Origin of the sequence: Vibrio sp. YT-17 (assembly GCF_033337375.1) — a bacterium.
Lineage (GTDB): Bacteria > Pseudomonadota > Gammaproteobacteria > Enterobacterales > Vibrionaceae > Vibrio > Vibrio alginolyticus.
In genome coordinates this window covers 346030-403700 of the sequence record NZ_JAWOQP010000002.1, presented here as the reverse complement: position 1 = coordinate 403700, position 57671 = coordinate 346030, and the positions used below count along the sequence as shown (strand labels likewise).

53 protein-coding genes (2 of these 53 only partly in view) are annotated in these 57671 nt (G+C 44.6%); 18 read left to right on the top strand and 35 right to left on the bottom strand.

Annotation, left to right across the window (positions count from 1 at the left end; genetic code table 11):
* On the top strand, positions 1 to 560 hold the 3' portion of the coding sequence (locus R7F67_RS03860) for a flagellar brake protein (protein WP_042521645.1). 187 nt of this gene lie to the left of the window's left edge; the window shows 560 of its 747 coding nt (coding positions 188–747); its start codon lies off the left edge, out of view; the stop codon is at positions 558 to 560.
* A 124-nt stretch (positions 561 to 684) separates the two neighbouring features.
* Here the strand turns inward: R7F67_RS03860 and R7F67_RS03855 are convergent, their stop codons facing one another.
* From R7F67_RS03855 to R7F67_RS03845, 3 genes are all read right to left on the bottom strand, one after another.
* Positions 685 to 1665 carry a porin gene (locus tag R7F67_RS03855; RefSeq protein WP_025768571.1) on the bottom strand — a complete coding sequence of 327 codons (981 nt, stop codon included), beginning with the start codon at positions 1663 to 1665 and terminating at the stop codon, positions 685 to 687.
* Between the two features lie 398 nt (positions 1666 to 2063).
* On the bottom strand, positions 2064 to 3692 hold the full coding sequence (locus R7F67_RS03850) for a methyl-accepting chemotaxis protein (protein ID WP_258475741.1): 1629 nt from the start codon (positions 3690 to 3692) through the stop codon (positions 2064 to 2066).
* Positions 3693 to 3985: 293 nt separating this feature from the next.
* The gene (locus tag R7F67_RS03845; RefSeq protein WP_005375118.1) at positions 3986 to 6346 is read right to left on the bottom strand and encodes a Lon protease family protein; all 2361 of its coding nucleotides are present in this window, start codon (positions 6344 to 6346) and stop codon (positions 3986 to 3988) included.
* 187 nt (positions 6347 to 6533) lie between these two features.
* Here R7F67_RS03845 and R7F67_RS03840 point away from each other — a divergent pair, with 187 nt between their 5' ends.
* The gene (locus R7F67_RS03840; protein ID WP_017635485.1) at positions 6534 to 7031 is read left to right on the top strand and encodes a hypothetical protein; all 498 of its coding nucleotides are present in this window, start codon (positions 6534 to 6536) and stop codon (positions 7029 to 7031) included.
* Positions 7032 to 7116: 85 nt separating this feature from the next.
* On the top strand, positions 7117 to 8748 hold the full coding sequence (locus R7F67_RS03835; protein ID WP_104976437.1) for an ABC transporter ATP-binding protein: 1632 nt from the start codon (positions 7117 to 7119) through the stop codon (positions 8746 to 8748).
* Between the two features lie 242 nt (positions 8749 to 8990).
* Here R7F67_RS03835 and R7F67_RS03830 read toward each other — a convergent pair whose 3' ends face one another.
* Together R7F67_RS03830 and R7F67_RS03825 are read right to left on the bottom strand one after the other, a co-directional pair.
* Entirely contained in the window at positions 8991 to 11024 is a 2034-nt protein-coding gene (locus R7F67_RS03830; RefSeq protein WP_318056964.1) for a prolyl oligopeptidase family serine peptidase, read from the bottom strand.
* A 120-nt stretch (positions 11025 to 11144) separates the two neighbouring features.
* Positions 11145 to 12044 carry a LysR family transcriptional regulator gene (locus R7F67_RS03825; RefSeq protein ID WP_005375112.1) on the bottom strand — a complete coding sequence of 300 codons (900 nt, stop codon included), beginning with the start codon at positions 12042 to 12044 and terminating at the stop codon, positions 11145 to 11147.
* Positions 12045 to 12206: 162 nt separating this feature from the next.
* Between R7F67_RS03825 and R7F67_RS03820 the strand changes: the two genes are divergently transcribed.
* Positions 12207 to 13898: an L-lactate permease gene (locus R7F67_RS03820; RefSeq protein WP_005375111.1), complete on the top strand. Its 1692-nt coding sequence runs from the start codon at positions 12207 to 12209 to the stop codon at positions 13896 to 13898.
* A gap of 315 nt (positions 13899 to 14213) precedes the next feature.
* Positions 14214 to 15353 (top strand): FMN-dependent L-lactate dehydrogenase LldD, encoded by a 1140-nt coding sequence (gene lldD, locus R7F67_RS03815; RefSeq protein WP_005383962.1) that lies wholly within the window; start codon positions 14214 to 14216, stop codon positions 15351 to 15353.
* A gap of 90 nt (positions 15354 to 15443) precedes the next feature.
* On the opposite strand, the gene R7F67_RS03810 is transcribed toward lldD, so the two are convergent.
* The gene (locus R7F67_RS03810) at positions 15444 to 15791 is read right to left on the bottom strand and encodes a helix-turn-helix domain-containing protein (RefSeq protein WP_005375109.1); all 348 of its coding nucleotides are present in this window, start codon (positions 15789 to 15791) and stop codon (positions 15444 to 15446) included.
* A gap of 301 nt (positions 15792 to 16092) precedes the next feature.
* Here R7F67_RS03810 and R7F67_RS03805 point away from each other — a divergent pair, with 301 nt between their 5' ends.
* Complete coding sequence (locus tag R7F67_RS03805; RefSeq protein WP_005375107.1) at positions 16093 to 17196, top strand: mechanosensitive ion channel family protein; 1104 nt, start codon at positions 16093 to 16095, stop codon at positions 17194 to 17196.
* Positions 17197 to 17268: 72 nt separating this feature from the next.
* Here R7F67_RS03805 and R7F67_RS03800 read toward each other — a convergent pair whose 3' ends face one another.
* The 11 genes from R7F67_RS03800 to R7F67_RS03750 all read right to left on the bottom strand — a co-directional run bounded on the left by R7F67_RS03800 (position 17269) and on the right by R7F67_RS03750 (position 30982).
* Complete coding sequence (locus R7F67_RS03800; protein ID WP_017635489.1) at positions 17269 to 17988, bottom strand: carbonic anhydrase; 720 nt, start codon at positions 17986 to 17988, stop codon at positions 17269 to 17271.
* Between the two features lie 141 nt (positions 17989 to 18129).
* Positions 18130 to 19044, bottom strand: a complete 915-nt coding sequence (locus tag R7F67_RS03795; RefSeq protein WP_213895949.1) for a spore coat U domain-containing protein — start codon at positions 19042 to 19044, stop codon at positions 18130 to 18132.
* A 50-nt stretch (positions 19045 to 19094) separates the two neighbouring features.
* A complete protein-coding gene (locus R7F67_RS03790) occupies positions 19095 to 21521 on the bottom strand; it encodes a fimbria/pilus outer membrane usher protein (RefSeq protein ID WP_230850620.1) in 2427 nt (808 codons plus the stop codon).
* Complete coding sequence (locus tag R7F67_RS03785) at positions 21521 to 22276, bottom strand: molecular chaperone (RefSeq protein ID WP_053303865.1); 756 nt, start codon at positions 22274 to 22276, stop codon at positions 21521 to 21523. Before R7F67_RS03785 ends, R7F67_RS03790 begins: the two co-directional genes overlap by 1 nt.
* Positions 22277 to 22296: 20 nt before the next feature.
* Positions 22297 to 22794, bottom strand: a complete 498-nt coding sequence (locus R7F67_RS03780) for a spore coat U domain-containing protein (protein ID WP_017635493.1) — start codon at positions 22792 to 22794, stop codon at positions 22297 to 22299.
* Between the two features lie 39 nt (positions 22795 to 22833).
* Complete coding sequence (locus R7F67_RS03775) at positions 22834 to 23379, bottom strand: spore coat U domain-containing protein (RefSeq protein ID WP_021035866.1); 546 nt, start codon at positions 23377 to 23379, stop codon at positions 22834 to 22836.
* Positions 23380 to 23768: 389 nt separating this feature from the next.
* On the bottom strand, positions 23769 to 24800 hold the full coding sequence (tdh, locus tag R7F67_RS03770) for an L-threonine 3-dehydrogenase (RefSeq protein ID WP_005383983.1): 1032 nt from the start codon (positions 24798 to 24800) through the stop codon (positions 23769 to 23771).
* Between the two features lie 44 nt (positions 24801 to 24844).
* Positions 24845 to 26038, bottom strand: a complete 1194-nt coding sequence (locus R7F67_RS03765; RefSeq protein WP_005375095.1) for a glycine C-acetyltransferase — start codon at positions 26036 to 26038, stop codon at positions 24845 to 24847.
* A 212-nt stretch (positions 26039 to 26250) separates the two neighbouring features.
* Positions 26251 to 28581, bottom strand: a complete 2331-nt coding sequence (locus R7F67_RS03760; protein ID WP_053303866.1) for a putative bifunctional diguanylate cyclase/phosphodiesterase — start codon at positions 28579 to 28581, stop codon at positions 26251 to 26253.
* Positions 28578 to 29510: a transporter substrate-binding domain-containing protein gene (locus R7F67_RS03755; protein WP_042521667.1), complete on the bottom strand. Its 933-nt coding sequence runs from the start codon at positions 29508 to 29510 to the stop codon at positions 28578 to 28580. The genes R7F67_RS03760 and R7F67_RS03755 overlap by 4 nt, the downstream gene beginning before the upstream one ends.
* Positions 29511 to 29572: 62 nt before the next feature.
* A complete protein-coding gene (locus R7F67_RS03750; protein WP_132936288.1) occupies positions 29573 to 30982 on the bottom strand; it encodes an aminotransferase class V-fold PLP-dependent enzyme in 1410 nt (469 codons plus the stop codon).
* Between the two features lie 541 nt (positions 30983 to 31523).
* Between R7F67_RS03750 and sodC the strand changes: the two genes are divergently transcribed.
* Positions 31524 to 32039 (top strand): superoxide dismutase [Cu-Zn] SodC, encoded by a 516-nt coding sequence (gene sodC / locus R7F67_RS03745; RefSeq protein WP_318056963.1) that lies wholly within the window; start codon positions 31524 to 31526, stop codon positions 32037 to 32039.
* Positions 32040 to 32066: 27 nt separating this feature from the next.
* On the opposite strand, the gene R7F67_RS03740 is transcribed toward sodC, so the two are convergent.
* From R7F67_RS03740 to R7F67_RS03725, 4 genes are all read right to left on the bottom strand, one after another.
* Positions 32067 to 33440, bottom strand: a complete 1374-nt coding sequence (locus R7F67_RS03740) for a HAMP domain-containing sensor histidine kinase (protein ID WP_318056962.1) — start codon at positions 33438 to 33440, stop codon at positions 32067 to 32069.
* Between the two features lie 103 nt (positions 33441 to 33543).
* A complete protein-coding gene (locus tag R7F67_RS03735) occupies positions 33544 to 34275 on the bottom strand; it encodes a response regulator transcription factor (protein WP_165935318.1) in 732 nt (243 codons plus the stop codon).
* Positions 34276 to 34421: 146 nt separating this feature from the next.
* Entirely contained in the window at positions 34422 to 35117 is a 696-nt protein-coding gene (locus R7F67_RS03730) for a spondin domain-containing protein (protein WP_171344183.1), read from the bottom strand.
* Between the two features lie 9 nt (positions 35118 to 35126).
* Positions 35127 to 35810, bottom strand: a complete 684-nt coding sequence (locus R7F67_RS03725) for a spondin domain-containing protein (RefSeq protein ID WP_318056961.1) — start codon at positions 35808 to 35810, stop codon at positions 35127 to 35129.
* A gap of 288 nt (positions 35811 to 36098) precedes the next feature.
* On the opposite strand from R7F67_RS03725, the gene R7F67_RS03720 reads away from it, so the two are divergent.
* From R7F67_RS03720 to R7F67_RS03710, 3 genes are all read left to right on the top strand, one after another.
* Positions 36099 to 36572, top strand: a complete 474-nt coding sequence (locus R7F67_RS03720; protein WP_017820527.1) for a hypothetical protein — start codon at positions 36099 to 36101, stop codon at positions 36570 to 36572.
* 77 nt (positions 36573 to 36649) lie between these two features.
* Entirely contained in the window at positions 36650 to 37579 is a 930-nt protein-coding gene (locus tag R7F67_RS03715; RefSeq protein ID WP_005384005.1) for a LysR family transcriptional regulator, read from the top strand.
* A gap of 11 nt (positions 37580 to 37590) precedes the next feature.
* Positions 37591 to 37974: a VOC family protein gene (locus tag R7F67_RS03710; protein ID WP_017820528.1), complete on the top strand. Its 384-nt coding sequence runs from the start codon at positions 37591 to 37593 to the stop codon at positions 37972 to 37974.
* 51 nt (positions 37975 to 38025) lie between these two features.
* Here R7F67_RS03710 and R7F67_RS03705 read toward each other — a convergent pair whose 3' ends face one another.
* The 6 genes from R7F67_RS03705 to R7F67_RS03680 form a co-directional block, all read right to left on the bottom strand.
* Positions 38026 to 39465, bottom strand: a complete 1440-nt coding sequence (locus tag R7F67_RS03705) for a PepSY-associated TM helix domain-containing protein (protein ID WP_017820529.1) — start codon at positions 39463 to 39465, stop codon at positions 38026 to 38028.
* Positions 39466 to 39880: 415 nt separating this feature from the next.
* Positions 39881 to 40240 carry a hypothetical protein gene (locus R7F67_RS03700; RefSeq protein ID WP_080276971.1) on the bottom strand — a complete coding sequence of 120 codons (360 nt, stop codon included), beginning with the start codon at positions 40238 to 40240 and terminating at the stop codon, positions 39881 to 39883.
* Between the two features lie 218 nt (positions 40241 to 40458).
* Positions 40459 to 40848 (bottom strand): cytochrome b562, encoded by a 390-nt coding sequence (locus R7F67_RS03695; protein WP_021035869.1) that lies wholly within the window; start codon positions 40846 to 40848, stop codon positions 40459 to 40461.
* A gap of 156 nt (positions 40849 to 41004) precedes the next feature.
* Positions 41005 to 41757 (bottom strand): phosphatase, encoded by a 753-nt coding sequence (locus R7F67_RS03690; RefSeq protein WP_031777170.1) that lies wholly within the window; start codon positions 41755 to 41757, stop codon positions 41005 to 41007.
* Between the two features lie 83 nt (positions 41758 to 41840).
* Positions 41841 to 42287: an SRPBCC family protein gene (locus tag R7F67_RS03685; RefSeq protein WP_005375065.1), complete on the bottom strand. Its 447-nt coding sequence runs from the start codon at positions 42285 to 42287 to the stop codon at positions 41841 to 41843.
* Between the two features lie 99 nt (positions 42288 to 42386).
* Entirely contained in the window at positions 42387 to 43310 is a 924-nt protein-coding gene (locus tag R7F67_RS03680; RefSeq protein WP_017820531.1) for a DMT family transporter, read from the bottom strand.
* 128 nt (positions 43311 to 43438) lie between these two features.
* Here R7F67_RS03680 and R7F67_RS03675 point away from each other — a divergent pair, with 128 nt between their 5' ends.
* Positions 43439 to 44332 carry a LysR substrate-binding domain-containing protein gene (locus R7F67_RS03675; RefSeq protein WP_053307935.1) on the top strand — a complete coding sequence of 298 codons (894 nt, stop codon included), beginning with the start codon at positions 43439 to 43441 and terminating at the stop codon, positions 44330 to 44332.
* Positions 44333 to 44405: 73 nt separating this feature from the next.
* Entirely contained in the window at positions 44406 to 45464 is a 1059-nt protein-coding gene (locus R7F67_RS03670; protein ID WP_213965068.1) for a S1 family peptidase, read from the top strand.
* Between the two features lie 16 nt (positions 45465 to 45480).
* Here R7F67_RS03670 and fliJ read toward each other — a convergent pair whose 3' ends face one another.
* The 8 genes from fliJ to R7F67_RS03630 are packed head-to-tail and all read right to left on the bottom strand — an operon-like array spanning position 45481 to position 53504.
* Positions 45481 to 45921: a flagellar export protein FliJ gene (fliJ, locus tag R7F67_RS03665; protein WP_193837775.1), complete on the bottom strand. Its 441-nt coding sequence runs from the start codon at positions 45919 to 45921 to the stop codon at positions 45481 to 45483.
* Positions 45922 to 45945: 24 nt separating this feature from the next.
* Positions 45946 to 47292 carry a flagellar protein export ATPase FliI gene (fliI, locus tag R7F67_RS03660; protein ID WP_206958285.1) on the bottom strand — a complete coding sequence of 449 codons (1347 nt, stop codon included), beginning with the start codon at positions 47290 to 47292 and terminating at the stop codon, positions 45946 to 45948.
* Positions 47285 to 48040, bottom strand: coding sequence for a flagellar assembly protein FliH (gene fliH, locus R7F67_RS03655; protein ID WP_017820534.1), 756 nt, complete (start codon positions 48038 to 48040; stop codon positions 47285 to 47287). The genes fliI and fliH overlap by 8 nt, the downstream gene beginning before the upstream one ends.
* A 4-nt stretch (positions 48041 to 48044) precedes the next feature.
* Positions 48045 to 49058, bottom strand: a complete 1014-nt coding sequence (locus R7F67_RS03650) for a flagellar motor switch protein FliG (RefSeq protein ID WP_005375048.1) — start codon at positions 49056 to 49058, stop codon at positions 48045 to 48047.
* Positions 49027 to 50778, bottom strand: a complete 1752-nt coding sequence (gene fliF / locus R7F67_RS03645) for a flagellar basal-body MS-ring/collar protein FliF (protein WP_005384024.1) — start codon at positions 50776 to 50778, stop codon at positions 49027 to 49029. Before fliF ends, R7F67_RS03650 begins: the two co-directional genes overlap by 32 nt.
* A gap of 3 nt (positions 50779 to 50781) precedes the next feature.
* Positions 50782 to 51138 carry a flagellar hook-basal body complex protein FliE gene (fliE, locus tag R7F67_RS03640; RefSeq protein WP_005375045.1) on the bottom strand — a complete coding sequence of 119 codons (357 nt, stop codon included), beginning with the start codon at positions 51136 to 51138 and terminating at the stop codon, positions 50782 to 50784.
* Between the two features lie 15 nt (positions 51139 to 51153).
* Positions 51154 to 52485, bottom strand: a complete 1332-nt coding sequence (locus R7F67_RS03635) for a sigma-54 interaction domain-containing protein (protein ID WP_017820535.1) — start codon at positions 52483 to 52485, stop codon at positions 51154 to 51156.
* Positions 52485 to 53504, bottom strand: coding sequence for an OmpA family protein (locus R7F67_RS03630; RefSeq protein ID WP_182038059.1), 1020 nt, complete (start codon positions 53502 to 53504; stop codon positions 52485 to 52487). Before R7F67_RS03630 ends, R7F67_RS03635 begins: the two co-directional genes overlap by 1 nt.
* A 379-nt stretch (positions 53505 to 53883) precedes the next feature.
* Between R7F67_RS03630 and R7F67_RS03625 the strand changes: the two genes are divergently transcribed.
* The 6 genes in view from R7F67_RS03625 to flhB are tightly spaced (at most 17 nt apart) and all read left to right on the top strand, a layout consistent with a single transcriptional unit that may run on beyond the window.
* The gene (locus R7F67_RS03625; protein WP_005375039.1) at positions 53884 to 54702 is read left to right on the top strand and encodes a FliM/FliN family flagellar motor switch protein; all 819 of its coding nucleotides are present in this window, start codon (positions 53884 to 53886) and stop codon (positions 54700 to 54702) included.
* Positions 54699 to 55070, top strand: coding sequence for a flagellar motor switch protein FliN (gene fliN / locus R7F67_RS03620; RefSeq protein ID WP_005375038.1), 372 nt, complete (start codon positions 54699 to 54701; stop codon positions 55068 to 55070). Before R7F67_RS03625 ends, fliN begins: the two co-directional genes overlap by 4 nt.
* A gap of 17 nt (positions 55071 to 55087) precedes the next feature.
* A complete protein-coding gene (gene fliP / locus R7F67_RS03615) occupies positions 55088 to 55846 on the top strand; it encodes a flagellar type III secretion system pore protein FliP (RefSeq protein ID WP_005375037.1) in 759 nt (252 codons plus the stop codon).
* A gap of 12 nt (positions 55847 to 55858) precedes the next feature.
* The gene (fliQ, locus tag R7F67_RS03610; RefSeq protein ID WP_005375036.1) at positions 55859 to 56128 is read left to right on the top strand and encodes a flagellar biosynthesis protein FliQ; all 270 of its coding nucleotides are present in this window, start codon (positions 55859 to 55861) and stop codon (positions 56126 to 56128) included.
* A complete protein-coding gene (gene fliR / locus R7F67_RS03605; protein WP_005375027.1) occupies positions 56128 to 56904 on the top strand; it encodes a flagellar biosynthetic protein FliR in 777 nt (258 codons plus the stop codon). The genes fliQ and fliR overlap by 1 nt, the downstream gene beginning before the upstream one ends.
* A protein-coding gene (gene flhB / locus R7F67_RS03600; RefSeq protein WP_005375025.1) for a flagellar biosynthesis protein FlhB crosses the window boundary here: on the top strand, positions 56901 to 57671 show its 5' portion. Its footprint extends 357 nt past the window's final position; only the first 771 of its 1128 coding nucleotides appear in the window; it begins with the start codon at positions 56901 to 56903; its stop codon lies off the right edge, out of view. The genes fliR and flhB overlap by 4 nt, the downstream gene beginning before the upstream one ends.

Here is a 57671-nt window from a genome sequence, read left to right as displayed (position 1 = left end):
GCTGTCACTCAAATAATACTGCATTGATAGAGGTTCCGAACATCTCCGATGAAGACTTGAAGTTCTATTTTCAGGAAGGCTTTTGGATCAATGTAAAAGCCTACTCTCATCGAGGTGAAGGGGCCGTTATTCCATTTCGGGCCCAATTACAGCATCGACTAGGCGATCCGTACCCAATTTTGGTGCTAGACCTACCCAACACTATGCAGGTCTTTCAGCTTCGCAAAGAAGTGCGTTACGAAGTAAATTTGAGAGCGCGTGTTTGTTTAGAAGCCTATCGAACTGAATGCGAAATAAGAGATTTATCTCGTAGTGGCTGTCGTTTTGTAACATCACCAATGAGCCGACCACTTCAGGTTGGTGACCACGTTTCATTGGATCTAACGATGCCCGGAGAAAGTCGTATGCTAGCGCCGTTGCGAGGTCGTATTTGTAATTTACAAAAATCAACGCACTATGCTCGCTACGGAATGGAGTTTGATGAGGTTGGTAAAAACAACGCTAAAAACCTCCTCAGTCACCTCAAATTTGATGGGACTAAGCTCACACTAAAAAGATAGATTTGATAACCCCTATCGCTTATCAAGAAGCTTTGAAGTGCTAGAAAACAAGAAACCCCTTACTTTTCAGTAAGGGGTTTTTATTTACTAAGAATAAGGCAGTATCTTAGATAAGAGTCATGACTTAGAAGTCGTAACGTAGACCTAGCGCTAGCTCATCTTTTTCAGCCGCGCCTTCGTTATCCATTAGATCGAAGTTGTATGATGCGTAGCCACGGAAGTTAGGCTTGAAGTAGTAAGTTACATCAACAGCTAGGTTTTCTACAGTATCTGCGTCTTCTAGTTCACCTTTGTTGAACGTAGAAGTGAATACAGTTTGACCCATAGTGTAAGCAGCGGCTAGTTCGTAGCCTTTGTAATCAAAAGTCTTACCTGCAACATCCATATCCGCGCCAGTGTAGTTACCAGCGAAGTAGAAGTCACCTACAGAGTATGCAGCTACCAGCATGAACTCATCGCTGTCGTTTTGATCTGCGTAACCAGCACCTAGTTCAAAACCAGTGTTAGCAAACGCGTAAACACCAGATAGAGAGAAGCCATCTTCCTCGTTGTCTGTAAAGCCTTGTGCATCTGTTGTGCGATCAGCAAAACGGTAGCTAGCGCGTACAGCTAGTTGCTCGAATTGGCCTTTGTAAGACAGCATGTTATCTGTACGGTCAGAAACAGGCAGTTTAAGTGCTGCTGTGTTACCGTGGTAAGCCATAATGTCAGTAAAGTCAGTAAGAACCACTAGTGCGCCGTCGTTTTTACCGTAAGTTACTTCACCGTATTTGCCACCCAGACCCGCATAAGCGTAACGAGTTTCAAGACTATCTGTCTCACCAACTTTGTTACCTTTAGAATCAAATACATCATAAGTTTTAGTTACAAACTCACCTTCCCAAAAACCAACGCCGTATAGGTTTTCATTGATTTCCTGTTTGCCTAGGAAGTTAAGACGGATGCGAGTACGGTCTTCTGCCTTACCATCCATCATAGAAAGACGCGCTTCAGCGCGGCCGCCCATCTCAAGAGAAGTGCCATCTTGGTTGTATAGTTCTGAAGCGACAACTTGAGATCCTGATGCCATTAGCGCCACTGCTACAGCTAAAGTTTTTAATTTCATTGTTATTTTCCATATCATTGTTTTATATGTGTTTTCTCACCAGAAAAACAGGACTTTTCTGTACCAACGAGAAAACTGGCGGCATAGTAGCAGCTGTTATTTTTCACGCAACGTGTTGAATAAACAGCGCTTATAGAAGAAAACACCACTTAAAATGACGATATGAATACCTCTCAACCATCAAGTTATCGGTTGAGTTAAAAAAAATGTTCGCGTCAAAAAAAAATTGACGAAAAAAATGTAAAAACAATATCACAAAACGTGATATTGCCCGCAAAAAAAATCTTGTTAACTGACTGTTTTAGATAGACTTATTGATAATAAATCCGATTATTACAAACAAAAAAATCCCTGAGCATTCACTCAGGGATTTAGAGATTTGATAAGTAGATGATGAATTAAAGCTTAAAGAAACTTAATTGCTCTTTCTGCTTCTCTGCAAGTAATGAAAGCTCAGTACTCGCACTTGCACTCTGGCTGATGCCCGCTACATTTTGGTTTACAAGCTCCGACATGTTAACCACGTTGCGATTGATATCTTGAGTAACTTGAGACTGCTCTTCGGCTGCGGTTGCTACTTGCGTGTTTGAATCGTTGATGTTGGCGACCGACTCGGTAATTCCAACCAACGCGTCATTCGCTTGTTGCGTCAGCTCGTTGTTGCGGCTAAGCATATCAAGGCTGACTTGCATACTGTCATTCGCCAGCCCAGACTGCGCTTGAAGCTCTTCAATGATCGTTTGGATCTCTTGTGTCGAGTCTTGAGTACGCGCTGCTAGCATGCGTACTTCATCAGCTACTACCGCAAAACCACGACCAGATTCACCAGCTCGCGCCGCTTCAATCGCAGCATTCAATGCTAGCAAGTTGGTCTGCTCAGATACGCCGCGAATCACTTCAATAACATCGTTGATCTGTACAGATTGCTCTTTTAGACGCAAAACAACTTGCGCTGCATCGTTCAATGCTTGAGACATTTGCGCACTTGCTTCCGCACTTTCTTGGAAGATAGCCAAACCTGATTGAGCAAGTCCATCAGCTTCACGCGCGGTTGCGTCAGCAGAGGTCGCGTTATCACTCACATTATTCGCAGTGCTTGCAAGCTCGTTAACCGCAGATGCAACTTGCTCGATCTCCGCCAACTCTTGTTGAGCGTTCGCTTCCGCTTGCGTCATTACCGCAGCCAATTCGGTCGATGCAGATGCAACTTCCTCACTAATACGGGTTAACTGGTCCACAGTGTTGTATAACTGCTCTGCGGTTTGGTTTACATCTTTGCTCAGCTTAGAGATCTCATTGTCCCCATCGACATCTGCACGTACTGATAGATTACCCATTGCTAACTGACGCATCACTTCTTGCAGTTTTTGGATTGGTGTAACAATCATGCCAGATAGGAACCAAGCGCCTATCAGTGAGAAAGCAAATACCGCTAAAACCGTCAACATAGCGTTATTTTGCACACGTTCATTTTGCTGATGGCTTCTGATAGTAGATTGTTCAGCTTGCTCGTTTACATGCTTTGATAGCGTGTTAATTTGTTGGACCATTTCTCGGCCAACATTGCGATACTCTTTGACAAATGCACGGTACTCGCTATCCGATTTCAAACCTTGATCGTATTGGTTGAAGAAAGCAACTGAGCGCTCTGAATATCGCACATAGGATTCAATTGCTTGGCGAACTTTAACGGCATCGTCACGGAATAGATTTCGGGCTTCAATTGCGCTTAAATCGGCATCAACTTGCTTTAAGCCTTCTTTCAATTCGGTTAGAAAATTCTCACGACGAGAAGCATCGTAAATAGCGTAAACCGCGCTTATGCGCAGAGGGTAAATTTGGTCGTCAATACTCGCCAATGTGTCTTTGTGAAAAACCAAAGATTCTTGGTTGGAAGCAATAACATCTTGCTCTGCTTGAAGATTGTTTTTAGTAATCCAAAGAGCAATAAACAAAACAATCGCGGTAAATAATACCGGAACCAAAATTTGCGTTCGTACTGACAAATTTTTCAGTGATAACTGCATGACAGGGCCTCAGTTGTATGCGTGATGTCTATATCCAAACAAACTCGAGCTGTGCTTATAACAACGTTACTTTTCGGCAGTTTGAATATCTATGCTTCCTTGCGACGGGATAAATCCCAGACGAATAAACAAGTGGCGAATATTAGAGGTCGATCACACTTTTGTCTAGTACAAAAACTCTCCATTTTCAATCTGTTATTGACAATATCCCGACAGTGGCGTCGGGATATTGTCGTTATGATAAATTATGATCACTTATGATGAGATACATTCACATTTAGGACGGTTTCAGCCTATTTTCTCAACGAATTGAGCTTGGCTTGGGCAAGGCCAAAAATGGTATCGATTGGATAAGAGCCTTCATCGGTTGGCTCACCAGCAACTTTCCCCGTAAACAATTCGATAGCTTCAGTAACATGGTCAATCGCCCAAATATTAAACTCGCCTTTTTCGACTGCTTTCACGATGTCGGAACGAAGCATTAGATTGTGAACATTAGAGCGCGGAATAATGACCCCCTGCCCGTCATGACGACCTTTAATTACACACACATCATAAAATCCTTCGATCTTTTCGTTTACGCCACCAATAGGCTGAGCTTGGCCAAATTGATTCATCGACCCTGTTATCGCAATGTCTTGTCGGTTTGGTTGCTTTGAAAAAGCAGACACAACCGCACATAACTCAGCCATGCTGGCACTATCACCATCAACACCACCATAAGATTGCTCAAAGGTAATGGTTGTAGTTAATGGCACTCGTGCCGTTTTACCAAATACGGAAGATAAGTAGGCAGACAAAATCATCACGCCCTTAGAGTGAATACTGCCTCCCAAATCCACGCTTCGCTCGATATCGATAACATCCCCATCACCGTAACACGTCGTCGCTGTGATGCGATTCGGTGCACCAAACATGTAGTCACTAGTGCTCAATACCGAAAGTGCGTTCACTTGGCCTACGGCTTCTCCTTCGGTGCGAATCAGCGTTGTGCCGTTAATAAAGGTTTCCATTACGTTATCGCGTAATCGGCTTACTCGCATTTCTTGGTTATTGAGCGCCTCTTCAACATGCCCAATACGGATCATGTTAGAGTTGGCTTGACGAGCAACGTAGTTCGACTCTCGAAGCAAGTTGGCGATATTAGCCGAATGTAGAGATAGCTTGGATTGGTCGCCAGACAAACGTGAGCTGTATTCGATGATCCGAGCAATGGCTTTACGATCGCAATGCAGCATATTGTTGTCATGCACCACGCTAGAGATAAAGCGCGCGTAATGCAGCTCAGACTCCGGCGTACGTTTCATTTCATCTTCGAAATCTGCCGTCACACGGAACAGCTCGCTGAACTCTGGATCGTAATGTTGGAGTAATTGGTAAGTTCGGTAATCACCAAATAAGATAATTTTGATATCAAGCGGAATCGGTTCAGGATCGAGTGATACCGCCCCCGTCAATGTGACTTCTTTTTCTAGAGACGTAAAACTCAATTGACGAGCACGCAATGCGCGCTTCAAACCATCCCAAACGTAAGGCTGTTCAAGTACTTTCTGAGCATCCATTAATAGAACGCCGCCATTCGCCTTATGCAAGCTCCCTGCACGAATCAGCGAGAAGTCGGTAAACACCGTTCCCTTGAAAGTGGCAGTCTCAATCGACCCGAAGAGTGAATGATAATTGGGATTTTCTTCAACAACGATAGGAAATTCGCTGCTTTTACGGCTTACCAAGACGTTCACTTTATAACGACGTGGCAATTTTTTATCCAAGGATGCCGTCGCAATTTCGCCTTGCTCGCCACTTTGGTCAAGGAAGATATCTGCGTTTTCAACAATATCTTTTTGCAGCTCAGTTAAGTAGGTTTTGATTTCGGAATATTGCGCGTAATCCACTTTGAGTTTTTTGATGAAGTGAGTAATCACATCAAGTGTCACTTCATCATTGAGCTTTTTGATTTTATCGCTGTATGTCTCTTCCCACTCCGTAAGCTCACGAACCATCGAGCGCAATCTCACTTCGAGTTCATCAATAGCATCGCTGAATTGCTCTTGTTCTTTTTTGCTTAGTACATCAAAAGACTCTTCCGTATGAAGCTCATCACCGTTCATGGCGACAAACTGATAATCCCCCTGCGTAGTCAGTGTTAGGCTGATGCCCTTTTCTTTTGCCTCTCGACTAATACGATCCAGCTCGTTTTGTTGCTTAGCTGCCAATTGATTTTTTAATCGCTCAGCGCGGCTAAAGTACATTTCATTGTCGAATGCTAGGGGTAAAGCATTCAATAATTTGCCCATTAAAGCTTCAATATCAACACGTAGCTTATTTCCGATACCACAAGGCAACTTTAATACCTTTGGTGTACGGGTATCCTCAAAGTTCGCAACGTAACACCAATCAAACAGGGCTGCTGCATCGTGCTGGTGACGATTCAGATAGCGCAAGATCATGGTGCGTTTACCTAGCCCATTCTGACCAATGGCGTAGATGTTATACCCTTTCTCTTTGATGGACATCGCAAACTCGACCGCTTTTTGCGCGCGCTCTTGGCCCACGATTTCATCAATTGGAGGTAACTCCTTGGTCGACTTACATGGCATATTCTCTAGATCTGCTACAGAATATAGCTGCTTAGCTTCCAATCTTAGTATTGCCATATCCACTTCCTTTTTTCTTATTTTCGTTATTTGAGTGTAGAGATTATTTGCTTAATTTTAAGTGATTTACCTTCCACCCTAGATTGATTGGACATTTTATGAACACATAAGTGATATTAACACGCACTTGCAATTGATAATCAATTTCATTTAATATCTAAACAAATCAAATGTTGTGGAGATGGATATGAATATTGAGCAATGCTGGATGCGCTACTTAAAAGCGGAGCAACTGATGGAACAAGGCCATTGGCCAGAAGCTCATCGTTTATATGACGACGTGCTCAACAATCTACCCAACCACATTCATTTAGCGCTAGAAAATGCACAAACTAAACCTTGCCAGTTTGTATGTCTCATTACGGGACTTAGAGATGCTAGCGTGACGCAATCAGAGATTCTCAACAAACTCGGCTTACAGCATGATGCGTTCTCAATACTCAATCAAACTTACGCGCTATTTCAATTTTTGCAGCTAGAGAGCCATGAACTGATTGAGCGCGTAGGTCACCTACTTGGTCAACAGAGCGAAGACTTATTAGCTCACATGGCGGCATTTTGCTCTGCCCAACGTAATGCTCAATGGATGATAGAACTCGAGCACGTAACGCGCGCGCATGAGCAGTTCTTACATTTGCAAGCAATGAGTTCGGCAAAAGCTTCGCCTTCTCACCTGTATAATTAATCTAAAGCTCAAGCATTGAGGCCAGCTAGGTTTGTACTGTCCATTGCTTGAGTATCATTTGCTTTATCAACCACAAGGATCTGTGATGTCTTCTAAAACCATTCTTTCGGTGAACAACCTATCAGTCAGCTTTACGACAAACGATGGGATCGTCGATGCAGTAAAGAATGTTAGCTTCGATTTAAAAGCAGGCGAGACGCTGTCCATCGTTGGCGAATCTGGCTCTGGCAAGTCAGTATCAACCAATGCACTGATGAAACTACTGCCAGACAACGCTATTTTGCATGAAAACTCATCCATCATGTTCGAGGGTAGCTCCATCTTGGATAAAGCAGAGCGTGAAATGCAAAGTATTCGCGGTGATCGCATTGGCATGATTTTTCAAGAGCCGATGACCTCACTAAACCCGTACATGCGGGTGGGTATCCAAGTCGCTGAGGCCATCATGTGTCACCGCCCGGTCGACAGACGAACAGCAAAAGCAAAGGTGTTAGAGCTGTTTGAATTGGTTCATATGCCAAACCCAGAAAAAGCGTACAACAAGTACCCACACGAATTTTCTGGTGGTCAATTGCAACGCATCATGATTGCGATGGCACTGATTAACGAGCCCGATATTTTGATCGCCGACGAACCTACAACAGCGTTGGATGTCACGGTTCAAGCAGAAGTGTTGCACCTGATTAAAGAAATTCAGGCTCAGATGGGCATGGCAATCCTATTTATTACTCATGACTTAGGCGTCGTAAAACACTTTGCAGACCGTGTCATTGTGATGTGTAAAGGAGAAGTCGTCGAAGAAGGCGAAACGCAAACACTCTTCGAGGACCCAAAGCACGAATACACACGTATGCTAATCAACTCGATTCCTAAAGGCAGTAAGGAGCCTATTAGCGAAAGTGCTACACAGCTTTTAAAGGCCGACGATATACGAGTCAAATTCTTGGTAAAGTCGCATTTTATTGCGAGCAAGAATGAGTACTTCGAAGCGGTAAAAGGCATTTCTCTTGAGCTTAAACAAGGAGAGACCCTCGGGATCGTTGGGGAGTCCGGTTCAGGTAAGTCTACACTCGGCCGAGCTTTGATAGGTCTACTGCCCTCAACTGGCAAAATAGAATATAAAGGCCAAGATATGGCCTTGCTGACAAACAAAGAACGTTTTGAGCTGAAAAAAGACGTTCAGATGGTATTCCAAGACCCTTATGGTTCGCTTTCTCCTCGTATGACTATCGGCGAGATCATCTCAGAAGGATTAACTGTCCACCAACCAATGTTGAGTAAAAAAGAACGTATGCAGAAAGCGCGCGACGTGCTCCGTGAGGTCCGCTTAGATCCCGCGTCCATCAACCGTTATCCGCACGAGTTTTCAGGAGGCCAGCGTCAGCGTATTGCTATCGCGCGAGCACTGATCCTTGAACCTTCGTTTATTCTGCTTGATGAGCCAACCTCTGCATTAGACCGCTCGGTGCAACTGACAGTGATTGACCTTCTGAAAGATTTGCAGAAAAAACACAATATTGGCTACTTGTTTATTAGCCACGATCTATCAGTAGTTAAAGCACTCTCTGATCGTGTTCTAGTCATGCAAAAGGGCGAGGTCATGGAGCAAGGTACGGCCGAAAAGATTTTCCAAAACCCTAAAAATGACTACACGAAAAAACTGATAGATGCCTCATTTGATCTTGAAAACAATGAAAATCAGCACAATGCGGCTTAGGTTCATCACAGTTTCATATTCATAAACTAGGATTAAGAAAAGGTGATAAATTCATCTTGTCTTAAGAATGGCGTAGCTGCCTTTCGGTTTGGCCGCCGAGACTGGTTGGTTCAAGAGTCAGACTTAGTCAACCTGGCTCAAATACTGGCAAACAGTATGAATTGAGTTCCCCCAACCATGAAAAATGCCGCGACACTGTCGCGGCATTTTTTTATTCTCAGAAGTTTCTAACAACTAGGGCATTAAATCGACTCAATACCCATATTATGTAACGTAAATGCATACACGTCTGTGGTGAGGTCAATTTGCTTACTCAGCGGCATTCCTGCACCATGACCGGCATTAACATCAATGCGTATCAATACTGGATTAGCGCCTTGCTGTTTGTCTTGCAGCTCCGCAATAAATTTGTACGAATGTGCTGGCACAACTCGGTCGTCGTGATCAGCAGTTGTCACCAAGGTAGCAGGATATTGCACGCCTTCTTTTACATTGTGAACAGGAGAGTAACCAAGCAAGTATTGGAACATCGCTTCGCTTTGCGAAGACGTGCCATAGTCATACTTCCAGCCTTCTCCAGAAGTAAACGTGTGATAACGCAGCATATCAAGCACGCCAACCGCAGGCAGCGCGACTTTGAATAGTTCAGGGCGTTGCGTCGTACACGCTCCAACTAACAAACCACCATTAGAACCACCGCGAATCGCTAGGCGATCCGAGCTAGTGTAGTCGTTTTCAATCAGGTATTCCGCCGCCGCAATAAAGTCATCAAACACGTTTTGCTTTTGCTGCTGAGTGCCTGCGTTGTGCCAGGCTTTACCGTATTCACCGCCGCCTCGCATGTTGGCGACAGCGTATATACCACCCAACTCTAGCCAGTTGGCTACATTGCCAGAAAACATTGGAGTGAGGCTGATGTTAAAACCGCCGTAACCATACAACATGGTTGGTGATCTACCATCAAGTGCAACGCCCTTCTTGTATGAAATGATCATCGGAACTTGCGTGCCGTCTTTTGAGGTGTAAAACACCTGTTTTGATTCATACTCATTACGATCGAACGGTGCCTTTGATTCCTGAAACAGTGTGGATTCACCAGATTCGACATCAAATGAGAAAATCGTCGGAGGCGTCACGTAGTTAGTGAATGTGTAATAAAGTGTGGTTTCTTCTTTTTTACCCGCCAGACCATAAGCCGTGCCTTCTCCCGGCAATTGTACATCTCGAATCCACTCACCTTGGTAGTTAAACTGCTGCACTTTAGAAAGCACATCTACCATATAAGTCGCAAACAGATAACCGCCACCTTTGCTGATTTCTAACGGCTGTTCTTGTTCAGCAATCACGTCAGCCCATTGTTCTGTCTGAGTGTTGTAGCTGACAACTTTGCCATTCGGCGCGTCTAGGTTGGTGTAAAGCAGCAAGGTTGCGTCTTGGCTATCAATTAAGTAGGTGTCGCCTTGCGTTGTCTCGCGCAGCGTCACAATTGCCTGTAACTCAAACTGTAAATCAATATAAAACAGACGATTACCCGATGTAGATTCTGCGCCAGAGATAATAAGGAAGCGATCATCTGTCGTCGTCGTACCAGACACATAACGATGAACTTGCGTATCCAACTCACCAAAAATCACTTTATCTTCAGATTGAGGGGTACCAAGTTCATGATAATAAAGCTTGTGATGCTCAGTTCGAGCAGACAACTCGCTGCCTTGCGGCTTATCGTAGCTTGAGTAATAGAAGCCTTTGCTGCCCAGCCAAGAAATCGACGTAAACTTCGCATCAACAATCTCAGGCTCTAACTGTTCTTTGGTTTCCGTATCAATGACAAAGATCTTACGCCAATCACTACCCCCTTCTGAGATGGAATACGCGACCAAACGGCAGTCTTTAGAGAAGCTGACTTCGCCAAGAGAGGTCGTGCCCTCTTCGGAGAAAGTATTTGGATCAAGGAAAACCTCGGCTTCTCCCTCGCCTTTACGTCGATACAATACGCTTTGGTTTTGCAAACCGTCGTTTTTGTAGAAGTAGGTGTAGTCACCACGTACAAATGGCTGGGAATATTTTTCGTAGTTTTGACTGTTCGCCACTAAGTCACGGATTTGTTGGCGGTACGGTATCTGACCAAGGAAATCGAAGGTGACCGAATTTTGACCCGAAACCCATTGTGCGGTTTCTTCACTGCGATCATCTTCTAACCAGCGATAAGGGTCGGCAATGTCGTGACCAAAATAAGTGTCCACGACAGAATCTTTACGTGTTTTTGGGTAATGCATAACGTCCGTGTTACTCCGTTGTTTTTATTAAGTTGTTTATCTTCAATCGTTTTATTGCGGTGATTACCTTAGAGCACCCAATTTTGATTTCAACGACATTGTTTTAAATCTATGAAGAACCTAGAAATAATGAGATATCGTTAAGTACCGGTCACGAATGTGCTCAATAAGCAGCTTCACTTTGTTCGGTGGTTGACGAGTAAACGGATACACCGCGTAGATACCCAACTTTTTACCTACTAGTTCAGGAAAAATATCCACCAGTTGGCCATTGCGAATATCATGATACACCAAGCATCGCGGGACGTAAGCTATACCATGGCCGCCCAGAGCGGCTTTACGTAATGCGGTCGCGTTATCAGTAGAAAAGCAGCCCGATACTTTGACGATGTAATTGCCATCTTCTCCTTTAAACTCCCAATCCGTTGCACCTGTGGTTTGGTAAGCGTATTGCAGACAATTGTGCGTGGTGAGATCAATCGGCTCGATCGGTTTCCCATTTTTAGCGATATATGAAGGGGACGCGCATACCACCCATTGGGAATCGAGAATATGTCGTGCGATCAAACTGGAGTCGGCTAGGTAGCCAGTTCGAATGACTAAGTCGTAACCATCAGCCACTAAATCGACAAAGCGGTTATCCAATGACATGTCCACGGTCAGACCCGGATGAAGGTTACAAAACTCGGCAACAGCATCAGCAAGTATCAAATCTCCAGAGATACACGGCACGGACATTTTTATATGACCGCTCACATTCTCTCCAAAGCCTGCAACAGCATCCATAGCCTCCTGAGTGGCCTGCTTCACATTTTTAGCACTGTGGAGTAACACCTTACCTGCCTCGGTCAAGGTTAATTTGCGCGTTGTTCGATATAATAGCTGAGCCCCTATTTCTTCCTCCAACCTCGCCATTCTTTTGCTAACTACCGAATTTGTAAGGTTATTTGCCTCTGCAACCTTACTAAAGCTGCCAAGTTCGATTACTTGAGAAAATAGGATTAAGTCGTCTGCTCTCATACCATTATGTCACTTTTGGAATTAATTATTTTCATTATTTCCCTATATCAACAAAAAATAAAGGAGTAAATTCACGCCAAATTAACAAAACCATTACAACAAAAAGTCACCTCTACAGCGGATTGACACCGTTCGAGAAGTCAGCGTACGAAGGATGTACAAATGAGTGAAACCCTACTTGCCCTAGTGGCATTTTCGCCAATTGTTGTTGCCGCCATCTTATTGGTTGGTCTCAACTGGCCTGCTAAAAAAGCCATGCCTGTTGCGTTCGGTCTAACCGTCGCTATCGCACTTATGTTTTGGGATATGTCAGCCAATCGCGTACTGGCTTCCGTATTCCAAGGACTCGGCATTACTGTCTCTGTTCTATGGATCGTGTTTGGTGCCATCTTCTTGCTCAACACTTTAAAACACACTGGAGCGATCACCACAATCCGTAATGGATTTACCGATATTTCGGCTGACCGCCGTGTACAAGCCATCATCATTGCTTGGTGCTTTGGCTCGTTCATTGAAGGCGCATCTGGGTTCGGTACCCCGGCAGCAATCGCTGCACCACTGCTGGTTGCAATCGGCTTCCCTGCGCTAGCCGCTGTCCTAATGGGCATGATGATTCAGTCTACGCCTGTTTCATTCGGCGCGGTAGGCACGCCTATCATCGTAGGTGTAAACAAAGGTTTAGACACCCATAACATCAGTGAGTCGTTGGCCGCACAAGGTGCAACGTGGGAAATGTACCTGCAAGATATCACAGCGCACGTTGCTGTCATTCACGCAGTCGTAGGTACGATGATCCCAGTATTAATGGCGATGATGTTAACACGCTTTTTCGGCAAGAACAGAAGCTGGAGTGAAGGCCTGGATATTCTACCATTTGCGCTATTCGCTGGTGTCTCTTTCACCGTTCCATACGCGTTAACCGGCGTATTCTTGGGCGCAGAGTTTCCTTCACTTATCGGTGGTTTGGTTGGTCTGTCTATCGTTGTTACCGCAGCGAAAAAAGGCTTCTTAGTACCAAAGACTAAGTGGGATTTCGAAAGCGAAGACAAATGGCCTGCAGAGTGGTTAGGCTCGCTAAAAGTCGATCTAAACGACAATCCGGGCAAGCCAATGAGCATCGTAAAAGCTTGGGTTCCATATGTAATGCTGGCAGTTATTCTCGTCGCAAGCCGCGTTAGCCCTGAGCTGAAAGGCTTTGTACAAAGCGTAAGTTTGTCGTTCAGCAACATTCTTGGTGAGACTGGCGTTAGCGCTGCTATTCAGCCGTTATACCTTCCTGGTGGCATTCTGGTGTTTGTCGCACTACTTGCTGCAATGTTACAAAGCGGCAGTGTAAAGCCATTGCGTGAAGCGTTTGGCGAGTCAAGCAAAACACTGATTGGGGCGGGTTTTGTCTTGGTATTTACCATTCCGATGGTTCGTATCTTTATCAACTCAGGCATCAACGGTGCTGACCTAGCAAGTATGCCCGTCACAACCGCAAACTTCGCCTCTGACCTTGTTGGTTCTGCGTTCCCAGCGCTGAGTGCCACCGTTGGTGCACTGGGTGCGTTCATCGCTGGCTCAAACACGGTATCAAATATGATGTTCAGCCAGTTCCAATTCGAAGTGGCACAAACGTTGTCTATTTCGAGTGTGATTGTTGTATCACTCCAGGCCGTCGGTGCTGCTGCAGGTAACATGATTGCGATTCACAACGTTGTTGCCGCATCAGCCACGGTAGGTTTGCTTGGTCGAGAAGGCGCAACATTGCGTAAAACGATTATCCCTACGTTCTACTACATTGTAATGACAGGCATTATTGGATTGGTGCTGATTTATGGCTTCCAAATGACAGATGTCTTAATGAAGTAACGCGAAATGCAGGGTTTACAGCCCTGCCTAATTTGACACAGCTGTCTGCACTACTACCCCGACATGTTGATTTAGCTTGCTACATCAATTCCCCCGACAGCTGTGTCACCCTTTCCAGTTTGCATAACTGATTGAGTGATTTAATAAAATTTTTCAACCAATTATGTAAATGGGTTACCAACATCACCGATTCAAACGTAAGTGAACCATAGGTAACTATACTCATTTTGATGTCTTCACTGCTTTGCGATGAAGGCTCAACGAAAGAGCAAATTGCTCCACAACTTTGCTTAGAATAACCGCTAGGACACCATTATGATTATCTCAGCTTCTACTGACTACCGCGCTGCCGCGAAAGCCAAGCTTCCCCCGTTTCTATTCCATTATATTGATGGCGGCTCTTACGACGAACGCACGCTGAAGCGTAATACTGACGATTTAGGTGATGTCGCTCTTCGCCAACGCGTCCTACGCGATATGACAGATTTGAGCCTCGAAACCGAGATCTTCGGTGAGAAACTGGCAATGCCAATCGCGCTAGCTCCTGTTGGTCTAACTGGTATGTACGCGCGCCGAGGCGAAGTGCAAGCAGCAAAAGCAGCCGAGAAAAAAGGCATCCCGTTTACTATGTCGACTGTTTCGGTTTGTCCGATTGAAGAAGTCGCACCTGCAATTGAACGTCCAATGTGGTTCCAGCTTTACGTACTTAAAGACCGTGGCTTTATGAAGAACGTACTTGAGCGTGCAAAAGCAGCAGGCGTAACAACGCTGGTGTTTACCGTTGATATGCCAGTTCCTGGCGCACGTTACCGTGACATGCATTCAGGTATGAGTGGCCCTAACGCGGCCATGCGTCGTGTATTCCAGGCGATGCGCCACCCAAGCTGGGCGCTGGATGTGGGTCTACTTGGTAAACCGCACGACTTAGGTAACATCTCAACTTATCGTGGCGAACCAACAAAGCTAGAAGATTACATCGGCTGGTTAGGCGCAAACTTCGACCCTTCTATCTCCTGGAAAGATCTTGAGTGGATTCGTGATTTTTGGGATGGTCCAATGGTTATCAAAGGCATTCTAGATGAAGAAGACGCGAAAGATGCGGTACGTTTCGGCGCGGACGGCATTGTGGTATCTAACCATGGTGGCCGTCAGTTAGATGGCGTACTTTCAAGCGCTAAAGCACTACCAAGCATTGCGGATGCGGTAAAAGGTGATCTTAAGATCTTCGTAGACTCTGGTATTCGTACTGGTCTTGATGTCGTTCGTATGCTCGCACTTGGTGCAGACTGTACGCTTCTTGGCCGTTCATTTGTGTACGCATTGGCAGCACAAGGCGGAGCAGGCGTTGAAAATCTACTGGATCTGTACGATAAAGAAATGCGTGTAGCAATGACGCTGACTGGCGCTAAGTCTATCGCGGATCTTTCACGCGATTCGCTAGTGAAAATCCCATAATCTTTGCAATCGAGCAAAACAGAAACGAAAAAACGAGCCAACAGTGGCTCGTTTTTTATTGCTCTTCAACCCGATAATTTGACGAGCAAGCTAGCTAACTTGGTGAACGTACTCGATCACGACTTGGTTTCCGTCGATAAACACGTTACTGATATCGCCATCCACCGTCACACGATTTTGTAAATAAACGGTACCAGATGCAGATAGGTCACGCTCCGTCAAAGACGGAATCACCTGACCAGGACGTACATGTAGCTGCTCGCATAGCTGTTTTACAAAACCTAGCGTCAGTGGAGAATTACCACGTAACAAGCCAGAAAACTCGTGTAGACTCAAACCAAGGCGCTTCGCCATTTCCATTTGAGTGATGTGCATTTTGGCTTTTTGTGACATCCAGATGTCGTAGAGCGCGTTTCGATCCAGCTCTGTAAATTCCATATCTGCCTCCGCTAATTCAAGAGCCAATACACTCTCACACTTACTTAAGATAAATGTTAGCGATAAGTCAGAGAAGTTATAATTGATCGTCCAAATATCAACCCTCAATCATTGGTAGCGTACCTCTGAACATGCATGAGGCGGTCGCTCAACAGAACATTGAGGTGACTCTCTTGTCATCGGAAGGAAAAGTCCATCTCGGACGGTTTAGACATAAGTAAATGATTTAAAGGAAATCACTGGGGTGAAGGAGTAATATCTGCTACCTTTCCTTCCATGGTTCACTAGAAATAAGTTACATATGCCACAGTGGTTTACCGAATTACAAAGCTACATTGAAACGTCTCATCAAAATTGGAGTGGGAGCGTCCTTTTCATTACGCTCGCTAGCTTTATAGCTTGGATAGCTTGGCGGCTGATTCGCTCTCGCCTCGCTGCGCTCGTAGAGAAAACGCCCTTCCACTGGGATGATATGTTGCTTGATGCGCTAAAAGCGCCAGTCAGTACACTCATTTGGTGTTGGCCAGCAACCGTCTCTATCGGCATCATATTGGAGAGCGAGCTCAACGATAAAATAAACTGGTTAAGTACGCTGAAACTGATTTTAATCATCAGCATCTTCGTATGGACCGTTATGCGGCTCATTACCAATGTTGAAGAGCATGTTCTCGAACAAAAGAACCGAGATGAAACAACAGTACAAGCGATAGCTAAGGTCGCGCGCCTGTTCTTTATTACCGTCGGAATTCTAACCGTAATGCAGGCATTTGGTCTGTCACTATCGGGCCTCCTTACCTTCGGTGGTGTTGGTGGTTTGATCGTCGGTTTAGCGGCGAAGGATTTGCTGTCTAACTTTTTTGGAGGTCTTATGATCTACTTCGATCGTCCATTTAAAGTTGGCGATTGGATCCGTTCTCCAGACCGACAAATAGAGGGGACAGTAGAACGCATTGGCTGGCGCATGACCATTATCCGAACTTTCGATAAGCGTCCACTGTATGTACCAAACTCAGTGTTTAGCAGCATTGTCGTAGAAAACCCATCTCGCATGCTGAACCGACGTATCTACGAAAAAATTGGACTTCGTTACGACGATGCAGAAAAAATGCCGCAAATTATCACCGCGGTAAAAGAAATGCTGAAAAATCACAAAGACATTGATGCACGCCAAACACTTATCGTTAATTTCGATACATTCGGTCCATCATCATTGCACTTCTTTATCTATACCTTTACTAAAACCGTGAATTGGGTGAGATACCATGAGGTTAAGCAGGACATACTGCTTAAGGTAATCAACATCATTAAAGAACACGATGCAGATATCGCGTTCCCTACTCAGACGCTTAAGCTTGATCCTATACAAATGGTAAAAGCGGAAGAGCAAGAAGATCACGGCTTCTAGTTTTCACCAATACCCAAATAATCAAGCCCGCTATGTTTAAGCGGGCTTTTTATTTTTCTTCGCATGAAGTGGTTATTGTTGCGTTAACACCATACGTGCATTCAGCGGTTGGATTGGGCGATTGTTTTTCCCCATTACTTCCGAAAAAGATTTTATCTGCTCAGGAGAAATAGTTTGTGCTTCTTTCATCACCAACCAACGCACACCTTCAGAGCATGGTGGTGTCGTTAGTGAGCCGTTAAAGCGGTAGTAGTCTTTATCACTTGGGATAAGGGCATCCGCATCAAATGGAACCTTGATGGTAACATCTTGATCTTTAGTTGGAATGTTAGCTAGCATCTTAGCTAAATCTGGGTTCGTGTCACCCAGTTTAAAGAACACCGCGACAACAGCTAGATGACCTACTTTGTCGGCATGCACAAAGTGTACTTCTAGTGGGTATTCTTTACCATCCACATGGTTTTCAGATGGCGTATGGAAGTGGAACTGTTTCAACGTAAACTCTTTACCATCAATGGTGAGTGTGTTTTTACCTTCTAAACCAGTCTGTAAAGTGTGACCATTGTTCAGCAGTGAAATTGCCTTTCCTTCGTAGTCGAAATTCAATTTTTCTAGCTTCGCTTCGGTCGCCGATTCAATGTTGATTGGGCTCTGGTTTTGACCTTTCGCGCACTCAGATGCAAACTCACCCCAATGAGCTGGCCCATGGTTTCCCTCGTAGCCCCAGCTTGCTGCATAAGCTGTTCCTGTAAATACCAGTGCCAAACCTAATGTTGTTAGTGACTTCTTCATCATTTTCCTTATTTCTGAAAGTTAAATTCCGTGAGAATAAAGCCATACTAATCTCACAAAATTAAGCAGTGACAGAGTGAAAACTATGATTACAAAAGATTTTTGGAATAGAAGCCTCTAATGATGTAATTGACATGATGCTCAAAATTGAACGTCAACGATTATTGAGTCGGTGTAAGTACCTGCAGGAGGGGTCGTTTGGCTGGTTAGTATCTGCGCGCGATAATTATAATTCTGTGGAGTGATACCATCAGGAATGGAGCCGCCAGTATCGACGTCACTGTGTTCACGACGTTCAGAACTGGTTCCTCCCCAGCGCTCCATCGTTGATGACTTATAGATTTCATACTCCAAATAGTGACCACTAGAAATCATTCGCCGCTGACCGCCGGACGCATTTAGGCCGTCATTCAAGCCAATGGAGAAGGAACTATTCTTGGTACAAGTTAACGATATAACCTGACTGACTGGTTCAAAACCGGCCACTAATGGGGACGAACCAAAATCAATATCTGGCGCTGTGATCATACAATCAGGGGTCACTTCCAACTCAACCGTAATCACGCTTTGAGCGCTGCCATTGGCGCGGCCAATGCATACCCCTAGAACCCCGATACCCTTACAGTAATCCCAAATCCAGGATACGGTGATTTGGTCTTTATAAGTCCCAGCGGAAAGATTACTACCCACTCCCGTCCGAGCATAGAGCGGAAACTCGGCTTGAGTGCCAAACAACCCGAGTAAATCGATTAACCCGATTTCAAAAAAATTGTAAGTTTGGCCGAATACATACTCTTGTGAAAGACCTGGATCGCCAAAAATCTGATAGCTGAGCTCCGAACTCGGATCATCCTCATTTAATAGCAAACCATTATTTATGCTGTTAAACGTTGCTGATACGTAGTCGCCACTTAACAAAGACACAAGTGTAGAAAAGTCACACGTAATCCCCGCATGAGGCTGAGCTGAGCTTTGCTGCTGAGAGCTTGAAACAGTAAACGAAGAAACATTGCCAAACAAGATTAAAGGTGTTGCCGCCGTGAGCTGACAAGCCATTGTCGAGCACGAGAAAAAGAGAAGTAGGCTAGCAAGCCAGCGGCGCAAAATCATAGTGCGGCCTCTTCTTCGGCTTTGATACAAACCTGCTCAGGCAATGTTTGTATTTTTTGACTCTCACGCTGATACAACCCCTCAATAAACACTTTACATGGCGGCTGTCCTTGAGGATAAAACTGAATGTAGCGGCCTGGGTCAACGCCTTCAAAGTAGGTAAAACCATCCCAACCAATTTGGCTTGTTAAGCCCGTTTCTGAGCGGCCATATGTACCAATCGGAAGGAACAAATGATTTTCGTCTACCACCGTCATGCTCAGTGCAACTTGTAGCTCTATTGGGAACTCTAACAGGTAGCCGTAGCCCGAATGTATCGAAGCAAACTGCTCTGTTGCAGAAAACGCAGCATTGGCAGGTAAATTAAGTGGATCGATTTCATATTTGGCGGTGTAATACGCCGTAGCCCAAGGAACAAGTAAGTAACCTTCATCGTCTGTCACTCCGACAATTTGATTTTCATATTTAACCGGAATACCTTCAAAACCACTGGTGCTCACCACTGCGAAGCTGTCATACACTTCATTCGCCGGGAATATTTCTCCATCCAACGTAGAGACCGAACCTGCCATTTCCGCAAAATAATCATAGTCGCCACTGGTGCCATTTAACCCCGCTCTGAACTGCGCCCATGACGCACGGTAGGTCAAATCGGCCTGTTTACGGTTTTCTGGGTGTTCGTTAATATCATGCGCTAAATTGACGCCCCACCCACCTCGTATTGGCGCAAGGCGGCTGTAACCCACTCGCCCTCTAACATCGCCATCATCCTCTCTTTTCAGCGTTAACCCCGAACTTCCCCCCAAAGAACTGAAAGGTAGAGAGAATTGCGCCAGCGTAACACTCTGACCACCAATACTATGGTTGTAAGAAAGGGACATATTGATATTAAAAGGCAGAGCGTAGCTATAAGTAAGATTTAGGGTACGTGAATCTGAGTCGGATTGTTGAATATCAAAGTACCCACCAGAAAGTGAGCCCCAATCTCCCAAACGCACTCCCATATTGATTTGTGATAGATGGCGCGACGCGAGTGAAGCGTCCTTGCCTTCATCGAGCATTTCGTAATTTGGTAAATGAGATAAGGTATAAAAGTCGGCTTGTTCTACTTGAGTTCGAGCAGCGAAGCTAAACAACCGAGACTGATAACTATAACCTAGCGCATATGAGGTAGATTGATCCTGAAAATTACTCACACGAAACGAGGCATCCACCGTACCCAAGTTGAAAGCATTGGTGACAAAGCCCAACCCCGCAACGATCAGGTCATCTTTTGCTTCAGCTTGAGCTTCTAATGTTAACCAATCAGTCATGCCATGACGCAGAGCGGTAACCACGCCACCGTCTCCATAGTCGTTAGATGCATTACCGAAGTTTTCTCTGATCGCACCAATACTCGCACTGTAAGATGTAAATCCGGTCTTGAGTAGATCGGAAGAGAGAAAAAATGGGCTGGTCATGACCGTTTGCTTACCTTGAGCATCCGTTGCAATTACCGTTGCTTCCCCAGCACCAGAGAGCATTGGAATATCGTTAATAATGAAAGGACCGGGCCCAACATTCATTGAGTCAGTTTTAAAGCCATTGATAAACAAATCTAACGTAGTGGGCGCAGTGACCTCACCGTAAAATGCAGGTAACGGCGTCGTCACGACATCCGGACGCATAGAGAAATCATGTGACAACTGAATACCCGCCAGTCTTACTGGTTGGCTCCAAGATAAAGGGCGAACAATATAGTCCCCTACCTCTATACGAATTCGCTTCTCTTGATTGACGTACTCGTAACTCGTATCAAAACGAGTGTACTGGCTGCTTTGCTGGGACTGAACATCGCGATGAAAGTTAGATTTAAATATCCCGGTAGTAGAAAAAACGCCAAACTCAGAAAAGGCTCTGACTTCATGATTTATAGAAACCTCCTTTTGTCGGCTTTCGTTCTCGTACACACCAAATACGTTGTAGTTAAGCAGGCCACCACGCCCAAACTGAGCCGGGGAAAATCGCCCCATATCCTGCGCTGATAAGCTCTGCATCGGTAACCAATTAGGCGGTACGTCAATTGCAAGTTGCAATGACGATTGCAAGTAACGCACGTTAACACCTGGGATAGACGTAACCTCAAGTCTCTCTTCGGTTCCAGGCAACGACGTGGCGGTAACCCCAACTGAAATGAGGTCCTCCCGGAGCAAAAAGAACTGATCGCCAACTCGCTCAACTTTCGCAACAAGCCCTGTTGCTCTTTGATTGATCACCAACTCCAGATTGAGGCTAATATTCTCAAACTTTTCTAATGAGAAATTTTCAGGACTCGGTAGCTCAGAGAAGTGGTTTGCTGAATTTGCACAAAGACCAATACTGCTCCACGTTACGCTAAGTAATACCAACCAAAAGAAAGCATTCATTGTATTAAATCTATTCATTATTGCTTCAATGGTATTTGGTAACGTTTACCTCCAATATTCGCGCTCAAACTCAAGGGTCTGACATTACTATGGGGAATAGACCAAACCTTATACTGTTCAGGAAGAATATAGCCAGCTAGTCCATCGGAAATAACGACAGGATCTTTATTTGGTAGATTCAACTGTAAATTCACTAAGCGAACATGGTGTTTTCCTGAATTTTTAATGTGAACAAAACGCTGATTATTTTTCTTAATAAACTGTGCCTGTAAATCACCCCATAATTCACTGTCACGGTTTGGTTTTTGAGTATCAGTCAGCCCTTTCCCGTAAATAAACAAAGGTATCGAGTAACGCATTCGGACTTTTACAGCGAGTTCATTTTCCGTCAATTCTGTTTGAGGGTTTTGAGTTGGCGGTAATTCATCTATGATCACTCGGTATGCATACTCCTTACCCGCAGAGGCCTCATCTTGGTTGATGATGCGGATTAACTGCTTTTCACCTGGTTCAATTTTGACAAACGGAGGAGTTGCAATTAACTGGCTTTGACTTGAATAGCTATCTTCTCCTTCGTTTTGTTCCCACTTAAAAATTCTCACTTGCAAATAAGAATCAGCACTGCCTTTATTCACCATCCAAAGTGACGTTGCATTACTCTCCTCTGATATTTTGGGGTAAATCGGCCAAATTAATAATGAGTTAGCATTGGCATTTGAGAAAAAAACAAAAAGGAAGGTTATTAATAATAGTTTTTTGAGTATGAATTCCATTTCACCCCTCCAAAGTTCACTTACCACTCTAATGTCAGCGTAAGCGTATCCATATAAATTCCAGCCATTTCATTCCCATTTATTGTCGCCTTTGCCCAGATAGGAAACTGAATATTATCTGGGTCTTGGTCGGTATCGACGGAGTATTGCGTGTCAATATCAAGCACCTGCGTATAATTTAGATCTTGAAACAAAAAGTAATCTACCGTTGTCGCTTCTTCACTGTGCTTTAGCTTACGTACACCGTCCAATGCATTCATCCCGCCATTTACGGAAACATTCATCGTAATACCCGGAGTACAACTTAATGTGAGTGATGAACTGTAAGTGATGCTGCCTTGTACTTCCGTCGCGTAAACTGAAGAATGCTCACCAAAATCTAACGTGCCTATTTGCCCGGCTTGGGTTGCGCTTTCTTCTTGTACTGCGCCGTTAATCAAACAACCTGTATCTACGGTGGCAGACACCTGAAAAGTTTGTGTCGCATCAGCCAGCACAGTTAAAGAACACAAACTCATCGCGACAAGTGAAAAGCCCCTAACAACCAGCGTCACGTTTTACCAGCTTAGCGTCACACTGATGGTATCGGAGTATGTGCCGGCAATGCTGCTCGTACCGTAAGCTTTCGCAAAAAGCTCAATAGTTTGCGATGTTGCACTAGTAAATTCAGACAGAGCTACCGTCCCGCCTTGTATAATTTGTGTGCTTCGGTCTGAATCGGTAAACAACGTATAATCAATAAATTGCGCGCCATTTGACATCGCGTAGGTACCAACGGTCGCACTTGCATCATACAATCCGGTGCCCAATGTAAACGTCGGTGTCACACCGTTACTACAAAGCACTTCAATACCCGTCGCACTACCACCATTTACCACACCATCTTGTTCACTGAAGATTGCAGGCACGTCTCCAAAGGCAAGTGAGCCAAAGCCAACGCCAGAAGCTGCATCTACCGCATTATTTCCATTAATCACACAACCTTGTACAAGGTTAATTGAAACATCAATCGTACCGCTCACTGACGCTCCATTCGCTTGCCAACTAAATGAGGTTAAGAGCAGAGGCATCATCAGATAAAATCTTTTCATATAAAGCTCCATTTTTACATTCCACTGTATATCGGTAACCTTTTTATTAGTTATAGCTCAATTATGACAAACCAAATGCATATAAAATGTAAAACAATAAAAAGAAGCAGGATAAGGATAAAGACGAACAGAAAATAAAAACATTAAACTTAAAAATGACGATTTTTAAGCATGTAATGCTAAAAAATAACCACTAAAAACAAATGGTTATTATCTTATTCCAAATACAGAATCGACAATGAGTTAGAAGGTAGGGTGAAGTTGAGTGGAAAAAATCTAAAAAAAGTAGCAGAACGATACGAGAAGTTTAGAAAAGATTGGCGACCATTTCTTCCCGAAACAAAAATCTTCATGAAACAAAAATGCGCCCCAAAAAGGAGCGCATTTCTTACTTGAATAAGTTATTCCCAATCAAGAATAACTTTGCCTGACATACCGCTGCGCATTACATCGAAGCCTTCTTGGAAGTCATCAATCTTGTAGTGGTGCGTGATGATTGGCGATAGATCCAGACCAGATTGGATCAGTGAAGCCATCTTGTACCAAGTTTCGAACATTTCGCGACCGTAGATACCTTTGATCACCAAGCCTTTGAAGATAACTTGGTTCCAGTCGATACCCATGTCTGACGGTGGAATACCTAGTAGTGCAATGCGACCACCGTGGTTCATTGTGGTTAGCATTGAGTTGAATGCTGCTGGGTTACCAGACATTTCTAGACCAACGTCGAAGCCTTCTGTCATGCCTAGCTCAGCCATTACGTCTTCTAGCTTCTCTTCAGCCACGTTTACTGCGCGTGTTACACCCATCTTACGAGCAAGTTCTAGACGGTATTCGTTCACGTCTGTGATCACTACGTGGCGAGCACCAACGTGTTTAGCAACCGCTGCTGCCATGATACCGATTGGGCCAGCACCTGTGATAAGCACGTCTTCACCTACTAGGTCGAAAGAAAGTGCTGTGTGTACTGCGTTACCAAACGGGTCAAAGATAGACGCTAGATCGTCAGAGATGCCTTCAGGGATCTTGAACGCGTTGAACGCTGGGATAACTAGGTATTCTGCGAATGCACCTTCGCGGTTAACGCCCACACCAATCGTGTTACGGCATAGGTGAGTACGGCCGCCACGACAGTTACGACAATGACCACACGTGATGTGACCTTCGCCAGATACGCGGTCACCGATTTCAAAGCCACGAACTTCCTGACCAATCGCAACCACTTCACCCACGTATTCGTGACCAACAACCATAGGCACTGGAATTGTCTTTTGTGACCATTCGTCCCAGTTGTAGATGTGTACGTCTGTACCACAGATAGCGGTTTTCTTAATTTTGATCAGAATGTCGTTATGGCCAACTTCAGGTTTATCAACCTCAGTCATCCAGATGCCTTCTTCAGGCTTTAGCTTTGATAATGCTTTAATTTTCATAATGTAACCTTAATTAAAGGCCCTATTGTCTAAGGCCTAGAATCTTAAATAAGACCCATGTCCTTACCAACTTGGATGAACGCGTCGATTGCACGGTCTAGTTGCTCGCGAGAGTGCGCCGCAGACATTTGAGTACGGATACGTGCTTGACCTTTTGGTACTACAGGGAATGAGAAGCCGATTACGTAGATGCCTTTCTCCAGCGCACGCTCTGCAAATTCTGCTGCTACTTTTGCGTCGCCAAGCATGATTGGGATGATTGCGTGGTCAGCACCACCCATTGTGAAACCAGCGTCCTCCATACGAGTACGGAAGTGTGCTGCGTTTTCCCATAGACGATCACGTAGGTCACCGCTCTCTTCTAGTAGATCTAGAACGCGGATAGAAGCGCTTACGATTGCTGGTGCAACAGAGTTAGAGAATAGGTATGGACGAGAACGCTGACGTAGCCAGTCAATCACTTCCGCTTTACCAGACGTGTAACCGCCTGAAGCGCCACCCATTGCTTTGCCTAGCGTACCAGTGATGATGTCGATACGGTCAACCACGTTGTGGTGCTCGTGCGTACCTGCACCAGTTTTACCCATGAAGCCAACAGCGTGAGAGTCATCAACCATAGTCAACGCGCCGTACTTCTCTGCTAGGTCACAGATAGCCGGAAGGTTTGCTACTACGCCGTCCATTGAGAACACACCGTCCGTTACGATAAGAATGTGGCGAGCACCTGCTTCTTTCGCAGCGATCAGTTGTTGCTCTAACTCTTCCATGTTGTTGTTTGAGTAGCGGAAACGCATCGCTTTACATAGACGAACACCATCGATGATTGACGCGTGGTTTAAAGCGTCAGAGATGATTGCGTCTTCTTTGCCTAGAATAGTTTCAAATAGGCCCGCGTTTGCGTCGAAACATGATGTGTAAAGAATCGTATCTTCTTTACCTAGGAACTTAGAAAGCTTCTGCTCAAGCTCTTTGTGGATGTCTTGCGTACCACAGATAAAACGTACTGAAGCCATACCAAAGCCGTGCTCGTCCATGCCTGCTTTACCCGCTTCGATAAGTGCCGGGTGGTTAGCAAGACCAAGGTAGTTGTTCGCACAGAAGTTTAGTACTTCTTCACCAGTAGAGATTTTAACAGCCGCTTGCTGTTGAGACGTAATGACACGCTCTGATTTGTAAAGGCCTTCCGCCTTTACTTCTTCGATTTGCTGCTGAATCTGTTGGTAGAATGCAGAAGACATTTGAAATTCCTTCCTAGTTATTTTGGCGAGTATTTACTCGTTTAGAATTAGGCTTAGCCTTTATGTGACGGGCGTCACGGGCTATCACTCATCAATTAATTGTAGTGTAATTCAAGGAAGGAGGAAGGATTATACCTTAAGGTGGAAAAGCATTAATGAATCCTAGGCACAAATTCAATTAATGCTTTTCTATGAGGTTGTTATAAAAGGAATTATAGCCAGGTAGGCTTAGCCAAAAGTGCTTCAAAGTCCTTAGCAGGTAATGGTCGGCTATAGTGGAAACCTTGTCCGAACTCACAGTTTAGGTTTTTCAGGTAATCCACATGACGCTGTTCTTCGATGCCTTCTGCGACGATCTTAAGATCCAGCGCTTTCGCCATTGCTATGATTACGTTCACAAGCTCGCGGTCTGAGTCGTTCTCGAACATATTTTGCATAAAGCTACGATCAATCTTTAAGCGGTCGAACGGAAACTTCTGCAAGTAACTCAGCGCAGAATAACCAGTACCAAAATCATCAATAGTAAGTTTGGTGCCTAACGCTCGTAAGTTATTAAGCATGTCTAATAGCTCAGAATCGTGATTGAAGAGGAGACTTTCTGTCACTTCAATATCGAACTTATCTGACGGAAGACCAGACTCCTCAAGGCTGTGTTTAATAAACGTAAGTAAGCGCTCGCAGTACCTAAATTGAACACTAGAAAAGTTGACAGAAACAAACAACGGAGTCAGACTTTGCCATTGTGCCGCTTGTCGACACGCTTGTTGAATAGCAAACTCACCAATTTGATGAATTAAACCATTTTTCTCTGCAATAGAGATAAACTCTTCAGGGTTTACGAATCCGTACTTGTCATCATTCCAACGCATTAGCGCTTCTGCCCCTACGAGTTTACCACTACTCAGCTCAATAATTGGCTGATAATACAGCTCTAACAACTGATTGGAGATCGCACTTCTCAGACGATTTTCCAGATCTAAGTAGCGTTGCAAGTCTTGGTTCATATTATGGTTATAAAAACAAAAGCCATCACGCCCATCTTGTTTCGCCCGATACATTGCCATATCTGCACATGCAAGAAGCTGCTCAGCGTTGTCTCCGTCATCCGGGAACACAGACATTCCGACGCTGCTACTCAAGAAGAATTCATGGTTGTTCCAAACAAACGGATCGTTAAACGCCGAAAGCACACTTGAAGCAACTCGCTTTGCAGTATCATTATCAGGCAAATCAGGGATGACGAGTAAAAACTCATCCCCACCAATTCTCGCCAATAAGTCTGTTTTTCTCGCGACTTGATACAGTCGCTGAGCACTGAGTTTAAGGATTTCATCCCCAACAAAGTGTCCCATTGAATCGTTAATCTGCTTGAAGTGGTCTAAGTCGATGAACATCACCAAAACTTTAGACCCACTACGCGATGCCCTAATTAACTCCAAAGCCAATCGCTCGGAACCATAACTACGATTAGGCAAATTAGTTAATATGTCATATTTAGCTTGGAAGGCGAGTTCTTTTTCAGACGCTTTTCGACGTTCAATTTCGTTCGTTAATTTTTTATTCTGTTGAGAAAGAATATCTTTACGCTTTTTTTCTTCCTCAAGCTTAATTTTCAATTCAATCCTATTATTGTTCGTGATGAATGCATAACATAAAGCAATGACGATCATAACGGCCAGAATACTCAAACCAATAATAAAGAGCCGTGATGTAAATATATCTCGTTCACTCAAAGGCTCGAACCACGCCATCAATTTGAAGTGATGTTTATCCACAGGCACTTCAAAGTAAATTTTTCCGTCTACAGCCTCAGAAACGAAATAATTCTCATCCTTATTGTGAGAAGGTGTTTTATTTATGGTATCCCATACAACCATTTCCACGTCTTTTATTTTTAGCACCATTCGGCTATAACTATCTTCGTGTTCTTGGTTAGTAAGTTGGTCAATAACAATATTCTTATTAAGATCGGCAATTAAAAAGGCAACAGGCTTTCCGGAGAACTTAACTTGCTTAATGACTTGAATGCGAACGTCATCATTGTATCGCGTCGCGCAAACCTCTTCGGGATGCCCGTGTTGAGTCATTAAGGTTTGTATGTCCATTTTGTGCTCGGCAAGGTTTTCAGATCCAGTGGTGACAATGGTGACTCCATCACTGCCGACCAGCGTGAGCTTTTTATAGATTTGGCTGCTATTAATTAGCTTACTGTCTATCTTCTCATCGAAGCGACGCTTTAAATTAATTAAACTGGCACCTAACCCATACTCCATTGACATTCCAGAAGCTAAATTACCAAAGAATGTTTGTATTGTTTTATCTGTAGCTAGATTATCAACATCTTCACTCGCTATGGTAAATAAATTATCGAGTGTGCTTGCATAACTTTTAACTTTTAAATCTAGTTCTCTGTATTGAGATTCTTTTAATTTATTTTGACCTACGCTAGTCACAGTAATAAGCATAGCTAGGTAAATTGAAACTAATATTGCGCTTATTGTAATAAATCTTTTACTGGAAAATTTTTTAACGGCCTTATTCATCGGACTTTCTTTTTATCTTCTATAAAGTAATCGTTATAAAAGTAGTAAATAGATGGATAGTATTTTTTTACTAATTTTTCGTATGAACCGTCTTTTTTTATCGAGTTTAAATAACGATCAAATGCTTTGCGTAATTCAGGGGAATTTTTACGGAATGCAACAGCCATTTTTTGATTTTCAGATATAGGGCCAATGACTTTTATTTCGCCCGGCCATTTTTCGAGGGCAATTAGCGTATCCGCAACATCTAATAATGTGCTTTCCGCATCATTTTTCATTATCGCTGGAACCATCTCATTAAGGAGACGCGCCCCATCAGGTAATATAACTTTTGCACCTGTGTCATATAAGTCATAAAGGTTAGGATCCAAGCAAGAATGTTCTAAAGCTAACACTTCGCGACCATCGATCAGCTGCTTGACGTTTTTAACATCTTCATTGACCGACCCACTTGGTTTAATCGGGCTCAGACTAGAGTCGGATCTGGAAACCAACCATACACCTGAAGGAAAATAATCTTGTGAAAAATCGACAACCTCAGAGCGCCAATCAAGAATAGTAACGCCATTTGCGATCAAGTCGCCTTCAATTGGAACACTTTCTCCGACAACAGCCTGCTTGTTGTGATATTGCACATTTTGCCCTGTCAACTTACCAACCACGTCGCTCCACTGTGCTGGAACATACTGGTACTGAACACCTAACGACTTGGCAAAACCTTTTATTATCTCTACATCCAAGCCAGTCAAAGTTTCCACTTCACCTTGTTCAATATAGGAGACAAAGTTAGCGTACGGGACACCAATGTGACGCAGTACACCGCGTTCACGGATTTGTTGTAAATCGTCTGACCAAGCGGCAGATGACGCAACAGAGGTAACCATGAGCGCCACCGTCGCTAAAGTTCTTTTGAATGTTATGACTGACATAATAATATCCTTACCTTTCACAAAGCGCCCAATAATGGGCGCTTGAGTGATAAACAACGATGTTAGAACGACGAGTAATACAAATTCGTCATCGCCACTACGAGCCCTTCCACATCTTGTTCGTCATGGAACAAATGCGTAGAGATACGCAGCGCGTAAGTATCAAAGTCATCATCCTTATGCAGCTTAAAGCTAGTCGTACGGATGATGTAACCATACTCTTCACGTAAACGATCTCGGAATTCCGTCAGTATCTCTTCATTAGTTACATCGGAGAACGGATTAACCGTCGTTAAGCCACTGGTTAAGCCTTCCACGTTTGGTGAATACATTTTGGCTTGTGGTAAGTACTCTTGAAGCAAGGTTTTACATAAACTACCAAGGCTTACAACTCGCTCTTCGATACGGTCTCGACCAATCTCATCCCACATTTTGCAACTATCAACTAGTGCTTGTTTCGCAGGATAGTTATCGTTACCAATGTATTGCATTTGCAGCTGTTTACCTAGGTAATCAGCATGAGAAAGTGAGGAGTTGATCGACCATAACGGGTTCTCTCGGTCACTCCAATACTCATTCAAACGGTTACCGTTATCACGAACATACAGAATACCTGTCGCACCCGGACCACACTGCCACTTATGACCAGATCCTGCATAGAAATCACAATCCATATCGTGGAAATCAAGGTCAAACATACCGACCGTATGCGCGCCATCAACAAGAGTAGGTACACCATACTCTTTTGCTAAAGCACAAATGGCTTTTGCTGGTAGCGCGGTTCCTGTTTTGTATGTGATATGAGAGAAAACAATTAGGCGAACGTTTTGATTCGCATCAAGCGCGTCTCGGAACGCTTGAATGTAATCTTGCTCAGAAACGTTTTCGGTACCAGTAAATACTGGTAGTTGAATTTCTACCACATCCACACCAAAACGATGTTTCGCTACGTTCATAGGTGATGTTGCAGCAATATGTTCATGGTGTGTCGTTAGAATCACATCACCTGGTTCAAAGTGTAAGCCATTAATGATCGAGCATAAGCCATCAGTAGTGTTGCGGCTGAGAATGATCTCTTCTGGGTTAGCACCAAAACCTGGTGCGACGTCTTTAACCATCTCTGAAACATAAGGCCAAGAGCCAAATTTGCCTTTCATATCCCAAGGATATTTAGCCACTAGCTTGTTGTTATGCTCGTAATCTTCAAGAACATGTTTTGGCATTGAACCTGTTGTACCAATGTTCATGTAAGTGGTTCGTTTGTCCAAAACGAACTGTCTTCGCACTTTACGCCAGAAGCGCTTATCGTGTTTTCTACCTAGCCCGCGGCTGCTCCAATCAATTTTCTGTTCTCGTGCTTGAGCTACGCCTGAGAAAGCGGAAGCACTCACACCAGCAACAACAGCTCCTGTTGCGCCTTTCAGAAAATTACGGCGGCTGCTATTAGTCTGAATAGATTCCTTGTCTTTCATCTTTTTCAATCCTTGTCGGAAATTAGCCATATTATTAATTTTAAGTGCGTAACTATCTGTTACTAAAACATTATTACCCATTACAATCAGAGTTTAATTTTTTCCTCTGCCATTAAGTGACTTTAGTTCCAATTTTTTATCTTATTTGATGATATAAGCAACAGTTTGACCACAAATCTATAAACAACAATGTTCACATTAATATATTCGTTAATTTGATTATTCTTTATTGCGGACAATTCCACCAAATTCTTTATAAAACAATTATGAGCTTTGTTATAAAGTCATTAAAAATTTAACTTTGCGTTAATTTAAAAATATTCAGGCTATTTTAAGATTGGCGTCTATTCTTTTTATATCTTAACGATCTCAACATGTTAAGACTAAATAAAAGAAAGCTGATTTCGGATCGAGATATCAGTTTAAGACCATAAAGTGATACACATCACTCTATGACATAAACTCACCGCTCAACATACATAAGTAAAACAGGTTTTCACTAATATGTGCTTGAGCGTACACCCTAAAAGAAGGAGGTCCCATGTTAAAAGGATTGCTATGCATTTCAGTTGCATCCGCTCTTGTCGCCGCCCCTAACGTGCTAGCAAAAACGGTAGAAATGACTGCTCTCAACACCAATGAGAGTGCGGGTACCATTGAGATTTCACAAAGTGATTATGGCGTTGTTTTTACGCCTCAATTATCAGGTTTGTCAGCAGGTGTGCACGGTTTCCATGTTCACACTAATCCATCTTGCGATAGCATAGAAAAGGATGACAAAACCGTATTAGGCGGCGCAGCAGGTGGCCATTATGATCCTAACAACACAGGGAAGCATGGCTATCCTTGGACCGATGACAATCATTTAGGCGACTTGCCTCCACTCTATGTGGACATGGACGGCAATGCCAATCAGCCCGTTGTCGCGCCTCGCCTAAAATTATCGGATTTAAAAGGTCGAGCGTTAATGATCCATGTAGGTGGTGACAATCACTCCGATCACCCAAGTAAGCTAGGTGGTGGCGGCGCTCGCGTCGTATGTGGTGTTATTGAATAAACATTAACTTATGTCTCACACTTCTCTTTAGATTGCGAGAAGTGTGAACTTCTGTTGATACTGAGAGGATGTCGCATTGGTCTCAAGGTAGCTGTGGTGAAGCATTAAGATCGATTGGACAATCTTCGTCCCGATCCCCAAAGAACCGCCCTCCGCTTCTTCCTCGATGTGATTGACGAAGGTAAAGTGGATACGCGACTTATCCTCACTCAAATGCGCTTGGCAATGCACTTCCGAACCAATTGGGCTGTGGCGTAAGGCATTTTCAAGTAAGTTAAGCACCAACCGCTCCAATAGCCCCTTATCACCCACGGTTTGGATTTCGCTATCGATATCCACTTTCAACACCACTTCTTTACGAGAAAACTGGCTCTGCATCGTTTCAGCACATTCTGCCATCAAAGCGCCCAGATCTACGGGGCGGTACTCGTAGTTTGGCATTGGAGCTTCTTTGCGTGCGGCGTCTAATAGAGAATGCAATTGAGTTGAGAGCTTCTCACAATTTCGGAAAGCGACGTCAATCAAAGGATCGGATTCCGGATGTTGCAAACGCCATGTTTCCAAATAACCCAGCACGCTTGATAACGGCGTTTTTAAATCGTGACTAAGCTGCAACAAGCTTTGACGACGATGAGACGATTGATACTCCAACTGTAAAAACTGTTGCTGAGTGTGCTTCGCCATCATCTGATAAGAGTGCGCAATCGGCACGAGCTCCGGCACTTGGTGAGTAAAATCAGGTTGCAGGCGGAAATCATGTTCAGCTTGCTGTTGAAGTTGTTTGGTCACGCGCTCAATTGGGTTCAATAGGCTACGTTTGACCAGTACATAAGCTCCAAGAGCAAAGCCTAAAATGGACACTAAGACCAATCCTGCCAGCGCGATGTAAGGAGTATCGACTTGAGCATTGGCAATGGCGTCATGTCGGGTACTACCAATCACCACATAGAGATAACCGACCGTAGAGCCTAATTCCTCTATCGCTGCGACAGAAAAGACTTTGTGTTCACCACGATTACGTGGGTCTTCACCCAAAATAGGAAAAGGCTGGTCATTTAAGAATTGCTTAATGGGATTGAGATCCACCGCTCCCATGATCTCCGCTCCTTCTGGTGCTGCATGGGTGGTGATATTGCCTTGGCTATCGAGGAAGTAGATTTCAAAGTCAGGGCCGATCAGCATGAGCGTGTGAAAAATCGACTTGAGCGCTTTAGGGTTGTAATCCGTCCCGATCATCAGCGGATTATCATCACGCATGTGGCTGGCTAGCTCTTTATGTAGGCTTTGCTTAGTGCGTAACTCAATGGTTTCTTTTTGCCAATTGTAAGTCAGTGCAATCACCACCGCCGCGAGGCAAAACCACAAGCTAGTAAATACCACTAAGCGAGATTTGAAGCTCATCCTATCGCCTCCTTAAACAGCGATGTTTCTGAAACACCCGTGATGATTGAAAAATGACGGTGAAAACAACTGCCGACTTACTGTCTTGACTTACTTTCTTGCATTAGTGTCTTGGTTGAAACTTATACCCAACACCCCAAACAGTTTGAATGAAGTGGTGATCAGAATCAGACAACGACAACTTGCTGCGTAAACGGTTTATGGTGCTACACACAGTGTGGTGATAACCAGAATGGCTAGTGTTCCAAACGTGATCGAGCAATTCATCTTTACTGTAGACTCTGCCCGGACGAGTCGCGAGAAACTGCAGCAAAGTAAACTCTGTCGCGGTAAGAGTGACATCTTTGTCGTTTAGGGATACTTGGTGCAACTCCGGAATAATTCTCAGCGGACCAAAGTCCATCGCATCGTCGAGGACTCCATTCGCTACTTTGGCTTCTGCGGTTTGGCTGACTCTGCGCAGCACGTTTCGCACTCGTGCTTGGAATTCTAATACGCTAAATGGCTTAGTGATGTAGTCATCAACGCCCGCTTCTAAACCGTCAACCTTATCCATTTCACCGTCTCTGGCTGTCAGCATGAGCACTGGGCTCCAATCTTGTTGCTGACGCAAATAATGGCAGATGTCTAGACCATCACCATCTGGCAAACCTCGGTCAAGGATCAATAAATCAAAGGGTTGTTGCTGGTATTGCGCTTTAGCATCGGCGACATTTGTGGCTCGCGATACTTTGTGTCCTTGAAACTTGAGATGCATCTGAACCAGTTCTGCCAAATCATCGTCATCTTCTACCAACAAGATGTTCGCGACTAAATTGATTGCCTGTTGTTCCATGGTCCTTTCCTTGCCTTCGAGTATCCTCACTTTGCACATGACCGGAACAAATTAGAAATTCTTTCAAAAAAGGTTCCGATGACGCCATGAGGGATAAAGCGCTCGGTTACAAGCGCTTTGGAAAGGAGACGTCATCGGAGCCTGTGTTACTCGACTCGAGTGATGGTGACTTTCGCACCTGGGTTCAAGAAACGATGGTTCGCAGAAAGTGCTGAGTTTGCTAATCCGTCATCTTGGCTAACAACACCCGCATGGAATGCAACAACGTCATTGCTGTCATTACGCGCGGCATTGAAACCCTCACCGCCACCTGCTGGGCCCGGAATGGTTGCGGCAAGTTCATCGTTTAGCTCTGTACCGGAATCCCAAACGTTCATGCTCATTTCATAGCTTTCACCTACTGCGAGCGATTTGAGCGATAGCCCCGTTTCGCCAACAAAAGCATCATTGGTATTTACAAACATAGACGCCACAGACAAGTAACCGTAACGACTAGGGTCAACCGTGATGGTGACTTCGTCCGATGCACCCGGCAACACCAATCCATTACCCGAAATACCTTGGTAAACACTGTCATTGCTGTTCATCAACTCAATCAGCTCAGCGTTACTACCGCCTTCGGCAAGGTGCTCAAGTTCAACAGATGCGGCTTGTCCAATTTCAAACAGTTGGTAGTCACCATTGTGAGTGAGTACAGCAAGCGGAGACATAGGTTGATTCGCAGTCAAGTTCGAAACGTTGACGGTGTAGCGGTAGGATTTCACTACGTCGTTATCATCATCGCTTGGACAACCGGCGAGCAAGCCGACTGAAGCTGCTACTAGTAAGATTCTGTATTTCATACATCCCCCTTACTTCACAACGATTGTGATGGTTGCAACTGGGTTTAACCAACGATGGCTACTGCTGTCTAGGTCACTGATGCCGCCGGTTGGATCGCTATCACCAAGGTTACCCGGATGTACGTGAACTTTGTCGTTAGTTACCGTTGCTTCAACGCCTGTGCCGCCAGTACCAAAGGTAATGAAAGGTGGGTTTGGCATGCTAGACGCAAGTTCATCGTTCGCTTCTGTACCAGCATCGTAACTTCTTAGCGTTGCTCGGTATGTACCCGCTTCCGTTGGAATCTTCCAGCTATCTAGGCCGACAAAACCGTCATTGGTTGGCAACAACATCGCGCTCAGAGAAAGATAACCGTGGTCGCCACTGTCCAAGGTGAAGGTGGTTGCAACACCCGGATTCAAAATACCACCAGCAGGGTTCTCAACCACCGCACCACCAGCGTTACCAATCACACTAGCAAGACCAGAGATATCACCGCCTTCTGCCATTGCTTCTAGTTCTGGCGTTGATGCTTGACCCGTTCTGAACATTTGAAGATCAGAACCATGTGCGGCAACAATAAGTGGCGTAAAGTAGATGCCTTTGGTTGCGTTTGTCACGGTGATTTCCAATTCCGCCGCATTCACTGATGCAGAGCCTAGTGCCATAGCGACTGAAGTCATGACGAGTCCGAGTTGGGTACGTTTTTTCATTGTGATTCCATCCTTTAATGAGGGTTGAACTACCCAAGCCCATGTGTACGGCTTTACTTCTTTGTTCGTGACTTGAGTAGGTTAAGCATTACGTTTCGAACGTTTTGCGTTCTTGCCTCTAAGAATGACGAGCAAATCTATCAGCAACTTCATCGAATTCTCATAAAATTCTCACAAGTTCTGTTCGAATTCTGTCAACAGCACTTTTTTACTCTTAATCAGCTATTTACACGTCGCGCTTTCCCCTCCTACAATGCGATATTCCCTGTTTAAATAACGATTCTCACCATGATTCATAACGTTCTGTCTGCCTACTATGGCGAAATCTACGGCATCGCTTTTTTCAACCACTACTTGAGCCATTACGCCCAAAGTGAACAACAAACGCTGTGGCAAACCTTGATTAAAGTGGAAGAGCTAACCGCAGAAAAGCTCAAACCTGTACTGCTGACAAATGGCATGGATATCGAAAGTCGACACCAAGAGATGTTGGATAAAGGCTTGGAAGATGCAATCAAATGGATTGGTTTACCATGGCAAGAGTTGGTGGCGACTCTTCTGAAATGGGTAGAACCTTATGAGGTCAAGTATCGAGAGTGGCATGAAGAAGTGAACGCTTCACAGCAGTATTCAATCGCTGAACGAGAAGCTATCGAGTTGATTGCAGACCACGAAACGGCCATTTATCACTGTTGGCAGCAATACCATACTGGTGAATCTGGCTTGCCTGCACTCAATGCATTTTTGGCAAAATATCGTTAAAGCGAGACGGTGACACTTGAACCTCGTGAAACCGTACCAGACAATATCGTTATTCCGCTGCGCAGAACTGAACAATTATGGTTAATCCAAAACTCATAGCCCTACTTCCTGATCTTGCTTCGTTTATCTTAGTGGTAAACGAAGGCAGTTTTACCGCTGCTGCTAAACAACTCGGCGTAACGCCATCGGCTTTAAGTAAGTTGATCACACGGTTGGAACAAGCCCTCTCGGTCAAACTGTTTGAGCGCACGACTCGTAAGTTGATCATCACTCAAGCTGGGCAAAAGGTTTACGACCAAAGCATCGCAATGGTGAATGCCGCGCAGCAAGCCGTTGAGCTATCTGCGGAAGATCATGCTGAGCCAACAGGCGCACTCACAGTAGCAGCCCCTGAAGCATTTCTTAATTCGGTGCTTCAACCGTTTGTGTTGCCATTCCTAGAACGTTATCCAAATATACAGCTTAAGCTGCGCGCAGCAGATGGTGAGATTGATCTTTTCCGCCAAGGTATTGATGTCGCCTTTAAGCTCACCGACAAACCCGATGAGAATCTGGTCCTCAAAGAGATCAGCAAGACCAATCTTGTTTTGTGTGCTTCTCCAGATTACCTAGCCAAACATGGTATGCCTGAGCACCCAACCGAGCTTGAGCAGCACGACTGCATTTACCTTGCCGAGAACGACAAAGACAACATCTGGTCATTCTTTAAAGAAGAAGCGTTCCACTCCATTGCCGTGAGTGGACGCTACGCCGTCAACCATTCTCAAATGCGCTTGAACGGGGTTAAGTCTGGCTTGGGAATTGGGATCTTCCATGACTTCGTGATCAAAGACGCATTAGAGCAAGGTGAAGTGGTGGAGGTTCTGCCGGATTGGATGATCAAGAGTAACTACCACGGCGCTATCGCGATGCAGTATGCACAAACTAAATACATGCCTGCTCGTCTGCGCGTGTTTATCGACTTCGTTAAGGAGCATTTAGTCTCCGACGATACTAACCATGCTTGAAGAGGCTAACCATGTTTAATGCCATTCATCACGTCGCGATCATTTGCAGCGATTACCCAAGGTCAAAACGCTTTTACACTGAAGTGTTGGGTTTGAAAGTCATTGCCGAGAACTATCGCGAAGCTAGAGACTCCTACAAGCTTGACCTCGCTTTACCTGACGGCAGCCAAGTGGAACTGTTTAGCTTTCCAGACGCACCAGAGAGACCGAGCTTTCCTGAAGCACAAGGCCTGCGACATCTCGCATTTTTGGTTGATGATGTTGAACAAGTGAAAGCCTACCTAGAATCGAATGACGTTGAAGTTGAGCCAATTCGTATTGACGAATTCACAGGCAAAGCCTTCACCTTTTTCCAAGATCCAGATGGCTTACCGCTGGAAATTTATCAGAAATAAAAAGAGCCAGCACTTCGCTGGCTCTTCTACTATTCCACTCTTTGTCTGTTACTAATTCAACGCTGTTTTCAGCTTCTCGACGCGGTTGAACAACAGCCAATCCAGTGCGAGAACCGTAACAATCGCCAAACCGCCCATCGGAAACGCCAAACACAATATCACCAACGCTACTAAACCAAGTTTCCAAATGCCGTCTTGCTGAAACTTAGGTGGCGCGCCCAATGCGGCACTGCGACTTGGTCTACGAATCCACCACATCACCACACCTGTGATTGAGATTAAGATGAACGCCAAACAGAACACTACGTTGAGTACTTTGTTCAATATACTCACATCGCCTTGGTGCAATGACACACCTGCCGCCATGAACTTGGCAAATAGGCTGTAATCTTGCCACGTTACATCCACCAACAAGCGACCGGAATATTGGTCAAAGTGGCTGGTGCGATCTTGTCTTGGGTCGGAAATGTCGCCGCCCATAGCGTTAGCTGCAACGGTGTAAACGCCCGTCTCAGAGCGTGGTAAAAACAGCTTATAGCCCGTAAAGCCCATCATTTCAGCCTTGAGGATGATATCATCAATAGAGAGCGTTTCATGAGTGCCTGCGTATGCCATCTCTTCCTTCATATTGGCATGATCATGAGCGGGCTTATCTTTCGATTCTGGCACAGCAGCAAGCTCTAAGTTCCATGGCATCTCTTCTGAAGCACCGTGGTTAAGATCTTTATGTGTCAGTGTGGATTCTGGTTTCTCACCCCATGTGTAATAGGTTGGGAAGGTATTCCAAGCTTGCACCATTTTCGCCCCCCAGATCCCTGCCCACGACAATCCTGAAATCAAAAAGAACAACAGAACAAGCGACAGTACACCACCTAAATTCGCATGCAGGTCACGCATCAAAATTCGAGGGCCATTGTTAAGGCGAATTTTCAAAAAGCCGGCGCGGCTGGCGTTGTCTCTAGGTAACCAAAGGTACAAACCAGACACCAACAGCAAAATCCCCAGACTTGCGGCGATTTCAATTAGACGGTCACCTAAGTCTCCGATGAGCAACGTACCGTGAATGCTGTTCATCAGTTCATAGATGCTATCACCACGGTCAATGGTGCCTTGTACGTCTCCTGTGTAAGGATTTACTGCAACAATCAGCGAGCTGCCTTCTTGGTTTTGAATCGAGAAGCGGTTGGCCATATCAGCCGTTTTAGCAGGTACAAATTGAGTGACATTAAAATCGGGATACGCCTGCTTTACGGTTTCTAATTGTGCAGAGACAGGAACCATTTGCTCTTGTGGTGAAACTTGTAATGTCGCTTCGTATCGAGCCAGTTCGATTTCATCATCAAACAACATCACCAATCCCGTGAGGGAAAGCATGAGCATAAATGGAATGACGAACAAACCTGCGTAGAAGTGCCATCGCCACGTCATAAAGTAGATGGATTTTGCGCGTGAGGCTTCCTTGAGTTGAGGCTTTGCCGAGTTTCTCAACATGTGTATTTTCCTTTTTTCATTGTTGAACACCCAAATTCAGTCAAACGCATCCTGCACATACACATTCGTATGCGGCGCTAATTGACTTAGATTTGGGAGTACCACTGCTCGAAGTGGCAGTGTTGCTGACTATATACCCAAGTGACTTCAAGATGCTGGATTCAGAGCGTTGTCATTGATTCGAGTGCAAAGAAAACAACGCTGTGTAATAGACAACTCTTTCCAAGTTGTTTGAAGCAGCAATCGGAGCAATAACACGCTCCCGAAGGGCGAGTTGCCTTGGCTTGTATACTTTGTTGTCGATATCTTGATTTAGACCCACTAGACCTTTAAATCGCCGCCGCGTCTACAAACCAAGTCATTCTCGCTGAACCAAGCATCTCGAGGTTACTTGGGTATCGTGTAATTGTTTTTGTTATGAGAAAAGGGAAACTGGCGGCGCTCGAGGAACTGGTGTTTCAAATCGCACACTTAGAGCCAAATAAGCGTAGCTGTCAGAAGTCACCAAGCTCTGTCTTGAAAGTATCGGTGTCGTTGGAAGTGTATCGTGATGAAAAGTCGAGAAGTGGCTAAACGGACAAGGCTTGCCTTTGTGGCTGACCGAATTGTCGCCCTCTTCTATTTGGACCAACTCAAATCCGTTAAGCGTACATAGCGTCGCCCACACGCCCATGCTGTTACCATGAGCATTGATAACAGGCATCAGTGTCACTAGCACCCAACTGAGAGCACTAGCAAATAACATCGAGCGGTAAAAAGGAATTAATCTACGCATAACGGTGACTTAACAAATTTCACACAGCGTAACCAATTTTGAGTGATAGCTCAAAAACAGGATCAATAAGTGCTTGCTACCTCACAGGTTTTCTTGAATGCATCGATTGACAGTCGCAAAAAAGCCCGCCGAAATGGCAGGCTGATAATGTGTTCATTCATTACTTAGAGATAACGCGTAATCCACTGCCACGAGCAAATGCTCCGCTCAGTAGATAATTAGCCAAACAACTTGCTCCAAATGCTTGGATTGCGCTTGTCGTGGTACTCTTCACGAAGACTATCGATTTCACGCAGTTGAGCTTTTGCTTCTTGTAGCTTGCCCGCATCAAGATCCGCTTCAATCTTATCTAGCGTTACCGTCAGCTTGTTAAAGCCTTCTAAGTAAGTATCAAACTTCTCTGGTGGGTAATTACCACGCTTAGATTGTTCAACAATCGCTTGCAAGCTATCAATCGCAGATTTCATGGTTTCAACATCAGACGCTTCCGCCGCCTGTTTGAATTCCATCTTCATCTGTTTCATGTTTTGTTTTAAATCAACCGCTTCTGCCATTGCGTATGTTGAGCCAAACGCAATCGCACACCCTAGGACTAAAGGACGTAACATTTTTCACTTCTCCATTTATAGTGCCGAATTCTGTGTCGGCTTTATTCACCCAAATAACCTACGCCATAAGAGGCGAAAAACTAGCTTAGTTGAGTATTTCCGGGTCGCAGTGTAAAGCAATCTGGCGTCGGGTGCATACCTTAAATGTAATCAAGTTTATGCGTTGAGAATGCTGTCATATTCTGCAATTGGTTTACGGCCTCTCAAAGCTAAGAAAGACAAAAACTGCTGAGCGGTGTGAGTAATCACTTTCTTGCTATCAATACCCACTTTGTCCATTAACTCTCCAACCAAATCCAGATTACCAACATCGTGACAGAAATGCGCGTCACTGCCCGTGGTGAAGAAAACACCGAGATCTTTCCCGATTTGTGCAATCTCGTGGCAACGGTCTACGCTGCCTACTCGGCTGTTGCCTTTCAGCGTGGTGTTATTAATTTCAATCGCGACATTGTGCTCTTTCGCGCACGCTAAAACGGTCTGAAAATCAAAGTCGAAATTTGGATTACCAAGATGACCGAGCGCATCAATACGACCACTCTGAATGACATTAACAAGTGCTTCCGTGTGAGTTTGCTTGTTTGCAGGACGAAAAACGGGTTCATGAAAACTCGCGATCACCCAATCCAAATTTCGATCAACGCTGTCGGGAATGTCGATGTCACCTTGAGTGTTCATGATGTTAGATTCAACGCCACGAATAATCGCAACCCCCTCAAGAAAACGAGGCAGAATTTTCTGGTTCGAGAAGAACCAGTAATGAGGCGCACCCGGCATTGATTCTGCGTGATCGGTCGTGCAGAACATATCCAGCCCGTTCTCTTTTGCCAACTTTGCATTTTCAAGCAAGGTACTGTACGCGTGACCACTGGCGTACGTATGTGTATGGGTATCAACTTTAAATTCCATCATCCACTCTCTTAGGTGCGCTATCTTGCGTGCTATTGTATACCTTCAGGCAACGCATCGTCAGCCCAAGATAAGCAAGAACCCTAAGCTTGCTCTTCACTAATGGCTTTTATCAAGGGTAAAGCTTTTTCCCATCCGTGATTAAACATGGAAACAAAGTCGTTGTGAGTATGAATGGTAACATTGAGTAGTAAACGATCGTTGTTGGTATCGATCTGGTAGATCTCTCGCGATCCGATCCACCTAGATGCTAGGTCAGCATCGAGTTGTTGACGATTATCCGGATTAAAAATGGCAACATGATGAAATTCAAGTTTTTGAAGCGGTAGCACCGTATCTATGATCGCCCTTGTCCCGCCCATATCTGGATCAAAAAAAGTGATGCCACCTCCTTCTTCCCAAGCTCCTTCAAATTGAGACTGCGGTGAAAAGGCTTGTGCCCAACGTTTATACAACTCAACATCGGTTAGCACTTCCCACACTCTTTGCGGTGTCGCCGAAATTTCGACGTAATAATTTAGCGTAAGCATGATTTCTCTCCCTGAACCTTTCTTGACGCTAGCCCATACTCAAGAAAAATCAAACCACACGACCAATTTATCTACCTGCCCCCTTCATTTTCCGACAGACTAAGAAGTTCTCGCTTGTAAACCACCACTGCGATGCGCCGTAAAACGAATCCAACATGTGTTCAGTATGATTGCGAGCACTATTAAACTCATCCCGACAATTTGACTTTGACTCATTCGGTCTTCAAAAAACAGGCTCTGCCAAACCGCAGTGAACAATAAGTTAGTAAAAATGAGTGGCGCAAGTTGAGAGCCACTGCTTGCCAGTTTATATGCTTTGGAGCGAAAAACTTGGGTGTTAATGATCATCAGAGACATCATACCGATCCACAGCGTATTTGAAGAAATCTCAGGCGCCATAACACTCATATTAAGTAACGCGTCGAAGTCATTAAACAAAGTTAGCGGCAACAGAAATACGGCAGCAAAACCAAACGCCCAAAAGTTGATTTCTAGCGGCGACATATTTGTTTTACTCACTTTATATAACGTAAGCTGAGAACCAGAATTGAAGAGTCCACCAGCCAAGCCGAGCAATAAATCCGCTCGCCATGTAATCTCACTTCCACCGCCCGCCAACATAACCACACCAGTGAACGCCATTGCTAAAGCCGCCAATGTTGAAACACGAATGCGCCCTCTCATGAACAGCCTTTCAACCAAGGGAATAAATAATGGGCCAGTAGCAAACAACACAACCCCTTCAACGAGCGTTAACGTTTGTAATGACGCGATAAAGCAAAGTTGTGACAAACCGATACAAAGAGCACGCAATAAAATAGGCTTTAGCGTGCCCGATTTAGGAAAGGTAAGGTTTTTCACACGAAGTAAGATAAGCAAGATAAGCGCAGGCACCAAAAAACGTAAGAAGCTAAATAGTGTGACGGAAAGTTCGCCTGACAACTGCTTTGCTAACAGTCCAGTAACAGATAAGCTTAACGTAGACATCAACATGAAAAGGATAGATTTATTTACAGCATTCATTCAATACTCCTTAATATATGGAGCATTTTAAAAGATATCACTCATCGCAAATAGCGAGTAATATTAACCATTGATGTAAGAAAAACTTACAGTTTAACTTATCTATCACCAGCTACGGTTTTTAAATTATGCGGAAACTAGTCCCCTTAAAGTCCATCTACGCATTTGTTGCAGTAGCTGAGTCTGGCAGCATGACAGAAGCAGCACAGATATTAAGTGTGAGCCACTCAGCCGTAAGTCAGGCAATTAAATCGCTGGAGAGTCAAGTAAACAAGCCTCTGTTTGATCGCATAGGCAGACAAGTTCAACTCAATGCGGACGGTAAAAAGTATTACAGAAAGGTGGCACCCGCTTTAGAGCAAATTGTCGATGCAACGGAAGCACTCATCCAAGATCAGAACTTGCAGCGTGTTACGCTCAATATGGTGAATTCATTGGCTCTTCACTGGTGGATTCCTCGAATGTCAGATTTACAAGGGTTTGCTCCTCAATTAGACGTTCGTTTATCAAACCTGTCTGGCAGATTCAATTTAGAACAAGAAGGTATCGACGCGGCCTTGGTGCATGGAAATCCCGAAGAATGGCAGGATTACTACTGCGAAAAGCTCAGTGAAGATGAACTGGTTTTGGTGTGCAGTCCTGAATTGATAGCGAAGACAAAAGACTCAAACATCACTCAACTCTTAAAGCAGTATCCCATCATTGAAGTTACTAACGAGCGAAGAAAAAATGACTGGAACGTGTGGCAGGACGCGACGGGTATCCAGCGACCTAAAAATAAAAAACCAATCACTTTTAACATGTCGATACAAGCCGTCCAGGCCACAACTCGTCGTTTGGGGTTATTGGTCACTCATCGCTTGTTTGTGAAGGATGACATCAAATATGGTCAGCTAATCGAGCTGGGTGAACCCGTCATTAATCCTCATCAACAGCTTTACTTTGTATGCCCGCCACACAAGCTAAAGCTTGAATCGTTTCATCTGTTGCGATCTTGGCTACAACAATCATTCAACTATTAGAAACTTTTGTTAAGCACATTCACTGAAAAACTAGTATAAAGTTAGAAGAGCACTTTTCATCCAAGGATGGTTTATGAAGCAGTATCAAATATGGCTAAGCGCACTCTGTTTTGCAGTATCTTTGAGTGCGACCGCAGAAGTAGAAAATGATAACCGCCTTTCAGAACAAGGGATCTCCACGGCAATTATTGGGGGTCAGCAGGCTACCCAAAACCAACTTCCTTTTTTTGCACGTCTTATTCTACATAAAACTGGCGCTAATCAGTTTGCCAATATTTGTGGGGGAACCATTGTAAACGACCGCTTCATTTTAACTGCGGCTCACTGCGTAGAACCAAGCGTTTTTACTGACGGCTGGACAATCAACGACCTACGAGTGTTAGTCAAAAACCCTACGATGAATGACGTGTTTGTTGAAGAATTCAAAGATGTTCGCTCTATCACGATTCATCCTGATTATGTGCCTAGCGATTTATGGATTAATGACATCGCTGTCCTTGAATTGACTAGACCTATCACCGATAACGTCCAATCCATCACTTTACCGCAAGACTTTGGAGACTACAGCAGCAAGTCAGTTTATCAGATATTCGGTTTAGGTCAGACCTCAACCAATGATGAAAGCCCCCCTAACTATTTACGCTGGGCAGAAGTAAAACCCCTTACCGACACCCAATGCGCTTCGTTGGTAACAGGGTTTAACGCTCAGGAAAGTTTATGTGCGAATGGATTTCCTGAACGAAGCTACACTGGTATCTGTCGTGGTGACTCAGGCGGTCCTCTCACCTATCAAGACAATAATGGCATGTATCAGCAAATTGGCATTGTGAGCTACGGTTCTTCAGTTTGCGAATCCGCTGCGATTCCAAGTGTGTTTACCGAGATTTTGAACTATGCAACATGGATTGAGACCCAAACCAGCTCAGGTGTAAAAACCAGTTATAACGCCCTCTTAGCAAGTTCGGAAGATTATCATAGCGAAGGGGACTCTGGCTTTGAGCCTGTCGATACCAACACATCTGGCTTTGGTAACAACGGCAGCAGTGGCGGCGGTGCTCTCGGATCAGGGTTGATCATGCTTGGAGGCTGGTTTGGTTGGCTAAGACACCGCAGAAATTATTCGCGCTCCTAGTAGCGTCAACAAGACATCATAATATCTTGCGCTTAACGCGAGAGTTAATGATGTCTTCAATCATCTTTTGCTCTTTTTTCGCTTTTTCATAGTTCTGCTTAGTACGCCAACGTTCAAGCACTTTTTCTAACCCTTGAACGCGTGCGTGCTTGTGTTCTAGCGTTTTCTGTACAAATGCACATTCCGCTTGCATAACGGCTTGCTCTTGCTCGTGGTGACGAAGCATTCTTTGTAGCATTTGGTCAACACGATTAAAGTTCATCAAGGCCGCGCTCGTTAGCGTCGGGCCGGTTCGGGTTGATTGTCCAGCGTGGCCTTTCAACGCCGATAACTGTTCCAATTGCATTGAAAGATGGGAGTGACGCTGACGCATGGCATCAAGTTGTTGACCCACACGATCACGCTGTTTTTCTTCCATTTGCTGTAACTTGCCTACGGCTTTTAACTTGGATTTCATTTCAGCCTTGCCACTCCCATTTGATTAAGCACTTTGAAAAAGCTGCGCGAGCTCGGTCAAACTGGTTGGGTAATCTACAGACTCGCTGGCAGCTTGTTGTAGATATGCACGCAAATTTGGATACATAGCAACAGATTGATCTAACTCAGGATCTTGTCCTGGTTGATAACCCCCTAATGGCAGTAACTCTTTAACCTGAAGGTAGTTGGAGTACATTTGACGGAAGTTATTCGCAATCGTGCTGTGTGCGGCCTGCGTACAAGTATTCATACAACGGCTAATAGACGCGTTGATATCTATCGCGGGATAATGCCCTTGCTCAGCCAGTTGACGCGATAAAACGACATGCCCATCTAAGATGGCGCGCGCGGAATCCACGACAGGATCTTGTTGGTCGTCCCCTTCTGCCAATACGGTATAAATTGCCGTTAAGCTACCATGTTGATTTTCACTGTTACCCGCTCGCTCTAGGAGTTGAGGTAACACGCTGAAGACTGAGGGCGGATAACCACGAGAAGCTGGAGGCTCACCGAGCGAAAGAGCGATTTCGCGCTGTGCCATGGCGTATCGGGTTAGAGAGTCCATTAGAAGTAGAACGTCTTTGCCTTGGTCTCGGAAATACTCTGAAACGCGATGACAAAGTAGTGTCGCTCTTAACCTCATTAGCGGGGATTCATCAGCAGGAGCCGCGATAATGATCGCTTTCTTGCGCGCTTCTGGGGTTAAGTTTCTCTCGATGAACTCACGTACTTCTCTGCCTCGCTCACCGATAAGCCCGACCACAATTACATCGGCCTCCGTGTTTTTGGTGATCATCCCCATTAACACACTTTTACCGACGCCACTGCCAGCCATCAAACCAATACGTTGGCCTTTGCCTACCGTCAATAGTCCATTAATCGCTCGCACGCCTACGTTGAGTGGTGTATCAACTGGGCGTCGCTTCAGTGGGTTAATCGGTTTTGGTTCAAGTGAAACTCGATCTCCCCCCTTAAGCGGTGCCCCGTCATCTAACGGCTCACCTAAACCATTCAGTACGCGTCCTAACCACTGAGAGCTTAGCTGCACGGTACTGTCACCATCAAGAGGGATGACTTTTGCACCTGCAAACAGACCACCTAAACGGCGGATAGGCATGAGGTAAGCAATAGTGTGTTCAAAGCCCACAACTTGCGCTTCGATCATATCGCCTTCCGCGGTTTCTACGAGACAACGCTGCTCAAGCTTAAACCGACACCCTACGGCTTGTAACATTAAGCCGTTTACTTTTATCAACCGCCCTGTTACGCGAGCTACAGGGATTGAATCAAGCGAAGCCAAGGCTTCGCTCAAACGCTCACTTAATAGTTCATGGCTTAGGGTATTACTCATGCTCAGACTCTACCTGTGGAATACTGACTTCATCCAAAAGGTGTTGCTTTACATTGTCCATACAGGCTTCCAAACGAGAGTCGCAGCTCGCATCCGCTTCTGCGTCATCAGTCACTAACTGACAGCCACCAATAGGAAGCTCCGTATTAGGGACCAGTTTCCAAGATTGCGGCAAATCAGCATTGATGTGAGTAATGCGCTCTAAATCTTGCGGATTTAAATGCACAGTTACTGTTTCCGCTTTACCAGGCATGGCAGACAATGTCTCGTCCACCAAAGCTAGGATCTGCTGAGGCATTAAAGTGAGCTCGGCACGAATCACTTGCTGAGCTACCTTTTGTACCAGTTCACAAATCATATGGCGTTGTTGCTGTTCTTTTTCATCTTGCCAACGAGAAAGGGCGTGAAAAAGTTCATTGACAGGCTTCGCCGCCTCCAAAAAGCCTTGCTTTCCAGACTGCTCACCGGAAACAAAGCCTTTTTGGAAACCTTCTTTTTGGCCTTCCAACAGACCTTGTTGCTTGCCCTGTTCGATACCTTGGCGTAAGCCTTCCTCATGTCCTTGTTGCAAACCTTGTTGAAAACCTTCTTCAAGTTGCTGTTGGATATCTATTTGAGGTTCTTGCCAGCCTTGGTTATCTAGCCCGAATTCGTCTTCGATAGTCTTAGGTTGCGCTAAAGGCGGAAAACGGTGTAAACGATACCCGTTCGGAGGCAATCGCATAGTACTTGATTTTGTCTCTAGCATGACCTTACTCCACCGTTGGCTCTTCATAGAGAAGCAGCTGAACTTCACCAGATTCATCCAGCTCACGTACCATTTGCATGATGTCTTGACGTGCTTTTTGAACTCGACTTAACGCAACAGCACCGCGTGCGTCCATGTCATCTTCTAGCGCTTTCACCATACGTTGCGGCATTGAACGCTTAATAGCTTGTTGTAAGGTAATATCGGAACCTTTTAGCGCAACAGCCCACAACTCTAGCGGGATTTGCTGCACCAACATGTCCATAGTTTCTTCGCGTTGTCGGCCAAGAACCATAAAGTCGAACATGTTTTCTTCAATTGCATTAACAACATCTTCATCATGCAACTTCAGCATTTCCATCAATGAACCACGGTCACCTTCAAAGCGGTTAATGATATCTGCTGCTTGCTTAACACCTGATAACGGCGTGCTTTGACTTGCGGATACTTTTTCGATGCAACGCTCAACGAGTTCATGCAAATCAACGGCAACTTGATGATCGATATCTTGCAATTGAGCAATACGGAACAAGATTTCGTCATGGTAATCTTGTGGCAAGTGCTTCAATACCGCTGAAGAGCTGTCTGCTGGCAAATACGCTAGAAAAATTGCTTGCATTTGTGGGTGCTCGTTCACAATGAAACGAGCGAGAGTTTCTGCTTCCACCCACTGTAAGCGCTGCATATTGTTGCGAATTTCATCGCCATATAAGGTATTTAATAACCCTTTTGCCAAATCGTTACCCAATGCTTTACGCAATGTATTAGATAGGTATTCCTTAGAGGCTCCTCGAATACCGCTGTGCTCACGGAAATCTTCAAAGAAAGTTTGAATAACACCACGAGCAGAATCGCTCTTAATGCCATTTAACTTCGCCATTGCACGAGTCACACGCTGGGTTTCATCACGGCTAAAGTGTTGCAAAACCTTCGCTGCGGCATCCTCGCCCATGCCTAATAGCACGAGCGCGGTTTGTTCAACATAACTAAGCGTCTGCTTTGATAGAACTGTGTTCATTGATGTTTACCCATTGTTTCAGTATTTCGGCTACGCGCTCTGGCTCTTCATTAGCAATAAGCTGTAGGTGTTTCAATTGAATTTCTAATGGCGAACCTGCTGGTGGTAGCATGTCGCTGTTTACATCTAAACCTGAAGAGGCTGAGATGCCTTTTTCAGATAGGCGGCGATCAAGTACTTCTTCATGCTCGCGCTCTTCACGCGTTTGCAAGTTTTCGTAGTCAGGTTCTTCCTGAGGCTCAGCAAAATTTAGCTCAGGCACAGGTTTATCAACGCCAGTTAGGTGCATGATTAATGGACGCAGTACGAAGAAGATCATCGCCAAGCCTAACAAGCCACCAATAACGTAGCGTATTGGCTGCTGTACTGTAGGGTCTTGCCACCACGGCAGTGCAGGAGGAGCATCAATTTCGATTGGGGTGAAGTTGAAACTCATTAAACTTAAGCTGTCACCACGTGTGGCAGAGATACCAACAGCATCCATGATCATGTTTGAGATTTGCTCTTTATCGGCTTCACTCCACGCCACACCATCTGGCGAAGCTTTGGAGTTCAACAGAACCGATACACTAAGCTTTTCTATTTGGCCTTGTTGGTATTGAGTACGACGAACACTGCTCCCTACAGCATATTGACGATTCACTTCAGATCGCGCATTCGTGTTTTGGCTATCGTTCGTTTCCACTTCACCAGATCCTGTCACTGGCGGTTGGTTACTTAGAGAACCAGGAACACCCAACGCAATTTGATCAACCGAGTTGTTATGAATTGTGTGCTCATTACGCACAACCGGTGCGTTATCCAAAATTTCTTGTGTTTCTTCAACTTGGCTAAAGTCCAGATCGGCAGCGACTTGTACTCGGAAGTTACTCGGCCCCACAATCGGCGTAAGCATATCTGCTGCGCGTTGGATGATCTGTTTTTCAACACTCTTCTGGTATTCAAGATATTTCGCATTTACTTTACCAGCTTCCGCAGAAGCGACATCCGCACTAAGAAGACGGCCATACTGGTCAATGACAGAAACAAATTCTGGCTTCATTGCCGTGACACTGCCGACCACTAGGTTAATGATCGCTTCAACTTGTTCAGGCTTTAAGTCTTCACCAGGTTTGAGCTCAAGCATGACAGATGCTGAAGGATTCTCACTGTTTTGGCGGACGAATAGAGTTTGACGAGGTATTGCTAAATGAACACGCGCGTTCGCTACTGAGTTCAAAGACATGATAGTACGTACTAACTCACCTTCTAAACCATGACGATAACGCGCCGTTTCCATAAATTGGCTCGTACCAAGAGAGCTATCTTCCTTGAGCGAATCCAAACCTGTCGGCAGCTTAGCTTTAACACCTTTTGATGCAAGCAACATGCGCACCTTCGCAACCTCACCTTCTGGTACAAGAACTTGTCCATTTTGCTCTTGCATGCGGTAGCTTACGCCTTCGCTTTCTAATACCGACACAATTTCGCCGATATCAAAACGCTCTTGTTGGCTATAGAGCGGACGAAAGCTCTGCGAGGAACTCCATAGTGCAACCACAATAATCGCTGCAACAATCGCAGCTAACACCGCAGATAGCACTAAGTTTCTCTGACTGCTAGACCAGATTTGCTTCAGCTTCGTTGTCACATCGTCCATGCCGTTGGCAGTAGAAAATGTCTGTGCTGTGCCGGTAGCCATAGCTGTGTTTCCGGCGACTTGGGGGGTTAGTTCTGACATGAATTACACCGGCATCTTCATAATATCTTCAAATGAGGTCACGACTTTGTTGCGCACTTGCATCAAAGCATTAAAGGACAAGCTGGCTTTTTGGCTCGCGACCATTGCACCAACTAGGTCATCACTTTTTCCTGTTTCTACGGCCGTCATTTTTTGACTAGCCACTGATTGATGTTGATTCACTGTATCCAACACATTTGTCATCGCTTGTGAGAACGATAAAGGTGCGTTTAGTGATTGTTGATCTAAAGGATTTGCACTCACGATAAACTCTGGCGGCTGCACTTGTGCCTGCATCGCCTGCATTTTTGACAACATAAGTTGCTCTGCCGAGACCGCATGAGTAGGTTGACTTGCCATCTATTTTTTCTCCTATTAGGCAGCCGAGCCTAGTGCCGACTGTAAATCAATACCATGTTCTCGCATTGCTGCGAGCTTGTAGCGTAGCGCTCGAGTAGAGACTCCAAGCGCGTTTGCGGTTTTCGTTCGGTTTCCACCAAACTGACGTAACTTTTCCAAAATAAACTGATATTCAGCTTGCTTCTTCGCTTCTACATGACCAAAACTTGCAGTTGGCTCTGCTGTAGGAACTGACGCGACAAGCTCAATAGGCAGCATCAGGTCATGGGCTGTAATGTAATCACCATGACGCATGACCAAAGCGCGTTGAATGACATTTTCCAACTCACGAATATTGCCCGGCCAGTGATACTGACTCAGCGCACTAATCGCATCTTGGGATAGGTGACAGCGGCTGCTATCTTGATACTTTTCAATAAAGAATTGGCTAATTGGTAGAATGTCCTCTTTTCTTTCACGCAAAGGCGGCCAGTGCAGAGGCAGCACATCTAATCGATAATAAAGATCTTCACGGAACGTGCCTTTTTGAACTTCCTCACGTAAGTCTTTGTTGGTTGCCGCAATAACACGAATATCGAGCTGAACGGCTTTATGGCTACCAACACGTTCTACTTCACGCTCTTGAAGGACGCGTAACAATTTCGCTTGAACCGCAGGTGACATTTCACCAATCTCGTCAAGCAGAATCGTCCCGCCATTTGCTTCTTCAAACTTACCGCTTTGAGAATTTGTCGCTCCGGTGAACGCGCCTTTTACATGACCGAATAGCACAGCCTCTAACATTGACTCTGGAATGGCGGCGCAGTTAACCGCCACAAATGGACCATTGATACGCGGAGAGTGCTCATGCACATATCGCGCCAGCACTTCTTTACCCGTTCCCGATTCACCTGTAATAAGCACACTCGCGTTAGTACATGCTGCACGATGCGCCAATTGCAGAACTTGTTTGCTTCTCCAAGACTCCGCAACAATGTTGGCCATTGGCTTACCTAACGCTTCAACACGTTTAAGCAGATTAACCAACTGATTAGATTCAAATGGGCGTAATAGATAATCAGTAGCGCCCGCTTTCATCGTCTCAGCAGCCAAGATGCCTTGTTCTTGATCGACAATCGCAATAACAACACCCGAATTTCGCTGCTTTTGGTGACACGCGACAAACTCACGAACACACATATCCGGCAGCGTAGAGCTCACTAAAGTGATTTCTGCTCGCTCTTCAAGCAAAGCGCCTCGACCAGTACGAGTGTGTTTCGCGGTGTAACCTGCATTTTGCAACACATCCAATACTGGTTGAGCAAGAGCTTCATTTGGCTCAACCAACAAAATTTTCGTTTTCGTCATCATTGAACCTTAACTTTCGTTTGTTGATTTTGTGATTGTAGATCTGGGTGGTGTTTCGTAGCCGTATACTCGTTGTCCCTCACTAAACGCAGGGTGACACGTCGGTTTTTTGCTTGGCCATTAACCGAGTTATTGCTGGCAATTGGGTAACGTGAACCATGAGCTCGTGTTTCGATCATCGACTCGTCGACCCCAAGCTCAATCAAAGCATTGGTGACTTGCTCTGCTCGAGTACGTGACACAGAAAGGTTCGTTAAACTTGAACCAACGTTATCGGTGTGACCGTCGATGAGGATTTTGGTCACTCGATCATCCACAGATACATAGCTATACAGCGCTTCTAGTGTTGCTTTCTGTCCACGACTTAACGTCTTCTGACCAAACTCAAATGAGAGCGCCATATCCCTTGCCTCTGAAAAAGACAATTTAGGCAATCGCGCGCGACACGCATTAAATGATTTCAATGCGTTTTGAATTTGAAGAGTAGGAATCACAATCTCTGAAACAGAGGAAGCATTACTTCCTTTAAGTGACAGCGTCACCCAACTGCCCGAAGCAATTGAATCCATGAATTCTTCAGCGCCTTTATTAAAGATGAAACGCTGAGACGGCTTAGTAAATTCAAGGGAACCAAATTCTTTTCTATAAAGCTCATCACTCCAAGGAGCATTTTGAGTTGTTAAAGCAATCGTTTTCCATTTATTGTTTTCATATTCTATATCGGAAATAAAATAGAATTTATTATTAGGTTCCGCTAGGAAATAAAACTTCCCATAGTCATTATTTGATTGCAACAAGTTGCATTTGAATTTATTTCCCTCATATGTCCATTTAGAGAGGTCCATAGGGATTGTTAAGACTTCTTCTGAATATGACACTTTTGAAAAAATAAAACTGATAACAATAATTGTGTTACAAATTATCAAACGGACATGATTCATGTATATCTTACATTCCCATGACTTAAACCGTTTAATTAAATATGCCACCAAGCCGAGAGAACTGGCATAGCTAATCATTTTAATTACCTATTCTGAATATTAAAATTGTTTACAAAACGCTCAAGAGAGCACGCTTAGCCTCCGTCGGAAGCTTTAAGCATAAAAAACAGTATCTTATAATTTATTTATTTGAAGTTATTGTTACGCCATAAAGGCAATTTAAAAAATCCATAACAACTAAAACGCTCAACATTGTTATTTTATTTATTAAGCGATTTATAAAGAAAACTAACTCTTTTTAAATTTCATTAAAAGATTATGACTATATGAACAAAGCAACATGTGAACTAAAGTCACAATCTTAGAGTTTGGAGCTAAAAGATCATTAAAATTTCTGTGTAGACTACACGCCATTAAGTTAAAACACTTTCGATTGTTAACGCACGGTAAAATATAAATGGAAAATAGAGTTAGCGAGCCTATTTCTGATAGTCAACTACTTGATGTAGAATTATTAGGCAAACCTATTCATATCATTCGTGAGAAGCTCGATAATTTAATTTCAGAATCTTGCTCAAACCTTACGACTGAATTACAAAATTGGCTCAGCACAGGAAAAGTGGAAGCTAGCTTAACCTCAGTAGACTTGCACCGCTTTACATCGGTTGAGATGGACAAAGAGCAAACGTCGACCTATCAACATCAGGAAGGCGGCATGGTATTCATCCATGGTAACCCTCACACGCTAATAAAGTTGGCTGATAGATTTTATGGTGCAAGTGCAGAGCGCTCAGCCGCTACTCTGACGGCCAGTGACTTACGTTTACAAGAGCGCATCAGTCGAATCATCATCGGTTGGCTTGCTCCTGGTGAAATGTGGGACACGGGTGAGTATGAGACCCCTAGAGGTATTGGCATTAACGTTCAATTAAACATTGCGTTTGACGATCATCAAGGCTCAATTCATCTCAAGCTAGATGGTCATCTTATTCAAACGCTAATCGAGCAGCTTGAACTGCAGCCTGATACCGATTTGTTTCAACCTTTCTGTCGTTCTTTAGAGACGACCCCCGTTCGACTGAACGTTGTTCTAAGTAAAAAGAAGATGCCTTTAAGTGATGTGGTTGGCTTACAACCCAACGATATTTTACCTATTGAGCTTCTTAACACGGTTCCAGTAAGCATTGGCAACCAATCTCTATTTACAGGTCGTATTGCCGAGCAAGACGGCCAACTTGTTTTGATCTTTAACCCTGATAAGGAACCGCAGCGATGAGCGAAGCGCTAGAAACTAATGCATTCGACGCAGAAGAACTGAACTTTGATGATTTTCAATTAGAAGACTTTGAAGCCGAAGATACGCTCCAACAAGAACCAGCCACTGCGGAACGTGACCTTAGCTTTTTCAAAAGCATTCCTGTCACAGTCACGCTGGAAGTTGCGAGTAAGGAGATCCCACTTGGGGACTTAATGAAAGCAGGTGAAGGCACGGTTATCGAGTTGGAAAAGCTCAATGGCGAGCCTTTAGACGTGAAAGTAAACGGTTCTCTTATGGGCCACGCTGAAGTTGTCGTTGTCAATGATAAGTATGGACTTCGTCTGATCGATGTACATGACTCTGCATTGAGTGGCGTTGGTCAATAATCTTAGGTAGGCACACAATGAAAAATCTGAGCGCTTGGCACCGTTGGTTACCTCTTTTGGTATTGGTGTCACTTTTGTTTGCTTTCCCAACAATGGCGGCTGACAACGGCTTAACTATCTTGTCCGTTTCTGATGGCGACACACAACAAGAATACAGCGTTAAACTGCAAATTCTGTTGTTGATGACGGCGCTCAGTTTTCTTCCAGCATTTATTTTGATGGCGACGAGCTTTACTCGAATTGTCGTTGTCCTTGCGATTTTGCGCCAAGCTCTTGGTCTTCAACAAAGCCCACCTAACAGAGTGTTGGTCGGGATCGCTCTCGCATTGACGTTGCTGATTATGCGCCCTGTCTGGAGCGATATTTATGAAAATGCGTTTCAGCCATACGACAACGGCGAAATCACGCTAATACAGGCTTTTTCTGTTGCAGAGAAACCAGTGAGAGAGTTCATGCTGGCACAGACGCACCAAAGCTCTCTTGAACAAATGTTACGTATTGCCAATGAGCCTCTCGACCAAAACGTTGAGGATATTTCATTTGCCGTCGTCTTGCCTGCATTTGTCATTAGTGAACTAAAAACCGCCTTCCAAATTGGTTTTATGCTTTTCATCCCGTTTTTGGTCATCGACTTGGTTGTCGCCAGTGTCCTGATGGCAATGGGTATGATGATGCTATCACCTTTAATTGTCTCACTTCCCTTTAAGTTGGTGGTATTTGTACTCGTGGATGGTTGGGCAATGACAGTTGGCACCTTATCTGCCAGCTTCGGTTAACTAGGAGCAGTTATGACCCCAGAACTAACCGTAACGTTATTTTCCGATGCAGTATGGCTGATCATTTTGATGGTTGCCGTATTGGTTGTTCCAGGCTTAATTGTCGGTTTGTGTATCGCCGTATTTCAGGCTGCCACACAAATCAACGAGCAAACACTCAGCTTTTTGCCACGTTTGCTCGTTACCTTATTAATGGTGATTTTTGCAGGTCACTGGATGCTCCGTAAGATCATGGAACTGTTTGATTTCTTGTTCCACAACATACCAGGGATGATTGGCTAATGGCCATCACATTTGCAGAGCTCTCGGCGATACTCGGTCAACTCTGGTGGCCGTTTTTTCGTGTGGGAGCCGTATTTATTTCAATGCCTTTCTTTGGTGATGCAATTATTCCTGTTTGGGTTCGTACTTTACTGGCCCTCTCGATCGTTGTCATTACTGGACCGTTAATGCCACCAATGCCACAAGTCGAATTATTCTCTATGACTTCCCTGTTCCTTGCTTTTGAGCAAGCTATTTGGGGGGTAATGTTTGGGTTAATTTTGCACATGCTCTTTAACGTTTTCACCATGCTTGGTCAGGTGATTTCTCTGCAAATGGGCTTAGGTATGGCGATGATGAATGATCCTATTAACGGGCTTTCTGTCGCCATTTTGGGACGCATATTTCTGATTTTCTCAACCTTGTTGTTCCTCGCGCTAGAAGGACACTTACTCGTCATAGATATCGTGATTCAAAGCTTTGTTGTTTGGCCAGTCGGATCTGGTATCACATCGCTTTCTCTGCAAGGTGTTGTCAATATTTTCGGTTGGATGTTTGCCTCTTCACTCGCTTTGGCTTTGCCCGCTATTGTTTCCATGCTTCTAGCCAACATCAGTTTTGGTGTAATGAACCGAGCCGCACCATCACTTAATGTCTATGCGTTAGGTTTTCCTATGACGATGCTGCTGGGTCTATTCAGCGTATTAATCTCAGTTTCTGGTGTTCCTGGTCGCTACACGGCGCTCGTTCACGACACCATTAGACACTTGAGTAACTTTATGTTGGGGGGAGCATGAGCGATCAATCTTCTCAAGACAAAACTGAAAAAGCCTCACCGCAGAAGGTAAAGAAAGCCCGCCAGGAAGGACAAATTCCTCGCGCGAAAGAGTTTACTACTGCGGTGATATTTCTAGCGGTGGCGCTCTACTTTTACTCTCAGCTTAATAGTATTTGGGAAAGCATGTCGGGTATCTTTCGCTACAACATGATGCTGACGCGAGCCGACCTAGAAAATCCTAAACAACTTGTCGAGCAATTGGGACAAAGTTTAGCGGTCATCATCGACATGCTATTACCATTGTTTACCGTCATTATTATCGTGACCTGTGGTAGTAGCCTTGTGCTAGGCGGCTGGATGTTCCGTCCCGCGAACGTAATGCCAAAGCTCAGCAAAATTAATCCTTTGAGCGGGATAAAGCGCATTTTTTCGACCCGCTCAGTGGTTGAGCTCTTAAAGTCAACGTTCAAAGTAGCCGTGATATTCGGCATCTTATATGGCTATTTAGACAACCACTTACAGCCATTACTTGGCATGCAAAATCTCCCGCTCAGCCAAGGTTTTTCTCTAGTAATGTCAATTCTGTTTGAAGGCTTACTCTTAATGGGCTTCGCCTTGTTGTTATTTGGGGTTATCGACATTCCTTATCAGCGTTGGGAACACCTAAAAGAACTCCGCATGACGAAACAAGAATTGAAAGAGGAATTTAAAAATAATGAAGGTCGTCCGGAAGTAAAGCAACGTATTCGTCAAATACAGCAACAGTTTGCGCGCCGTAAGATCGAT

Coding starts and splice junctions, on each gene's coding strand:
- fliE (WP_005375045.1), bottom strand. CDS start 51,138: ATGGCAAGTCAACCTACTCATGCGGTCTCGGCAGAGCAACTTATGTTG.
- R7F67_RS03680 (WP_017820531.1), bottom strand. CDS start 43,310: ATGAATGCTGTAAATAAATCTATCCTTTTCATGTTGATGTCTACGTTA.
- R7F67_RS03820 (WP_005375111.1), top strand. CDS start 12,207: ATGAGTGAAACCCTACTTGCCCTAGTGGCATTTTCGCCAATTGTTGTT.
- fliR (WP_005375027.1), top strand. CDS start 56,128: ATGGCCATCACATTTGCAGAGCTCTCGGCGATACTCGGTCAACTCTGG.
- R7F67_RS03775 (WP_021035866.1), bottom strand. CDS start 23,379: ATGGAGCTTTATATGAAAAGATTTTATCTGATGATGCCTCTGCTCTTA.
- R7F67_RS03710 (WP_017820528.1), top strand. CDS start 37,591: ATGTTTAATGCCATTCATCACGTCGCGATCATTTGCAGCGATTACCCA.
- R7F67_RS03765 (WP_005375095.1), bottom strand. CDS start 26,038: ATGTCTTCTGCATTCTACCAACAGATTCAGCAGCAAATCGAAGAAGTA.
- R7F67_RS03635 (WP_017820535.1), bottom strand. CDS start 52,485: ATGACGAAAACGAAAATTTTGTTGGTTGAGCCAAATGAAGCTCTTGCT.
- R7F67_RS03720 (WP_017820527.1), top strand. CDS start 36,099: ATGATTCATAACGTTCTGTCTGCCTACTATGGCGAAATCTACGGCATC.
- R7F67_RS03830 (WP_318056964.1), bottom strand. CDS start 11,024: ATGCATTACCCAAAAACACGTAAAGATTCTGTCGTGGACACTTATTTT.
- R7F67_RS03760 (WP_053303866.1), bottom strand. CDS start 28,581: ATGAATAAGGCCGTTAAAAAATTTTCCAGTAAAAGATTTATTACAATA.
- fliJ (WP_193837775.1), bottom strand. CDS start 45,921: ATGAAATCCAAGTTAAAAGCCGTAGGCAAGTTACAGCAAATGGAAGAA.
- R7F67_RS03705 (WP_017820529.1), bottom strand. CDS start 39,465: ATGTTGAGAAACTCGGCAAAGCCTCAACTCAAGGAAGCCTCACGCGCA.
- R7F67_RS03715 (WP_005384005.1), top strand. CDS start 36,650: ATGGTTAATCCAAAACTCATAGCCCTACTTCCTGATCTTGCTTCGTTT.
- R7F67_RS03780 (WP_017635493.1), bottom strand. CDS start 22,794: ATGAGTTTGTGTTCTTTAACTGTGCTGGCTGATGCGACACAAACTTTT.
- R7F67_RS03845 (WP_005375118.1), bottom strand. CDS start 6,346: ATGGCAATACTAAGATTGGAAGCTAAGCAGCTATATTCTGTAGCAGAT.
- R7F67_RS03800 (WP_017635489.1), bottom strand. CDS start 17,988: ATGAAGAAGTCACTAACAACATTAGGTTTGGCACTGGTATTTACAGGA.
- R7F67_RS03790 (WP_230850620.1), bottom strand. CDS start 21,521: ATGAATAGATTTAATACAATGAATGCTTTCTTTTGGTTGGTATTACTT.
- sodC (WP_318056963.1), top strand. CDS start 31,524: ATGTTAAAAGGATTGCTATGCATTTCAGTTGCATCCGCTCTTGTCGCC.
- R7F67_RS03735 (WP_165935318.1), bottom strand. CDS start 34,275: ATGGAACAACAGGCAATCAATTTAGTCGCGAACATCTTGTTGGTAGAA.
- fliH (WP_017820534.1), bottom strand. CDS start 48,040: ATGCTAGAGACAAAATCAAGTACTATGCGATTGCCTCCGAACGGGTAT.
- R7F67_RS03795 (WP_213895949.1), bottom strand. CDS start 19,044: ATGGCTTGTCAGCTCACGGCGGCAACACCTTTAATCTTGTTTGGCAAT.
- R7F67_RS03755 (WP_042521667.1), bottom strand. CDS start 29,510: ATGTCAGTCATAACATTCAAAAGAACTTTAGCGACGGTGGCGCTCATG.
- R7F67_RS03685 (WP_005375065.1), bottom strand. CDS start 42,287: ATGCTTACGCTAAATTATTACGTCGAAATTTCGGCGACACCGCAAAGA.
- fliF (WP_005384024.1), bottom strand. CDS start 50,778: ATGTCAGAACTAACCCCCCAAGTCGCCGGAAACACAGCTATGGCTACC.
- fliP (WP_005375037.1), top strand. CDS start 55,088: ATGAAAAATCTGAGCGCTTGGCACCGTTGGTTACCTCTTTTGGTATTG.
- R7F67_RS03650 (WP_005375048.1), bottom strand. CDS start 49,058: ATGAACACAGTTCTATCAAAGCAGACGCTTAGTTATGTTGAACAAACC.
- R7F67_RS03740 (WP_318056962.1), bottom strand. CDS start 33,440: ATGAGCTTCAAATCTCGCTTAGTGGTATTTACTAGCTTGTGGTTTTGC.
- R7F67_RS03690 (WP_031777170.1), bottom strand. CDS start 41,757: ATGGAATTTAAAGTTGATACCCATACACATACGTACGCCAGTGGTCAC.
- R7F67_RS03730 (WP_171344183.1), bottom strand. CDS start 35,117: ATGAAATACAGAATCTTACTAGTAGCAGCTTCAGTCGGCTTGCTCGCC.
- R7F67_RS03855 (WP_025768571.1), bottom strand. CDS start 1,665: ATGAAATTAAAAACTTTAGCTGTAGCAGTGGCGCTAATGGCATCAGGA.
- fliI (WP_206958285.1), bottom strand. CDS start 47,292: ATGAGTAATACCCTAAGCCATGAACTATTAAGTGAGCGTTTGAGCGAA.
- fliQ (WP_005375036.1), top strand. CDS start 55,859: ATGACCCCAGAACTAACCGTAACGTTATTTTCCGATGCAGTATGGCTG.
- R7F67_RS03695 (WP_021035869.1), bottom strand. CDS start 40,848: ATGTTACGTCCTTTAGTCCTAGGGTGTGCGATTGCGTTTGGCTCAACA.
- R7F67_RS03850 (WP_258475741.1), bottom strand. CDS start 3,692: ATGCAGTTATCACTGAAAAATTTGTCAGTACGAACGCAAATTTTGGTT.
- R7F67_RS03825 (WP_005375112.1), bottom strand. CDS start 12,044: ATGAGAGCAGACGACTTAATCCTATTTTCTCAAGTAATCGAACTTGGC.
- fliN (WP_005375038.1), top strand. CDS start 54,699: ATGAGCGAAGCGCTAGAAACTAATGCATTCGACGCAGAAGAACTGAAC.
- R7F67_RS03625 (WP_005375039.1), top strand. CDS start 53,884: ATGGAAAATAGAGTTAGCGAGCCTATTTCTGATAGTCAACTACTTGAT.
- R7F67_RS03700 (WP_080276971.1), bottom strand. CDS start 40,240: ATGCGTAGATTAATTCCTTTTTACCGCTCGATGTTATTTGCTAGTGCT.
- R7F67_RS03630 (WP_182038059.1), bottom strand. CDS start 53,504: ATGATTAGCTATGCCAGTTCTCTCGGCTTGGTGGCATATTTAATTAAA.
- R7F67_RS03840 (WP_017635485.1), top strand. CDS start 6,534: ATGAATATTGAGCAATGCTGGATGCGCTACTTAAAAGCGGAGCAACTG.
- lldD (WP_005383962.1), top strand. CDS start 14,214: ATGATTATCTCAGCTTCTACTGACTACCGCGCTGCCGCGAAAGCCAAG.
- R7F67_RS03805 (WP_005375107.1), top strand. CDS start 16,093: ATGCCACAGTGGTTTACCGAATTACAAAGCTACATTGAAACGTCTCAT.
- R7F67_RS03835 (WP_104976437.1), top strand. CDS start 7,117: ATGTCTTCTAAAACCATTCTTTCGGTGAACAACCTATCAGTCAGCTTT.
- R7F67_RS03725 (WP_318056961.1), bottom strand. CDS start 35,810: ATGAAAAAACGTACCCAACTCGGACTCGTCATGACTTCAGTCGCTATG.
- R7F67_RS03750 (WP_132936288.1), bottom strand. CDS start 30,982: ATGAAAGACAAGGAATCTATTCAGACTAATAGCAGCCGCCGTAATTTT.
- R7F67_RS03810 (WP_005375109.1), bottom strand. CDS start 15,791: ATGGAATTTACAGAGCTGGATCGAAACGCGCTCTACGACATCTGGATG.
- R7F67_RS03675 (WP_053307935.1), top strand. CDS start 43,439: ATGCGGAAACTAGTCCCCTTAAAGTCCATCTACGCATTTGTTGCAGTA.
- R7F67_RS03785 (WP_053303865.1), bottom strand. CDS start 22,276: ATGGAATTCATACTCAAAAAACTATTATTAATAACCTTCCTTTTTGTT.
- tdh (WP_005383983.1), bottom strand. CDS start 24,800: ATGAAAATTAAAGCATTATCAAAGCTAAAGCCTGAAGAAGGCATCTGG.
- R7F67_RS03670 (WP_213965068.1), top strand. CDS start 44,406: ATGAAGCAGTATCAAATATGGCTAAGCGCACTCTGTTTTGCAGTATCT.